Source organism: Jejuia spongiicola (genome assembly GCF_023502325.1).
GTDB classification, from domain to species: domain Bacteria; phylum Bacteroidota; class Bacteroidia; order Flavobacteriales; family Flavobacteriaceae; genus Wocania_A; species Wocania_A spongiicola.
Genome location: NZ_JAMFLZ010000002.1, coordinates 288,357 through 346,027, shown reverse-complemented (window position 1 = coordinate 346,027; position 57,671 = coordinate 288,357). Strand labels below are relative to the sequence as shown.

Annotated in this window: 62 protein-coding genes (2 of these 62 cut by a window edge); 35 read left to right on the top strand and 27 right to left on the bottom strand. The window is 30.7% G+C overall.

What is annotated here, in order from left to right; translation table 11 throughout:
* Together M3P09_RS05550 and cobC are read left to right on the top strand one after the other, a co-directional pair.
* Positions 1 to 553 carry the 3' portion of an adenosylcobinamide-GDP ribazoletransferase gene (locus tag M3P09_RS05550; RefSeq protein ID WP_249972341.1) on the top strand. Its footprint begins 209 nt before the window's first position, so only the last 553 of its 762 coding nucleotides appear in the window; its start codon lies beyond the left edge, outside the window; it ends in the stop codon at positions 551 to 553.
* Positions 538 to 1,104 (top strand): alpha-ribazole phosphatase, encoded by a 567-nt coding sequence (cobC, locus tag M3P09_RS05545; protein ID WP_249972340.1) that lies wholly within the window; start codon positions 538 to 540, stop codon positions 1,102 to 1,104. The genes M3P09_RS05550 and cobC overlap by 16 nt, the downstream gene beginning before the upstream one ends.
* Here the strand turns inward: cobC and M3P09_RS05540 are convergent.
* Positions 1,094 to 1,744: a Dph6-related ATP pyrophosphatase gene (locus tag M3P09_RS05540; protein ID WP_249972339.1), complete on the bottom strand. Its 651-nt coding sequence runs from the start codon at positions 1,742 to 1,744 to the stop codon at positions 1,094 to 1,096. The two genes, cobC and M3P09_RS05540, sit on opposite strands and share 11 nt — an antisense overlap.
* A gap of 85 nt (positions 1,745 to 1,829) precedes the next feature.
* Between M3P09_RS05540 and M3P09_RS05535 the strand changes: the two genes are divergently transcribed.
* The 3 genes from M3P09_RS05535 to M3P09_RS05525 are packed head-to-tail and all read left to right on the top strand — an operon-like array spanning position 1,830 to position 4,792.
* Positions 1,830 to 2,969: an ABC transporter substrate-binding protein gene (locus tag M3P09_RS05535; protein ID WP_249972338.1), complete on the top strand. Its 1,140-nt coding sequence runs from the start codon at positions 1,830 to 1,832 to the stop codon at positions 2,967 to 2,969.
* On the top strand, positions 2,970 to 3,998 hold the full coding sequence (locus M3P09_RS05530; RefSeq protein ID WP_249972337.1) for a FecCD family ABC transporter permease: 1,029 nt from the start codon (positions 2,970 to 2,972) through the stop codon (positions 3,996 to 3,998).
* Positions 3,998 to 4,792 carry an ABC transporter ATP-binding protein gene (locus M3P09_RS05525; RefSeq protein WP_249972336.1) on the top strand — a complete coding sequence of 265 codons (795 nt, stop codon included), beginning with the start codon at positions 3,998 to 4,000 and terminating at the stop codon, positions 4,790 to 4,792. The genes M3P09_RS05530 and M3P09_RS05525 overlap by 1 nt, the downstream gene beginning before the upstream one ends.
* Before the next feature lie 3 nt (positions 4,793 to 4,795).
* Here the strand turns inward: M3P09_RS05525 and M3P09_RS05520 are convergent, their stop codons facing one another.
* From M3P09_RS05520 to M3P09_RS05510, 3 genes are read right to left on the bottom strand one after another with little or no spacing between them, the layout of a single operon-like run.
* A complete protein-coding gene (locus M3P09_RS05520; RefSeq protein ID WP_249972335.1) occupies positions 4,796 to 7,147 on the bottom strand; it encodes a TonB-dependent receptor in 2,352 nt (783 codons plus the stop codon).
* Positions 7,148 to 7,150: 3 nt separating this feature from the next.
* Complete coding sequence (locus M3P09_RS05515) at positions 7,151 to 8,062, bottom strand: FecR family protein (protein WP_249972334.1); 912 nt, start codon at positions 8,060 to 8,062, stop codon at positions 7,151 to 7,153.
* 47 nt (positions 8,063 to 8,109) lie between these two features.
* The gene (locus tag M3P09_RS05510) at positions 8,110 to 8,631 is read right to left on the bottom strand and encodes an RNA polymerase sigma factor (protein ID WP_249972333.1); all 522 of its coding nucleotides are present in this window, start codon (positions 8,629 to 8,631) and stop codon (positions 8,110 to 8,112) included.
* Between the two features lie 112 nt (positions 8,632 to 8,743).
* Here M3P09_RS05510 and M3P09_RS05505 point away from each other — a divergent pair, with 112 nt between their 5' ends.
* From M3P09_RS05505 to M3P09_RS05480, 6 genes are all read left to right on the top strand, one after another.
* Positions 8,744 to 9,166 (top strand): thioredoxin family protein, encoded by a 423-nt coding sequence (locus M3P09_RS05505; RefSeq protein WP_249972332.1) that lies wholly within the window; start codon positions 8,744 to 8,746, stop codon positions 9,164 to 9,166.
* A gap of 9 nt (positions 9,167 to 9,175) precedes the next feature.
* On the top strand, positions 9,176 to 10,165 hold the full coding sequence (locus M3P09_RS05500; protein WP_430886762.1) for an FAD:protein FMN transferase: 990 nt from the start codon (positions 9,176 to 9,178) through the stop codon (positions 10,163 to 10,165).
* Between the two features lie 3 nt (positions 10,166 to 10,168).
* Positions 10,169 to 10,378, top strand: coding sequence for a DUF4266 domain-containing protein (locus tag M3P09_RS05495; protein ID WP_249972330.1), 210 nt, complete (start codon positions 10,169 to 10,171; stop codon positions 10,376 to 10,378).
* A 192-nt stretch (positions 10,379 to 10,570) separates the two neighbouring features.
* Positions 10,571 to 12,043: a DUF3570 domain-containing protein gene (locus M3P09_RS05490; protein ID WP_249972329.1), complete on the top strand. Its 1,473-nt coding sequence runs from the start codon at positions 10,571 to 10,573 to the stop codon at positions 12,041 to 12,043.
* A 260-nt stretch (positions 12,044 to 12,303) separates the two neighbouring features.
* Positions 12,304 to 13,620, top strand: coding sequence for a DNA recombination protein RmuC (locus M3P09_RS05485; RefSeq protein WP_249972328.1), 1,317 nt, complete (start codon positions 12,304 to 12,306; stop codon positions 13,618 to 13,620).
* 1 nt (position 13,621) lies between these two features.
* Entirely contained in the window at positions 13,622 to 14,170 is a 549-nt protein-coding gene (locus M3P09_RS05480; protein ID WP_249972327.1) for an acyl-CoA thioesterase, read from the top strand.
* 8 nt (positions 14,171 to 14,178) lie between these two features.
* On the opposite strand, the gene M3P09_RS05475 is transcribed toward M3P09_RS05480, so the two are convergent.
* The gene (locus M3P09_RS05475; protein WP_249972326.1) at positions 14,179 to 14,523 is read right to left on the bottom strand and encodes a hypothetical protein; all 345 of its coding nucleotides are present in this window, start codon (positions 14,521 to 14,523) and stop codon (positions 14,179 to 14,181) included.
* A 107-nt stretch (positions 14,524 to 14,630) separates the two neighbouring features.
* Between M3P09_RS05475 and M3P09_RS05470 the strand changes: the two genes are divergently transcribed.
* The 12 genes from M3P09_RS05470 to M3P09_RS05415 are packed head-to-tail and all read left to right on the top strand — an operon-like array spanning position 14,631 to position 25,652.
* Positions 14,631 to 15,290, top strand: coding sequence for a sigma-70 family RNA polymerase sigma factor (locus M3P09_RS05470; protein ID WP_249972325.1), 660 nt, complete (start codon positions 14,631 to 14,633; stop codon positions 15,288 to 15,290).
* A 34-nt stretch (positions 15,291 to 15,324) separates the two neighbouring features.
* Positions 15,325 to 15,723, top strand: a complete 399-nt coding sequence (locus M3P09_RS05465; protein WP_099564225.1) for an OB-fold protein — start codon at positions 15,325 to 15,327, stop codon at positions 15,721 to 15,723.
* Between the two features lie 19 nt (positions 15,724 to 15,742).
* Positions 15,743 to 16,618 carry a DUF5777 family beta-barrel protein gene (locus M3P09_RS05460; protein ID WP_099564226.1) on the top strand — a complete coding sequence of 292 codons (876 nt, stop codon included), beginning with the start codon at positions 15,743 to 15,745 and terminating at the stop codon, positions 16,616 to 16,618.
* A 10-nt stretch (positions 16,619 to 16,628) separates the two neighbouring features.
* Positions 16,629 to 16,991 carry a c-type cytochrome gene (locus M3P09_RS05455; protein ID WP_099564227.1) on the top strand — a complete coding sequence of 121 codons (363 nt, stop codon included), beginning with the start codon at positions 16,629 to 16,631 and terminating at the stop codon, positions 16,989 to 16,991.
* Positions 16,992 to 17,049: 58 nt separating this feature from the next.
* Positions 17,050 to 17,595, top strand: a complete 546-nt coding sequence (locus M3P09_RS05450; protein ID WP_099564228.1) for a YceI family protein — start codon at positions 17,050 to 17,052, stop codon at positions 17,593 to 17,595.
* A gap of 25 nt (positions 17,596 to 17,620) precedes the next feature.
* Positions 17,621 to 18,520, top strand: coding sequence for a hypothetical protein (locus M3P09_RS05445; RefSeq protein WP_249972324.1), 900 nt, complete (start codon positions 17,621 to 17,623; stop codon positions 18,518 to 18,520).
* The gene (locus tag M3P09_RS05440) at positions 18,513 to 19,976 is read left to right on the top strand and encodes a B12-binding domain-containing radical SAM protein (protein WP_099564230.1); all 1,464 of its coding nucleotides are present in this window, start codon (positions 18,513 to 18,515) and stop codon (positions 19,974 to 19,976) included. The genes M3P09_RS05445 and M3P09_RS05440 overlap by 8 nt, the downstream gene beginning before the upstream one ends.
* Positions 19,969 to 20,751 (top strand): class I SAM-dependent methyltransferase, encoded by a 783-nt coding sequence (locus M3P09_RS05435; protein WP_249972323.1) that lies wholly within the window; start codon positions 19,969 to 19,971, stop codon positions 20,749 to 20,751. The genes M3P09_RS05440 and M3P09_RS05435 overlap by 8 nt, the downstream gene beginning before the upstream one ends.
* Positions 20,748 to 22,136, top strand: coding sequence for a B12-binding domain-containing radical SAM protein (locus M3P09_RS05430; protein WP_249972322.1), 1,389 nt, complete (start codon positions 20,748 to 20,750; stop codon positions 22,134 to 22,136). The genes M3P09_RS05435 and M3P09_RS05430 overlap by 4 nt, the downstream gene beginning before the upstream one ends.
* Positions 22,137 to 22,139: 3 nt before the next feature.
* Positions 22,140 to 22,898 carry a class I SAM-dependent methyltransferase gene (locus M3P09_RS05425; RefSeq protein WP_249972321.1) on the top strand — a complete coding sequence of 253 codons (759 nt, stop codon included), beginning with the start codon at positions 22,140 to 22,142 and terminating at the stop codon, positions 22,896 to 22,898.
* 14 nt (positions 22,899 to 22,912) lie between these two features.
* Positions 22,913 to 24,601, top strand: a complete 1,689-nt coding sequence (locus M3P09_RS05420) for an ATP-binding cassette domain-containing protein (protein ID WP_249972320.1) — start codon at positions 22,913 to 22,915, stop codon at positions 24,599 to 24,601.
* Positions 24,594 to 25,652, top strand: coding sequence for a glycosyltransferase (locus tag M3P09_RS05415; protein WP_249972319.1), 1,059 nt, complete (start codon positions 24,594 to 24,596; stop codon positions 25,650 to 25,652). Before M3P09_RS05420 ends, M3P09_RS05415 begins: the two co-directional genes overlap by 8 nt.
* On the opposite strand, the gene M3P09_RS17420 is transcribed toward M3P09_RS05415, so the two are convergent.
* Genes M3P09_RS17420 through M3P09_RS05400 form a run of 3 tightly spaced genes read right to left on the bottom strand, consistent with a single transcriptional unit; the run spans position 25,622 to position 28,543 of the window.
* Entirely contained in the window at positions 25,622 to 26,746 is a 1,125-nt protein-coding gene (locus tag M3P09_RS17420) for a glycosyltransferase family 4 protein (protein ID WP_249972318.1), read from the bottom strand. The two genes, M3P09_RS05415 and M3P09_RS17420, sit on opposite strands and share 31 nt — an antisense overlap.
* A gap of 7 nt (positions 26,747 to 26,753) precedes the next feature.
* On the bottom strand, positions 26,754 to 27,797 hold the full coding sequence (locus tag M3P09_RS05405; protein ID WP_249972317.1) for a glycosyltransferase family 2 protein: 1,044 nt from the start codon (positions 27,795 to 27,797) through the stop codon (positions 26,754 to 26,756).
* A 5-nt stretch (positions 27,798 to 27,802) separates the two neighbouring features.
* Entirely contained in the window at positions 27,803 to 28,543 is a 741-nt protein-coding gene (locus M3P09_RS05400; RefSeq protein ID WP_249972316.1) for a phosphorylase family protein, read from the bottom strand.
* Between the two features lie 163 nt (positions 28,544 to 28,706).
* Between M3P09_RS05400 and M3P09_RS05395 the strand changes: the two genes are divergently transcribed.
* Entirely contained in the window at positions 28,707 to 29,924 is a 1,218-nt protein-coding gene (locus tag M3P09_RS05395) for an SGNH/GDSL hydrolase family protein (protein WP_249972315.1), read from the top strand.
* Positions 29,921 to 30,988, top strand: coding sequence for an SGNH/GDSL hydrolase family protein (locus M3P09_RS05390; RefSeq protein ID WP_249972314.1), 1,068 nt, complete (start codon positions 29,921 to 29,923; stop codon positions 30,986 to 30,988). The genes M3P09_RS05395 and M3P09_RS05390 overlap by 4 nt, the downstream gene beginning before the upstream one ends.
* A gap of 1 nt (position 30,989) precedes the next feature.
* On the opposite strand, the gene M3P09_RS05385 is transcribed toward M3P09_RS05390, so the two are convergent.
* The 6 genes from M3P09_RS05385 to rpmH form a co-directional block, all read right to left on the bottom strand.
* Positions 30,990 to 31,127 (bottom strand): DUF5989 family protein, encoded by a 138-nt coding sequence (locus M3P09_RS05385; protein WP_249972593.1) that lies wholly within the window; start codon positions 31,125 to 31,127, stop codon positions 30,990 to 30,992.
* A gap of 34 nt (positions 31,128 to 31,161) precedes the next feature.
* Complete coding sequence (locus tag M3P09_RS05380; protein WP_249972313.1) at positions 31,162 to 31,575, bottom strand: SxtJ family membrane protein; 414 nt, start codon at positions 31,573 to 31,575, stop codon at positions 31,162 to 31,164.
* Positions 31,562 to 33,316 carry a carbamoyltransferase family protein gene (locus tag M3P09_RS17415; protein WP_249972312.1) on the bottom strand — a complete coding sequence of 585 codons (1,755 nt, stop codon included), beginning with the start codon at positions 33,314 to 33,316 and terminating at the stop codon, positions 31,562 to 31,564. The genes M3P09_RS05380 and M3P09_RS17415 overlap by 14 nt, the downstream gene beginning before the upstream one ends.
* Before the next feature lie 113 nt (positions 33,317 to 33,429).
* On the bottom strand, positions 33,430 to 34,158 hold the full coding sequence (locus M3P09_RS05370; RefSeq protein ID WP_249972311.1) for a hypothetical protein: 729 nt from the start codon (positions 34,156 to 34,158) through the stop codon (positions 33,430 to 33,432).
* Positions 34,159 to 34,415: 257 nt separating this feature from the next.
* Positions 34,416 to 37,268 carry a carbamoyl-phosphate synthase large subunit gene (gene carB, locus M3P09_RS05365; protein ID WP_099564239.1) on the bottom strand — a complete coding sequence of 951 codons (2,853 nt, stop codon included), beginning with the start codon at positions 37,266 to 37,268 and terminating at the stop codon, positions 34,416 to 34,418.
* Between the two features lie 114 nt (positions 37,269 to 37,382).
* The gene (gene rpmH / locus M3P09_RS05360; protein ID WP_027878648.1) at positions 37,383 to 37,544 is read right to left on the bottom strand and encodes a 50S ribosomal protein L34; all 162 of its coding nucleotides are present in this window, start codon (positions 37,542 to 37,544) and stop codon (positions 37,383 to 37,385) included.
* Positions 37,545 to 37,843: 299 nt separating this feature from the next.
* Between rpmH and M3P09_RS05355 the strand changes: the two genes are divergently transcribed.
* Positions 37,844 to 38,422, top strand: a complete 579-nt coding sequence (locus tag M3P09_RS05355) for a DUF2892 domain-containing protein (RefSeq protein ID WP_249972310.1) — start codon at positions 37,844 to 37,846, stop codon at positions 38,420 to 38,422.
* A 16-nt stretch (positions 38,423 to 38,438) separates the two neighbouring features.
* Here M3P09_RS05355 and M3P09_RS05350 read toward each other — a convergent pair whose 3' ends face one another.
* Together M3P09_RS05350 and M3P09_RS05345 are read right to left on the bottom strand one after the other, a co-directional pair.
* The gene (locus M3P09_RS05350) at positions 38,439 to 39,368 is read right to left on the bottom strand and encodes a lytic transglycosylase domain-containing protein (protein ID WP_249972309.1); all 930 of its coding nucleotides are present in this window, start codon (positions 39,366 to 39,368) and stop codon (positions 38,439 to 38,441) included.
* Positions 39,369 to 39,402: 34 nt separating this feature from the next.
* On the bottom strand, positions 39,403 to 40,068 hold the full coding sequence (locus M3P09_RS05345; protein ID WP_249972308.1) for an alpha/beta hydrolase: 666 nt from the start codon (positions 40,066 to 40,068) through the stop codon (positions 39,403 to 39,405).
* A 116-nt stretch (positions 40,069 to 40,184) separates the two neighbouring features.
* On the opposite strand from M3P09_RS05345, the gene M3P09_RS05340 reads away from it, so the two are divergent.
* Positions 40,185 to 40,481: an N-acetyltransferase gene (locus M3P09_RS05340; protein ID WP_099564243.1), complete on the top strand. Its 297-nt coding sequence runs from the start codon at positions 40,185 to 40,187 to the stop codon at positions 40,479 to 40,481.
* 87 nt (positions 40,482 to 40,568) lie between these two features.
* Here M3P09_RS05340 and M3P09_RS05335 read toward each other — a convergent pair whose 3' ends face one another.
* Positions 40,569 to 40,949, bottom strand: a complete 381-nt coding sequence (locus M3P09_RS05335; RefSeq protein ID WP_249972307.1) for a hypothetical protein — start codon at positions 40,947 to 40,949, stop codon at positions 40,569 to 40,571.
* A 104-nt stretch (positions 40,950 to 41,053) separates the two neighbouring features.
* A complete protein-coding gene (mtaB, locus tag M3P09_RS05330; RefSeq protein ID WP_249972306.1) occupies positions 41,054 to 42,382 on the bottom strand; it encodes a tRNA (N(6)-L-threonylcarbamoyladenosine(37)-C(2))-methylthiotransferase MtaB in 1,329 nt (442 codons plus the stop codon).
* 103 nt (positions 42,383 to 42,485) lie between these two features.
* Between mtaB and M3P09_RS05325 the strand changes: the two genes are divergently transcribed.
* Positions 42,486 to 44,105 carry an ABC transporter substrate-binding protein gene (locus M3P09_RS05325; RefSeq protein WP_249972305.1) on the top strand — a complete coding sequence of 540 codons (1,620 nt, stop codon included), beginning with the start codon at positions 42,486 to 42,488 and terminating at the stop codon, positions 44,103 to 44,105.
* Here M3P09_RS05325 and M3P09_RS05320 read toward each other — a convergent pair.
* The 4 genes from M3P09_RS05320 to M3P09_RS05305 form a co-directional block, all read right to left on the bottom strand.
* Positions 44,102 to 44,431 (bottom strand): hypothetical protein, encoded by a 330-nt coding sequence (locus M3P09_RS05320; protein ID WP_249972304.1) that lies wholly within the window; start codon positions 44,429 to 44,431, stop codon positions 44,102 to 44,104. The genes M3P09_RS05325 and M3P09_RS05320 overlap by 4 nt on opposite strands.
* A gap of 9 nt (positions 44,432 to 44,440) precedes the next feature.
* A complete protein-coding gene (locus M3P09_RS05315; protein WP_249972303.1) occupies positions 44,441 to 45,352 on the bottom strand; it encodes a TolB family protein in 912 nt (303 codons plus the stop codon).
* Between the two features lie 87 nt (positions 45,353 to 45,439).
* The gene (locus M3P09_RS05310) at positions 45,440 to 46,618 is read right to left on the bottom strand and encodes a GlmU family protein (protein WP_249972302.1); all 1,179 of its coding nucleotides are present in this window, start codon (positions 46,616 to 46,618) and stop codon (positions 45,440 to 45,442) included.
* 169 nt (positions 46,619 to 46,787) lie between these two features.
* The gene (locus M3P09_RS05305; protein ID WP_099564250.1) at positions 46,788 to 47,039 is read right to left on the bottom strand and encodes a type B 50S ribosomal protein L31; all 252 of its coding nucleotides are present in this window, start codon (positions 47,037 to 47,039) and stop codon (positions 46,788 to 46,790) included.
* 157 nt (positions 47,040 to 47,196) lie between these two features.
* On the opposite strand from M3P09_RS05305, the gene M3P09_RS05300 reads away from it, so the two are divergent.
* The 7 genes from M3P09_RS05300 (at position 47,197) to M3P09_RS05270 (ending at position 54,341) form a co-directional block, all read left to right on the top strand.
* Positions 47,197 to 47,712: a DUF4199 domain-containing protein gene (locus tag M3P09_RS05300; protein WP_249972301.1), complete on the top strand. Its 516-nt coding sequence runs from the start codon at positions 47,197 to 47,199 to the stop codon at positions 47,710 to 47,712.
* Between the two features lie 54 nt (positions 47,713 to 47,766).
* On the top strand, positions 47,767 to 48,717 hold the full coding sequence (locus tag M3P09_RS05295; protein ID WP_249972300.1) for a glycosyltransferase family 2 protein: 951 nt from the start codon (positions 47,767 to 47,769) through the stop codon (positions 48,715 to 48,717).
* A gap of 111 nt (positions 48,718 to 48,828) precedes the next feature.
* The gene (locus M3P09_RS05290; RefSeq protein ID WP_249972299.1) at positions 48,829 to 50,559 is read left to right on the top strand and encodes a phospho-sugar mutase; all 1,731 of its coding nucleotides are present in this window, start codon (positions 48,829 to 48,831) and stop codon (positions 50,557 to 50,559) included.
* The gene (locus M3P09_RS05285) at positions 50,559 to 52,424 is read left to right on the top strand and encodes an ABC transporter ATP-binding protein (protein WP_249972298.1); all 1,866 of its coding nucleotides are present in this window, start codon (positions 50,559 to 50,561) and stop codon (positions 52,422 to 52,424) included. Before M3P09_RS05290 ends, M3P09_RS05285 begins: the two co-directional genes overlap by 1 nt.
* A 296-nt stretch (positions 52,425 to 52,720) precedes the next feature.
* Entirely contained in the window at positions 52,721 to 53,263 is a 543-nt protein-coding gene (locus tag M3P09_RS05280; protein WP_099564254.1) for an RNA polymerase sigma factor, read from the top strand.
* 32 nt (positions 53,264 to 53,295) lie between these two features.
* On the top strand, positions 53,296 to 53,805 hold the full coding sequence (locus M3P09_RS05275; RefSeq protein WP_249972297.1) for a hypothetical protein: 510 nt from the start codon (positions 53,296 to 53,298) through the stop codon (positions 53,803 to 53,805).
* A gap of 80 nt (positions 53,806 to 53,885) precedes the next feature.
* Complete coding sequence (locus M3P09_RS05270) at positions 53,886 to 54,341, top strand: Spy/CpxP family protein refolding chaperone (protein ID WP_099564256.1); 456 nt, start codon at positions 53,886 to 53,888, stop codon at positions 54,339 to 54,341.
* A gap of 40 nt (positions 54,342 to 54,381) precedes the next feature.
* Here M3P09_RS05270 and M3P09_RS05265 read toward each other — a convergent pair whose 3' ends face one another.
* The 5 genes from M3P09_RS05265 to M3P09_RS05245 form a co-directional block, all read right to left on the bottom strand.
* Positions 54,382 to 55,434: a WD40/YVTN/BNR-like repeat-containing protein gene (locus M3P09_RS05265; RefSeq protein ID WP_249972296.1), complete on the bottom strand. Its 1,053-nt coding sequence runs from the start codon at positions 55,432 to 55,434 to the stop codon at positions 54,382 to 54,384.
* Between the two features lie 110 nt (positions 55,435 to 55,544).
* Entirely contained in the window at positions 55,545 to 56,174 is a 630-nt protein-coding gene (locus tag M3P09_RS05260; RefSeq protein ID WP_249972295.1) for an SCO family protein, read from the bottom strand.
* A gap of 22 nt (positions 56,175 to 56,196) precedes the next feature.
* A complete protein-coding gene (locus M3P09_RS05255) occupies positions 56,197 to 56,766 on the bottom strand; it encodes a toxin-antitoxin system YwqK family antitoxin (RefSeq protein WP_249972294.1) in 570 nt (189 codons plus the stop codon).
* On the bottom strand, positions 56,767 to 57,528 hold the full coding sequence (locus M3P09_RS05250; RefSeq protein ID WP_249972293.1) for a YHYH protein: 762 nt from the start codon (positions 57,526 to 57,528) through the stop codon (positions 56,767 to 56,769).
* A gap of 13 nt (positions 57,529 to 57,541) precedes the next feature.
* Positions 57,542 to 57,671, bottom strand: partial view of a sulfatase-like hydrolase/transferase gene (locus tag M3P09_RS05245; protein WP_249972292.1) — the 3' end only. The gene runs 1,187 nt beyond the window's last position; the window shows 130 of its 1,317 coding nt (coding positions 1,188-1,317); its start codon lies off the right edge, out of view; the stop codon is at positions 57,542 to 57,544.

The following is a 57,671-nucleotide window of genomic DNA, read 5'->3' as shown; positions in this document are numbered from 1 at the left end:
GGTATCCACTATATATGTTACAGGAGCGTTCCATGAAGATGGATTTGCAGATGTTTGTGATGCCTTTGGAGGTGGGTGGACAAAAGAGAAAATCTTATTAATCATGAAAGATTCTCGCTTAGGTACTTATGGGGTTTCAGGATTAATTTTAATTCTTGCTATTAAATTTTCAACTTTAAGAGAAACACCAATTCACCTTATTCCTTTAACTATTATTGCAGGACATAGTTTAAGTCGTTTTTTAGCAACTACTTTAATATATACACATCCTTATGTAAGAGAAACAGATGACAGCAAAGCAAAACCTGCAGCTAAAAGCATTACGCTAAGTATGGTTATTGTTAGTGCTATTTTTGGATTAGTACCCCTACTCTTTTTCAAAACACCTTTAATATTTTTAACCTTAATTCCGTGTTACATAGCTAAAGTCTATTTAGGCGCTAAGTTTAAAAAATGGATTGGCGGACAAACTGGGGATTGTGCTGGTGCCGTTCAACAATTATGTGAGGTTGTTTTTTATTTAAGTGCAATTGCTCTATGGAAATTTATTTAATAAGACATACCGCTCCTGATATTGAAAAAGGGGTTTGCTACGGACAAAGTGATTTAAATTTAAAGAGTAATTATACTGAAGAATTTGAAGCTGTTTTGAATCAAATTCAATTAAAAAAAGACTTTAAAGTTATATCTAGCCCTTTAAAACGATGTGTTTTATTAGCAAAACGTTTCAGTAACCACATTACTTTAGATGATCGTTTAAAGGAATTAAATTTTGGAGACTGGGAGCTTAATCCTTGGAATGATATTCCAGAAAAAGATATCAATCCTTGGATGGCAGATTTTGTAAATATTGCTGTCCCGAATGGAGAATCTTATGTTGAATTAGCATCAAGAGTTGATGATTTTTTTGAGAGTATTACACATTCAAAAAATAATCAAAATCTAATAGTTATATCTCATGCTGGACCAATAAGAGTGGTGCTTTCTAAACTTTTAAAGCTTCCTCTGAAAGATTCATTCAGTATTAAAATTAATTACGGCGATGTATTTCATCTTAAGAAAGAAAACGAATCCTTAAAACTCATCACAGAAATCAACCTTTAAGAACCAAGTTCGCGAAGTTATAGTTGCTCGATGTTGCTTTTCCTTCTATTTCAACCTCGATTCTATTTTTAAAAAAGGGAGCATTTACAACCAACGTATGAAACTCACCGTTTTCACCACAGGCATCAATTTCCATATTTTCAAGAGTTTTTACAAGTTCGGCATCAATAATTCTACCTAAAAAATCGGCACCTAGCTCTTGATTACATGACACTATAATAGCTTCAATTCCCGCATCAATCATATCTAAAACCAATTGTTTTCTATCTCCTTGCCAAAGCGGTAAAACAGCTTCTAAATCAGCAGCTTTAGACACTTTTTCTTCCCAGGCACGGTGCGATTCTATATCAATATCTCCAAAAACTGAATGAGTAATAGGGTAATTTTTAGTGATCGTTTTTAAATTTTCAATGTACTTTTTTTCATAATCCCCCCAAGTGCTACTAAAAAAGTGGATAGGAAGTTCTAATGCATTGGCCTGTGCCTGTAATACTGCTTTTGGAATACCATGCGAACGCGACCTATCTCCAAATTCATTCATCACATTTAAAAGAACCGTTGGTTTAAAACCTTGCAAAGTGGCCTTATAAAAAGCAAAACAGCTGTCTTTTCCACCACTCCAAGAACATAAAAAATTCATCTTTTGTATTTTAATCGCTCAAAAGTAACCTTAAGTCTACGGTATTACAAAAAAAATAATGACCTTTGAGTTTCAATTTAAGACTATGCGTTTTATACTTTTTCTATGCCTTTGTGTTTTGTCTTTTACATCATGTAAAAACGACAAGGGGATTACTGGAACGTTACCTTCTGTAGAGTTTCAAAAGCAAACTATAACCTATGCTAAAGGGTTTACAATTTCTAATTATCCTACTTACAAAGAAATTATAGTGACATCGCCTTGGCCTAAAAGTCAAGATACATATCGCTATATTTTAGTTGAAAAAGGACAATCCGCTCCAAAAATTAGTGATAAAGACATTCTTGTTTCATTACCTATTGAAAAAGTTGTGGTGATGTCTACCACGAATATTCCGTCACTTGAATATTTGAATGTGGATGACAAATTGGTTGGTTTTCCGAGTACTAAATATATTTCTTCAGAAAAAACCAGAGCTCGCATTGAAAAGGGTGAAGTGAAAGATTTAAACAGCGATTTAGATCTTAACATGGAATTACTGCTGGATTTACAACCTGAATTGGTTATTGGGTTTTCGGTAAATGGGAATAACAAAACACTAGATCAGATTGAAAAATTTGGAATTCCCGTTGTTTTAGATGGTGCATGGACCGAACAACATCCTTTAGGGCGAGCTGAATGGATAAAATTTATTGCAGCGTTTTTTGATAAGCAAAAGGAAGCAGATAGTATTTTTAATGCTATTGAAAACAATTACATAGAAGCTAAAAAGAATGCTTCTAAATCAAATGATAAGCCTGTGGTATTTTCGGGATCGATGTTTAAAGATGTCTGGAATATTCCTGGAGGTAAAAGTTTTGTAGCAAAATATCTGGAAGATGCCAATACAGATTACCTTTGGAAAGATAGCGATGCCAATGGTAGCCTTCAACTTAACTTTGAAAATGTGTTAGAGAAAGCTATTAATGCAGAATTGTGGATTGGCGCAGGCTCATTTCAAACCAGAGCGCAAATGGAAGAGCAGCATAAGGGGTATGGCTATTTTGATGCTTTTAAAACGAATAATATTTACACCTATACTAATAAAATTGGACCAATGGGTGGCTTGTTATATTATGAATTAGGACCTTTGCGTCCTGACATCATTTTAAAAGATATTATTAATATTGCTCATCCCGAAGTATTTTCTAATTACGAAAATTTCTTTTTTAAACGTTTAGAATAATTGGCAGAAACAAAAACTTATAGCATCGCATTTTTAGTACTTATTGTACTACTAATTCTCTGCTTTTTTATTAACATAAGTTTAGGTTCAATTTCTATTCCTAATACTGCCATTTTTAACAGTCTATTTGGAAGCATTGATAATACCTCTTGGCAACATATTATTATGGATTATAGACTACCAAAGGCACTAACAGCCATTGTTGTGGGTTCTGGATTAGGCATTTCAGGATTAATGATGCAAACACTTTTCCGGAATCCTTTAGCTGGTCCTTTTGTTTTGGGTATCACTTCTGGAGCCAGTTTAGGTGTCGCTGTCGTAACCATGGGCGCTTCTTTATTTGGTGGTGTTATGCTAGGTGTTTTGGCATCTAAATGGAGTATCGTTATTGCTGCAACTTTAGGTAGTTTTCTTGTGTTATTAACCGTTTTGGTGGTCTCTACAAAAGTGAGAGACACTATGGCTATTTTGATTATAGGTTTAATGTTTGGTAGTATTTCTACTGCTGTGGTTAATGTACTCTCTTATTTTAGCTCTGCGGAAGAATTACAACAATACTACTTCTGGGGCTTTGGTAGTTTAGGAAGTTTATCATGGCATGAACTTCTTATTTTGTTTGTTATTTACACCCTTGGTTTATTGCTTAGTTTAACGTCTATAAAAACTTTAAACACACTATTACTTGGTGAAAATTACGCTAAAAGTTTAGGACTTAACATAAAACAAAGCCGATTATTAATTATTATCGCTACCAGTTTACTTGCTGGGACAATTACGGCATTTACTGGTCCTATTGCTTTTATAGGCTTGGCTATTCCGCATATGACCAGACAAATTTTTAACACCTCAAATCATAAGATTTTATTACCTGCCGTTTTTCTATTTGGAGCTATTGTTATGCTTGTTTGCGATAGCATCTCACAATTACCAAATAGCGATTATACACTCCCAATTAATGCCATAACATCTTTGGTTGGTGCGCCGGTGGTAATTTGGTTATTAGTTAGAAAACGTAAAATGATGTTTTAATGGAGCAAAATAAAAAGCATATCATTTTAAAAACCGATAATTTATCTATTGGATACACATCTAAGGCATCAAAATCTGTTATAGCTTCGAATATTAATATTGCATTAAAGAAAGGAGAGCTTGTTGGTGTTATTGGTGCAAATGGCATTGGAAAATCTACACTTTTACGAACACTCACCAAAGTTCAAAACCCACTGAGTGGTCGTATTTTAATTAATGACAAAGCATTATCAAAATATGCCCCAATAGAGTTGGCAAAAGTGATGAGTTTGGTGTTGACCGAACCTATTGTATCAAAAAATTTATCAGTTTTTGAATTGGTGGCTCTTGGCAGGCAGCCCTATACAAACTGGGTTGGTAATTTATCTAAAACCGATATAGAAATTGTTAATCAGGCTTTAAATCAAACAAACATCACTACACTAAAAGATAAAAAATGCTTTGAACTGAGTGATGGTCAATTACAAAAGGTAATGATTTCCAGAGCCTTGGCTCAAGATACAGATTTAATCATTCTAGATGAACCTACAACTCACCTAGATATGTACCACAAAGCTTATATTTTAAAACTGCTCCAGAAATTGGCTAATGATACAGGAAAAACTATTTTATTCTCGTCGCATGAAATAGATTTAGCCATCCAACTTTGTGATACTTTAATTGTAATGACAGAAACTCATGTGGTTTCAGACCAACCATGTAATCTTATTGAAAAAGGTACTTTCGATACGTTATTCCCAGATGATTTAATTGCTTTTGATTCGATAACAGGGAGTTTTAGGGTGAAGAAGTAACTTTTAAAAAAACAATCTGAAAGAAATATTTGGTGTAAAACCTAAGGAAAAACGTTGAATAACTTGTTTTAATTCTAAGCCGCTGCCCTCATCTTCTGACCTGTAAGTTACAGAAGTTGGAGTTTTTCTGTTATAAATATTCAACATTGAAAACCCTAATTGTCCTTTCCAATCTTTATCTTCTCTTGGAGTGAAATTATAAATGGCTGAAGCATCTAAACGATGAAAAGCTTTAAGTCTTTGGCTATTTACACTTCCAAAAACGACTATATTTCCGACGGAGTTAAACGAATTTATTGGCGTTACTGGTTTACCTGTACGATACTGCCATCCTAAAGATAATTGCCAACTATCTACTTTTAAAGTATTGGATATCCTAAAGGCATGTGTGATATCATTGTTGCCAGAAAATTGACCGTCTTGGATACTTGGAAACTCAAACTTAATATCATTATAAGTATAACCAGCCCAAACTCTATAGGTATTAATCTTCTTTTTCAATAAAACATCAATACCTTTTATGAAACTGTTCCCTTGCGAAAGTTCTAATTGTGGCGTGCTAAACCCTGCTGTAAAAGAAGTGAGCCCTTCTAATTCTTTATAATAAGCATCAATATCTAACGTCCAGCCTCGTTTTTTAAACAATAAACCCCCGGAAACTTGATCGCTTTTTAACAAAGGAAAACGTTCATCAGAAAGTCGCCATATATTATTTTCTAATCGCAATTCTGTTTGACTAAATTCGACCAATTGAGAAATGGGTTGATGACGACGCTCCAAAGCTGTTTTAACTCTAAAACCTTTACTTATTGGATATTCGATAGTAATTCTAGGTTCTAAAAAAGCGCGCTTAACGCTTCCATAATGAACACCTCTCACCCCTGTACTTAAAAAACCAGCATTTCTAAAACGGTATTGATATTCAGTAAAGAAAGCATTCTTAAAATTATGCTGATCCAGTTCTTCAAATTCATTGCTTTCAGGTTCAAATACTTCTTGTTTGTCTAATAAAAAATAGACCTGCGTATTAGATAGCTGATAGCCATATTGTAATGTATGTTTCTTATCAAATGTATGTTTTGACTGCACTTCAAAACCAAAATCTGTAATTTTATTTTTTCTACTATTGGTTTCTTCAGTAACATTACCATTGATAATTTCTAAATTGGTGTAATCAGATTTATAGTGAGACAGATAGGTTTTTGCGATTAATTTATGTTGATTCGATGTATCAAAATCCCAACGCAAACTAGTACCAAAATTTTGAACTTTCTGATCATCAATACGAAGTTCTCCAGCTTTATCAAATGAAAAATCTAAAGTGTTTTGGGTTATTAAATTGCTAAAAATAATTTTATGCTGTTCAGAAGGCTGATAAATCAATTTAGCATTAACATCATAAAAGGAAAATTTGTTGGTACTTGTATCTTCTGTATAATCGTCATCGGTTTCTAAATTAATAGAACTTCCATCAGCTGTAAAAACGGGTGCTCCTGTGTTTCTAAAAATCGTTTCTGCATAGGTATTATACGTTGGACTTTTAGCGACATCGGCATAAGAACGACGAGCAAAAAGAAACAATGCTGTTTTATCATTCAATTTATTCTTAAAAAATCCATCAATACTTAAACCATCAATGCCAAGACTAGATTCGTTTTTCTCAGGAACGGTTTCACCTGTAGAAATGTCTATAATTCCAGAAATACGATCGCCGTAAGCAGCACTTGTCCCAGATTTGAATATTCTTGCTTTTTCAGTGGCATATGGATTAAAAGCCGAAAACATACCAAATAAATACCCTGTACTATATAGCTTTATATCGTCAAAAAGAATTAAATTTTGATCTGGTGTTCCTCCACGAATTTGAATATGACTTGCCGACTCATCAAGTGTACTAATGCCAGGAATAAGTTGCATACTTTGTGAAATATCTGGAGTTACCAAGCCTGGTAGTATGCCTAAATTTTTACTGGTTACATCAATTGAACCATCTTTATTTCTATCAATACCAGAAGTAACGTATCCAGAAATAACAACTTCATCTAAAACTTGATTGTATGGCGTTTTCGCTTTTGGAGTAATGATAATTTGAGATTCTGATACCTTTTTAAACTTTAATCCTGTTTGATCTTCTAGTATTACTAAAAGTTCATCCAACGTAATGTCTTTTTCTGATAATGTGATTTGTTTACCTTCAATAATAGCATTTGCAAATGAAAATATAACACCGCTTTCATTTTGAATGTCCGCAATAACAGAAGCCAAAGGTTTTTCTACATAATTGTAATTAAGTTTTTGTTGTGTATTTCCAATAGTGAACGCAAATAACGCTAAATAGAAAAGGATGTATTTCATTGTTTATTCAGATAAAATAATAACATTTCCATTTGATGCTTTTTGATATGTAACTCCCATAGGAGTTAACGTGGTTTGCAAAGCATCATTTAAATTGTTATGCTTAAAACTACCTGTAAAGATACTATTAGCATCTATAGTATTCATCTGAAATGTAATAGGATATATATGTGTTAGCTCTTCTAAAACTTTTGATAAAGGTTGTTCTACAAATTTGGATACACCCGTTTTCCAATCAGGATGTTGCTCAACAAAAGTGTCTTCTTTTATTTCTTTATCCTCAATCTTAATTTGCATACCCTTTGTTAGAATATAAGAATCTGGACTAGTTTTATTACTAACAAAGTTTATTTTGCCTTCATAACATTTTAACTCAAAATGAGTTCTATCTTTTATATTAAACACTGTCCCCAATACTTCTACTTTTCCTTTTGAAGTATTCACACTAAACCCTTTACTTTTGGTAATCGTAAAATACCCCTCTCCAGTAAAGTTTACTTCCTTATTTGCTGTCCAAAAGAATCGTTTATGAGATAAACTAGAATTCGCATTTAAGTCAATTACTGAACCATCTTCTAAGGTTACACTCATTTTTTCACCTATGCCAGTTGTGTATGTTTTTGAAGCGTTTAAAAACATGCTCAGGCTAACTATAATTACAGCAGCTGCAGTAACAGCATACCATAAGCGTATAACTTTTGGTTTCTGCTTCTTAGTGTTAATTTTTTGTTTTACAATTTTTAAAGCTGCATCTACGTCAATTATTGGTCCTTCTAATAATTGAGACTCCCTATTTATAATGCGTAGTTGTTTATAAACATCGGTTTTTTCAAAAGCCAAACGTTCCTCTTCAGAAAGTGTTCCTGCTAACCATCTTGCTAAAAAAGTATCATCTGTATCGTAGTTTTCAACCATATGCGTTCTGTCTTACTAACAAGACAATTAAAAATGTAAACACCCTATTATATTCTAATTTCGCCTCCTAAAGCATCTCGTAACTCTCGTAAAGCTTTACTCATTCTACGTTCTATAGCCTTAACTGTTAGCCCTGTTATTTCTGCAATTTCTTTGTATGTTTTTTGCTCAACTCTACTTAATAAAAATACTTCTCGTTCTTTTACTGATAATTGATTGATAGCGTTTTTAAGTTTACTTCTAAACTCATCAACTTCTATTAAAAATTCGGGGCTTTCATTATTTGTTTTTTTAACAACTGTTTGTTGATGTTTTAAAACTACTTTTTGATGCTTAACCTCATTTAAAAACAGATTATTACAAGCTTTGTAGATATAGGATTTTGCTTTAGAAAATGAAATAGTAGCACAAAGTTGCCAGAGTTTTACAAATGCATTCTGAACAATATCTTCAGCTTGTTCTAAACTTCCGCATTTATAATAAATATACTTAGTCACTGATTCATAATGCTTACGAAACAGTTGGTTATAATTTTCCTCCTCACAAATAGATGGTTCTTTTTCTATCATTATCAAAACTAAGTAATGAGCCCAAAAGTAGTTAAAGTCTAAAAAAAAATCTAAAAAAATAGGGTGTATTGTTTTTTAGGTGTCTTAGGTGTAAATAAAAAGCATACCTCAAATGAAAAACATGTTTTATTTACTGTTACTTATTAGCTGCACAAGTCTTGCTCAAGAGTGGAAAACAGATTTTGATGAAGCTATATCTATAGCTCAAAGTAAAAACCAAAATATCATTTTAGTCTTTTCGGGGTCAGATTGGTGTGCTCCGTGTATAAAATTAGATCACGACATATTTAGCACTAAAGCTTTTCAAGATTATTCAAAGGAACATTTTGTGATGCTTAAAGTAGATTTTCCAAGACGAAAAAAAAATATCTTATCGAAAGCGCAAACTGCTCACAATAATTTATTAGCTGAAACATATAATAAGAAAGGGTATTTCCCTTTGGTTGTTGTTCTAGATGAAAATGGCAAAGTATTAAAAGAATTAGGATATAAAAAAACGACTCCTCAAGGCTTTATTGATTTATTAAATAACTAATCATTTATGATGTTAAAAAAAATCACATTCTATATGTTTTTCCTGAGTGTTCTAGGGATTCACTCACAGGAAGCATATAAGCGTACCATAAAGCTGATGGGGAGTCGGTTTGACATTACAGTAGTATCGTCCACCAAGGATGAGGCCAACAAGTATATAGATTTGGCAATAACCGAAATTACCAGAATTGAAAACCTTATATCATCCTGGGGTGCTAATTCCCAAACCTCACTTATTAATAAAAATGCTGGAGTACAACCTGTAAAAGTAGATTTAGAATTATTTAACCTTATTGAAAGGGCTATTCATATTTCAAAACTTACAGATGGTGCTTTTGATATTAGTTATGCTTCTATGGATCGTATTTGGAAGTTTGATGGTAGCATGACCAAAATGCCTTCAGAAGAAGAGATTAAAAACTCAGTATCAAAAGTAGGTTACACCAATATCGTTTTAAACAAAGAAACACAAACTGTTTTCTTAAAACTGAAAGGCATGAAGATAGGCTTTGGAGCTATCGGGAAAGGCTATGCTGCGGATAAAGCAAAAGTGCTTCTAAAGGACAAAGGCGTTGTTTCAGGTATTATAAACGCTTCAGGCGATTTGAATTCTTGGGGTAAACAACCGAATGGTGAGGATTGGAATGTTGCCATAAAAAACCCATTAAATAAAAATAAAGTTTTTGCACTGCTACCTATTTATAATAAAGCTATTGTAACCTCTGGTAATTATGAAAAACGTGTCACTTTTAACGGAAAAACCTATTCTCATATTATAGATCCTAGAAGCGGCTACCCTAGTAGTGGTTTAGTAAGTGTGAGTGTTTTTGCCTCTAGTGCAGAATTAGCTGATGCGCTTGCCACCTCCATTTTTGTAATGGGTAAAGATGTTGGTTTAGACTTTATAAATCAGTTAAAATCTATTGACTGCATAATAGTTGACGAACATGGAGAAATACATTATTCGGAAGGTGTGCAATCTAAAAACAATAAAATATAGTAAATGAAGAAAATTGTAATAGTACTAATAATATTAGCAAGTTTAAGCTCTTGTGTCGCTGTAAAAGAATACGAAAAGGTAAATATAAACGATCCAGACATGAAGCTTTCCTCTATGTCTATAGAACGTTTTGAAACTAATTTTCAAGTGTATCGCGAAGCAGCATCGGGTGCCAATGGAGGAAAAACTGGTGGTGGTTGTGGTTGTAATTAAGTGATGTCCATTTTTTGCAAGCTTAGCGAAGCAAAAAATGTTGGCAGAACTTACCCTGAGCGAAGTCGAAGGGTCTCATACAAATAGGTTTAAGTAATAACGGACTTATCCAGATTGTATTAGAAACTTTTAAAACAATACCCTAAATCTAGCTCACTATTTATGATGAGTTTTTAAATAATAAACATTTACATGAAATATAGCATTCTAACAATAATCTTTTTTTGTACGTTTTTTGGGTTTTCTCAAACTAAACAAAGAGATACTTTAAACGCATACAAAAAAAGAGTTTTAGAAACCACTGAAATTGATTTTTTAATGAGTTATTACAAACAAGAAGGTAATCATGCCTCTGTAACTGGAGGTGTTGGTAATGAAGAATTAACAGATGTTACGCCCACTTTTGTAGTTGCTATCCCTTTGAATGCAGATGATATATTAACTATTGATGCAGGTATCTCTACATATACATCGGCATCATCGAGTAATTTAGACCCTTTTGATTCCAGTGGTGCTTCAAATGGTAATTATGATGACGATGATGACAATAGCAATAGCGGAAATAATAACCAAACCTCTAATGTTACAGGTAGTCCTTGGGTGGCTTCTTCAGGCGCATCAGCTCAGGATACTTGGAGCAGTATTAATGTAGGCTATAGCCATAGTTCTGACGATAGAAATACCATTTGGACTACCAATGCAGGTTTTGCTACAGAATACGATTATACATCTGTTGGTTTTGGAAGTGGTTTAACCAAGCTTTTCAATGAGAAAAATACAGAAATAGGCATAAAAGCTCAAGTGTATTTAGATACATGGAGTCCAAAATACCCAACAGAGTTAGATTCTTACATAGAAGCTGGTGAAAATTTAAATAACGGATTTTTTAATGGGATAGACATTTTAAATCAAGATGGTAATATTATTGATAAAAATTCTGTTACAGTTTGGTCTCCTTTCAATACGACGCTTATACAAAATAAATCTAGAAACTCTTATTCGCTTTCGTTTAGTTTTTCTCAAATATTAAGTAAAAATGCACAGTTCTCTGTATTCTTTGATGTAGTGCAACAAAAAGGGTGGTTGGCAAACCCAATGCAACGTGTATATTTTGGAGATCGTGCCAATTATTACATTGGTAACGCAGCAAGCATACCAAACTATACTTCTCCAACTAATAGAGACGTATTTCATTTAGCAGATGATATTGAACGCTTACCAAATTCCAGATTTAAAATTCCAATAGGCGCTCGTTTTAATTACTACATTAATGAAACAGTATCCTTACGTACCTACTATCGTTATTATTTTGATGATTGGGGCGTTAATTCTCATACGTTTAGTTTAGAATTACCTATAAAATTAAGCACAGGTAAATTCACACTATACCCAACATATCGCTTTTATAATCAAACAGCTGCTGATTATTTTGCGCCTTATGAAGCACATGTTGCAACATCAGAGTTTTATACATCAGATTACGATTTATCCAAGTTTAATAGCAGTCAATATGGCTTAGGATTGAGATATACCGACATATTCACAAAGTTTAAAATTTTCAATTTCGGTCTTAAGTCATTTGATGTAAAATATAGTATGTATGATAGAAGTGATGGATTAAAAGCTGGTATTATATCTACAGGCTTTAAGTTTGTGTTAGACTAGAATAACAAACTCAAATCAAATAGTTATGAAACTTATTTATAAGAAAAAAGCAAAACAACCCAATAAACGTTATAGAAGATTAGTCCCTTTTATTTTGCTTTTAGCAATAGCACAATTGATCTGGATTTTACTTCATACTTCCCAATAAATGTATCTAATATATAGTCTTTTTATCATAGTGCTAGTTATCTCCTTTATTTTATGAAGGAGTTTTTTTTACTTCGGTCTAAAAAATTATCTTTGGCTATATTTCTTTCTAAATGAACGATAGTCTTATTCTTACCATATCCATTTTAATTTCGTTAGCTATTGGAGGCTATTTAGGCATTCTTTTTACTAAACTAAAAAATAAAAGCGAACAAAGCACATTTAAAGAACGTCAAAACCAAATGGGTTTAACTATTGAAGCTTTAAAGCAAAATTTAACTAAAATAGAAACTGAACGAGAAGAGATTCGCAGAGAAAAAGAGTTTTTAAGTACTGAATTAGCAAGAAGAAATACAGAATACGAAAACTTACAACAATTAAGTGCAAAACGTGATGCAGAAATTGAAGAACGTCAAGAACAACTACGCAAGGATTTTGAGTTGTTAGCCACTAAAATTCTTGATGAAAAGTCTGAGAAATTCACGCTTCAGAATAAAGAAAACATCAAAAATATTTTAAATCCACTTCAAGAAAAAATTAAAGTTTTTGAAGAAAAAGTAGATTTAACTCAGAAAGAAAGCATCAGTATGCATTCAGCTTTAAAAGAGCAATTATTGGGTTTGAAAGACCTTAACCAACAAATGACTAAAGAAGCTACCAATTTAACCAGAGCTTTAAAAGGAGATAGTAAAATGCAAGGTAATTGGGGCGAATTGGTTTTAGAACGTGTTTTAGAAAAATCTGGTTTAGAGAAAGATAGAGAATATTTTGTTCAGCAAAATTTTACTAGAAAAGACGGTTCTCGTGTTTTACCCGATGTAGTTTTAAACCTTCCAGATGGTAAAAAAATGATTATTGACAGTAAAGTATCATTAACAGATTATGAGCGTTTAGTTAATGCAGATGATGATGACAAGTTACCATTTTTAAAAGCCCATGTTAATTCTATTAGGAAGCATGTGGACCAGCTTTCAGATAAAAATTATCAAGATTTATATGATATTGAATCTCCAGATTTTGTACTCATGTTTATCCCTATAGAACCAGCATTTGCAGTTGTTGTAAATGAAGATAATAGTATTTACAACAAAGCTTTTGAAAAAAATATTGTTATAGTAACTCCTTCTACTCTTTTAGCTACTCTTCGTACTATAGATAGCATGTGGAATAATGAAAAGCAACAACGTAATGCCATTGAAATAGCAAGGCAAGCTGGTGCTTTGTATGATAAATTTGAAGGTTTGGTAACCGACTTGACAGGAGTAGGAAAAAAAATAGATGCCGCTAAAAGTGATTATTCGTCTGCCATGAATAAATTAGTTGAAGGCAGAGGAAATTTAATAACAAGCGTTGAAAAACTTAAAAAAATGGGAGCTAAAGCAAAAAAATCACTCCCAGAAGCCATTATTAAACGTGCAGAAGAAGATTAAAATGTTTAAAAATATAAAAGATTCTCAAATTACAATTTCTGAGCTTATGCTTCCATCCCACTCTAATTTTAGTGGTAAAATTCATGGAGGTTATATTTTAAATTTAATGGATCAAATTGCTTTTGCTTGCGCATCAAAGCACTCTAGACATTATTGTGTAACTGCATCTGTTAATAAGGTAGACTTTTTAAATCCTATAGATGTAGGCGAATTAGTTACGCTTAAGGCCTCAGTTAATTATACTGGAAGAACATCTATGGTTATTGGTGTTAGAGTAGAATCTGAAAACATACAAACAGGAGAAAAAAAGCATTGTAATTCCTCATACTTTACTATGGTAGCTAAAGATGAAAATGGAAATAATGTTCCTGTACCTGGAATTATTTTAAACTCAAAAGAATCTATCCGAAGATTTTCAAGAAGCATAACAAGACAGGAACATGCAAAAAATAGGTCTAATGATTTTAATTCTTCAGAATTTCAAATTAAAGATTATTTACATCTTATAGAAAATAAAAATGCTAAAATTGAATTTGATGAAAATCATTAATTGAAACGTTAACTGGATAGTTTAGCCAAAACATAAGCTGCAATTGCCATAACTAAATCTCTTACCGCTACATCTAAATAATTCCCACTTAAAATAAGTGTTAAAGCTATTAACGTTAGCCACCCAGATACAATAAAAGCCCCAATCTTGGTTTTAAAAAAAACAAGCACCCCTGCTACTATTTCGATAATTCCAACAATAATCATAAAAGTTGGCGCATCAAAGGGTAATAACTCTTGAAATCCAGACCCTAGATATTGACTCCAATCTACCAAAATATTTGTAAATTTATCTAATCCTGCCACTATAGGCACTAAACCAAAGGTGTACTTTAGTAATGTTATTTCATTCATAATTTCGTTATTTAAGTTAATATGTGCCTTTGATACTTAAATCTTAAAATAGTTACAAAATTTTGTAACTATTTATTCATTTTCACATCAAAAGGGAAATAACAGACATGAAAGCCATAAAAATAAGCGACTATAAAGACAAAAAGATTCATGATTTTGATGTTATTAAAAAAGTCTTAGTTGGAGAAAAAGGACTTTATGAAATTTTAATGCGGAGGAATAATCAAAAACTTTACAGAGTAATTCGGTCCTATATAAAGGATGAAGATCTCATTAAAGATATTATGCAGAACACCTATATAAAGGCCTATGAGAAGCTTTATCAATTTAATAAGAAATCGGAATTCTCAACCTGGCTGATTAGAATAGGAATAAACGAAGCAATACATGTACTAAGGTCTAAACAAAATAAACTTTTTATTCACCCAAACACGAGTAGTAATAAATTATTTATAGAAGAGTCAAAAAATATGAATCCAGAGCACAATATTATTCAAAGAGAAGCTAAATGGGTTTTAGAAAAAGTTATTGATCAACTTCCTGAAAAATATAAAGTTGTTTATATATTAAGCGAGGTTGAAAACATGAAAATTAAAGATATCAGTGATTGTGTTGGTATTTCAATAAACAATGTAAAAGTTAGAACGCATCGCGCTAAGCAAATGCTAAAAGAAAACCTTTATAAATTATCGCAAAAACCAAATGTATTTGAGTTTGGATTTGAAAAATGTGATCGTCTAGTAAATAATGTAATTAAAAATATATAACTTCGACTATAATTAACATTAACCTCAACTTAAAATGGCAAGTAAAAAAAGTAAGCGCAACTGGTTAATTTTATTGATATTTTTGGCTTTGTCTGCCATTATTGGGTATCAATATATATATCAAGATCATAGAAATATTGAAACAGAAAAAGCTGAATTTGCTTTAACATCGCAAACTATTAGTGATGAATTTAAGCTTGATGTCCTTAAATCTGAAAAAAAATATCTTAATCAAACAATTGAAATTTCGGGCACTATAACTGAAGTTAATAAAAATGATTTAACTTTAAACGATATAGTTTTTTGCCAATTTAACACCTCTGTAAATCAGTCTATAAAAGTAAATTCGGCAGTTAAAATAAAAGGCCGTTGCATTGGATATGACGATTTGTTAGAGCAAGTTAAACTAGATCAGTGCACTTTTATAAAATAATTTAAAAAAATTTTTATTAATGAAAAACCTAATATTATTTTTTATTTGTATCCCTACTCTAATCTTTTCTCAAAATGATTTATTAGACGAAATAGATTCTGAACCTACAGGCCCACAATATGCAACTGCAGCATTTAAAGGTTTAAAAATTGTAAATTTCGAATCAACAAAACTTGTAGCAAAAAAAGAATTAACCTTTATAGTTGCTCATAGATTTGGTAGCATAGAAAATGGTTTTGACAGTTTCTTTGGTTTAGATGATGCTGTAACACGATTAAACTTTGTATATGGAGTTTCAGACGGTTTTAATATTGGTGTATCTAGAAGTTCTTTCCAGAAAATTTATGAATTTTCAGCAAAATATAGACTATTAAGGCAAGTTGAAAATGGTTTCCCTTTTACCGTCGTCGGGCATAATTCATTTTTAATAAACACTGCTTTAGAAAAAGACAACTTACCATTATTAGAGTTTAAGCATCGTTTAGGATATACAGCTCAATTACTAATATCAAGAAAAATAAGTACTGACTTTTCAGTAGAATTAGCTCCAACTTTTTTTCATGACAACCTAACGTCATCATTTTACGATCAAAACCAAGTAAAAATTAGCGAACAAGATAATTCTCAATTTGCTTTAGGTTTTGGTGGTCGTTATAAGTTAGGTAAGCGATGGTCTCTAAACATGGATTATGGTTGGCATTTAAATAGAGATGATAATTCTCCATTTAAAAACCCTTTATCTATAGGCTTAGATTTAGAAACTGGTGGACATGTATTTCAAATGCATTTCACCAATGCCCAGGGCATGAACACCAATACGTTTTTAGGTCAAGGCACAGGAGATTGGAGCGATGGTGATATATATTTTGGATTTAACTTAAGTAGAGTTTTTTAACCCAACAACTATGAAAAAAATATTAACAATATCTGTCTTTTTATCATTTGTTCTTTTAGCATGTACAAGCACTAGCACTGATGATTTAATTGATGCTCAGCCTTTACCAACATTGGTTACTTATAATGATGTAAAATCAATAATGGATAACAATTGCATATCTTGCCATAGTAACCCTCCTACAAATGGAGCTCCTATTTCGTTAACAACATACAATGAAGTAAAAAATGCAGTTCAAATTAATGGGTTAATTGGTCGAATTTCAAAACAAGCGGGTGAGTCTGGCGCTATGCCTGCTGGTGGTCCAAGATTGCCTCAAAACCTTATTGATCAAGTTATTAAATGGCAAACTGATGGCTTATTGGAACAATGATTGCTAATACAACTATAAGTTAGCTTCAATTGATCTTATCATAAAAAAATCATTACTTATGAAAAATATAATATACTTATTGTTTTTAATTAGTTTTAGCATTACCGCTCAAACTAAATATTTTACTAAAACAGGAACTGTAAATTTTGAAGCTTCTGTACCATCTTTTGAAGAAGTTAGAGCTTCACATAATGTTGTTACTGCTATAATAAATACTGATAATGGAGAGCTTGCGGCATTAGCTTTGGTAAAAGGGTTTCGTTTTAAAAATGCTCTTATGGAAGAGCACTTCAATGAAAATTATGCTGAATCTGACACCTATCCTAAAGCAACTTTTAGAGGGAAAATATCGAATTTTTCATTAGATAAATTAAATAAGGAAAAGCAAAAATTTATAATTAATGGACAATTAACTTTTCATGGAAAAACAAAACAGCTTGACAATACAACTGTTGAAATAGCTATAAATGATGATATCATAATAATATCTGGAAGTTTTACTGCTAGTGCTTCAGAGTTTGATATAGATATTCCTAAAGTAGTGCGAAGTAAAATAGCAAGTAATATTGATGTATCTTTTAGTTTTAACCTTAAAAAGAAATAATTTTTTCACAAAAAAAAAATAGTCTTTGAACGCCCTAAAAACCATATTATATTTTTCTATTTTTAAATATCCAATTACTAAAGAAGAGGTTTTTAAATTCTCAAAAATCAAATCTAAAAGTCAATTAGATGATGAGCTTGAACAGCTTCTAGATAATGGCATTATTTATAAATTCGATGAAATTTATAACATCAAAAACAATTATGCTTGGGTAGAAAGAAGACTTAAAGGGAATATTGAAGCCAAAAAAAAGATGAAAAAGGCTAGGAAAATGGCAAATATTATGAAATATTTTCCTTTTGTTCAATCAATTATGATTTCTGGAACTTTATCTAAAAATTATATGGATGAAACTACAGATATTGACTTTTTCGTAATTACCAAACCTGGAAACATTGTTATTTCAAAGTTTTTAATGGGAACATTTAGACGGCTGTTTGCCCGCAATAGTTTTTGTGTCAATTTTCTTTTAGACTGGGATAACCTCTACATAAAAAAACAAAACATATATACTGCGATTGAAATTGCTACATTAATTCCAGTAGTAAATTATGACTTATATGAAAAATTTATAAATACTAACAACGATTGGGTATTACAATATTTGCCTAATATACATTTCCCTGAACAAAAAACAGATGTAATCAAAAAATCCATTTTAAAGAAAAGTGCAGAAAGCCTTTTACAAACTAAGCCTTTTTTAAAGCTTGGTGATTGGATGCGCACTAAATACCTAAAAAAATTAGGTTCAGGTAGAGCCGAACAAATTCAATCATTACATTCTAATGAATTAGAGATAAACAAGGGCATTTTTAAAGGGCATCGCTTTTCTTACGAGAGCAGAATATTAGCTTTATTTGAGCTTTACCAAAAAGATATTAAAGCCAACGGTAATTTAGAAATAAATACATTTTTTTATGATTGACATTGTATTTTCTCATTCATATTATTACAAATTTGACGCTAAGCAGTGGAAGAATCAAACACCTTATCCACCATTAGGAACAATGTATGCTGCTTCTTTTTTGAGAGAAAGTGGATATTCTGTTAGTATTTTCGATACAAATCTACTAGATGATCCAAAAACCATAAAACCTTATTTAAAAAAGCAACAACCCAAAACCTTTGTTCTTTATGACGATGGCTTTAATTATTTAACAAAAATGTGTTTAACCACTATGCGTGAAGCTGCATTTGAAGTGATTAAAATAGCTAAAAATCAAAATTGTAATATTATAGTTTGTAGCTCGGACTCTACGGACCATTATGAAAAATACTTGGCAGCTGGTGCAGATTATGTAATTCAAGGGGAAGGAGAAATTACATTAAAAGAACTTGTTGATGCGTTGGAAAACAATGAAGACACATCACAAATAAAAGGGCTTATTTTTAAAAAAGATAGTGAAATATTAAAAAACCCTAAGCGCAATGTCTTGAGAGATTTAGATGAACTCCCATTACCTGCTTGGGATTTAATTGACATAAATCTATATAAAGAAGTTTGGTCCAGAAGCGGAAAAAAATTCACTTTAAACATTGCAACCACTCGTGGTTGTCCATTTAAATGTAATTGGTGCGCCAAACCAATTTATGGCAATAGGTACAACTCACATTCTCCAGAATATATTACAAAACACATCAAACACCTGACTGAAACATATGGAGTGCATCGTTTTTGGATGTGTGACGACATTTTTGGATTAAAACCAAATTGGGTTCAAAATTTTAATAAAGAACTAAAAAAAGAAAAAATCTCTATTTCATATTACATGCAAAGTCGTGTAGATTTATTACTCAAAGAAGACACTATTGATGCATTAACAGAAAGTGGATTAGAAGAAGTTTGGGTTGGTGCAGAAAGTGGTTCTCAAGCTATTTTAGATGCTATGGATAAAGAAACTAAAGTGGAACAAATCTATAAGGCTACACAATTACTTAAAGAGAAAAATGTTCGTGTAGCATTTTTTATTCAGTTTGGTTATTTAAAAGAAACAAAAAAGGATATTTTTAAAACCATCAAAATGATAAAAGAACTAGTTCCAGATGATATTGGAATCTCCATTTCTTATCCTTTACCCGGTACTAAGTTTTACGAGAAAGTAAAGGACGATTTAAAACTTAAAGCAAATTGGACAGATTCTGATGATTTATCCATGCTATTTAAAGGTACGTTCAACTCCAAATATTATAAAAAACTACACCGATACACCCATAAAGAGTATAGGAAAAGTCAGGCTTGGCAATTTTTTAAAGCATTTATCAAAAACCCTTTTAAGGTTTCAAGAAAGGGTTTAAGAACTATATTATTATCTGGATATTATATTGTTTTTGCTATTATTTATAAAACCCAACTTAAATACATGCAGTCCACAAATGCCTAGTAATTTTGATTCTGCGTCAAAGCAATATGATGAAGTATTTACTTTTTCCAATATAGGAAAAGCACAGCGTCAACGCGTTTATAACTACATAAACCCTATTATAGGGTCTAGCAAAAAACTAAATATTTTAGAAGTAAACTGCGGCACAGGAGAAGATGCTATATTATTTGGAGGTTTGGGTCATGATGTAATCGCTACAGATATCTCTGAAGAAATGATAGCCGTTGCTAATGCCAAAGAACATCCAAAGAATGTCATATTTAAGATTCAAGATATAAATACCCTTTCTTTGGGTTTGTTTGACATAAATTTTGATTTAGTTTTTTCAAATTTTGGTGGCTTAAACTGCTTATCAAAGGAACAGTTAAGCATTTTTATAAAAGAATCCTCCAAAATATTAAACCCAAAAGGAAAGCTTGTTCTTGTAATAATGCCAAAAAAATGCCTTTGGGAACGTTTTTATTTTTCTTTAAAAGGAAATTATAAAAAAGCCAAAAGAAGAAATACGTCAGAAAATATAATAGTTAATGTGGATGGCGCCAATGTAAAAACTTGGTATTACAATCCTAAAGATATTGTATCTTTATCTGAGGCATTATATAAAACAAAAAAAATAAAACCTATTGGTTTAGCTATACCACCTTCATATCTTGAAAATTCTTTTTTAGCAAAAAGCCCCTTATTATATATTTTAAAGGGTATTGACAGGATTGTAAATGGTTCTTTTTGGGCTAAATACGCGGATCATTTTTTAATTGAATTAGAAAAAAAATGAGTATAGTTTTAACTCATGCATATTATCTTTATGAAGATTCGAAGGAGCAATTAATTATGAAACCCTATGCTCCTCTCGGGTTATTATATATTTCTTCATATTTAAATGAAAATGCTGTGGAAAATCATGTGTATGATTCTACATTTTATTCCAGAGAAAAACAACTTGCTTTTATTGCTAAAAAACAACCTAAAATAATTGCCATATATACCAATTTGATGACTAAAATTAATGTAATTACATTAATTAAAATATTGAGTAGTGATAAAAAATATGGTTTCCCAAAAATTATTTTAGGCGGACCTGATGTTACTTATAATTGTGAAAATTATTTAAATACTGGAGTTAATTTTTTAATCATTGGCGAAGGCGAGCAAACAACTTTAGAGTTGTATAACGCCATTGTAAAAAATGAAGACTACAGTAAGGTAGCAGGTATTGCTTATTTAGAAAATAGTATACTAAAAAAGACACCTCCAAGAATAAAAATGAAGGACCTCTCGGAGCTCCCTCTACCAAATAGGGCAGCAATTCCAGTAGAGAAGTATTTAGATACTTGGAAAACATATCATGGAAAAAGCTCCATGACTATTAGTACGCAACGTGGCTGCCCGTATACATGTAAATGGTGCAGTACTGCCGTTTATGGTCAAAGTTACAGAAGGCGCCCTGCCAACAAAGTAGCACAGGAACTAAAAATGCTGAAAGACACCTATAAGCCTGATTCTGTTTGGTTTGTAGATGATGTGTTTTCTGTAAGTCATAATTGGATAAAAAGCTTTCATGAGGAAGTAATAAAACAAGATGCAGTCATTCCTTTTGAGTGTATAACAAGGGCTGAACGATTAAATGATGAAATATTGCAACTTTTAAAAGAAGCTGGCTGTTTTAGAATTTGGATAGGTGCAGAAAGTGGGTCTCAAAAAATTATTGATGCTATGGATCGGCGTGTAGATGTGAATGTAGTAAAAGAAGTTATTCAAAAAACCAATACAATTGGTATAGAAACTGGTACTTTTATAATGGTAGGTTATCCTGGTGAAGATGAAACAGATATTAATCAAACTATCAGTTATTTAAAAGCTGCAAATCCAACACATTTCACAATTACGGTAGCATATCCTATAAAAGGGACTTCTCTATACAACGAAATTGAAGATAAAATAACAGTGCAACCCCACTGGGAGACATCTACAGATAGAGATATTGATTTTTCAAGAACCTATTCTAGAAAATATTATGATTATGCTGTAAAACGTATTGTAAATGAAGTAAATTACTTTAAAAAGAGAACTTCAACTAATAGATATAATATCGACTCTTTAAAACTAAAAATAAAATCATCATTAGCATCCTTTGCTATGAAATTTTATAAACTTCAGTAATATATGTTATCCAATATCAAAAAAAACAAAGGAGTTTACTATATTACTAAAAAGCAAAATGTGTTTTCTACAACTTACATAGATGTCCGAAAAAAAGAAGAGCGAGTGTATACAGATGAAGTGGTAAAACTACTTCCTAAAATCACAAAAACAAATCGTTATTTTCTAGAATGGAAACTACGCCAAAAATCCACAAAAAGAATTATTGATTATCTTATTTCTAAAAACAAACCTCTAAAAATATTAGATATAGGATGTGGTAACGGTTGGTTTAGTAATCAATTATCATTAATTAAAAATACTACAATATATGCTTTAGACATTAACGATATAGAACTAGAACAAGCAGCAAGGGTTTTTCAGAAATCAAACTTAAAATTTATTTATGCCGATATTTTTGCTTCTGAGACTGATATTTTACAGGATTTTGATATTATTACTGTAAATAGTTGTATTCAATATTTTGAAAATTCAGAAAAAACTTTAAACCTCTTAAAAAGAAAACTAAAATTAAATGGAGAACTTCATATTTTAGACAGCCCATTTTATAAATCTTCAGAAGTACAGAAAGCAAAAGAAAGAACTGAAGTATATTATAAAAACTTAGGAGTTCCAAAAATGATTAATAATTATTTTCATCATAGAGTTGAAAGCTTAATCGGTTTTGAAGTTTTATACAGCCCAAAAAAAATAATTACTAATAAGCTTTTAAGAAAAAAGGATTCCCCTTTTATGTGGTTAGTTTTTGCTAAAAAAAATTAAAAAACCATCAATCAATGCTAAAGCAAATATTAAATATAGTACCAAAAAAAAAGCAAAAAGCATTGACCTTTTTTTTCATAAAATCTTTGTTACTAAATATCCTTGATCTTGTATCAATTGCTTATCTAATCCCTATTATTACACTTCTCCTAGACAAAGAAAAGTTCTATTTAATTTTGAGTAAAATAGGGATTACTTCTCTTTCTATTTCTGATAATAGTATTCGAATAGTAATACTATTTTTAATCATTTTTTACATAATTAAAAATATTATTTATATAAGATTCAATAAAAAGTTTTTTAATTTTCTGTATAATCTATCAAATACCCTTTCTGTAAGGGCAATAAAAAAATTTATTAATAAAGATTTTTTATTCTATCAAAAACAAAATAAAGGCAATATTATTAATATTGTTATGAAGGTAACAGGAGATTTTTGTTGTAAATTACTCCACTCAATTATTCTTTTATTTTGTGAGATTATCGTATTATTTATTGTTGTTGGTTTTCTCCTCTATTTTTATCCTAAATTCACTTTAATTGCATTATTAGTCCTTGGATTATTCAGTTTAATCATTTATTACAAAAAAAAATCAGATTTTAATATTATAAATACAACATATAATGAATCACAAACTAAGGCTAATTCACAATTGATTAATATTTTGGATGGTTTTTTAGAGATTAAAAGTTCAAACAATGAAGAATATTTCGTTAATAGCTTTGACAAAAACAATATCAAATTAAATAAAGTTACTGCTTTATTAGTTAGTTCTAGTTTCAATTATTCTAAATATCTAGAAATAACCTTAATAATATGCTTAGGAATATTAACTTATTTTAGTTTTATTTCGTCCTCTAATGCAAATATTATATTGATATCTACATTAGCTGCCCTAGGATTTAAATTAGTTCCTTCTCTTAGTAAAATCTTAAATGCAATTACTCATATAAAGTCGCATTCTTATACTATAAAAATGCTCAATGACATTCATAATGTCGAGGTTCAAAAAACAGCAATGCCAATTTCTGAATTTTCCTCAGAAGTTAGCTTAAAAAATATTTCATTTGACTATTCTGTTGATACGCAAATTCTTGACACAATAAACTTTAAAATTAAACCCGGGGATTTTTTAGGCATAACTGGGGTTTCAGGTATCGGAAAGACAACCTTTTTGTACGTAATGATGGGATTAGTGAAACCAACAAAAGGAAAAATAACAGTTGACGGTAATTTATTAAATAACATGAGTTTTCTACAATTTATTAGTTATGTTCCTCAACAACCCTTTCTACTTAGCGGTACGTTGTTAGAAAACATAACTATGGGACAAACGGAAGATGAAATTGATTATGAATATATAAATTTCCTATTCGAAAAATTAGAGTTAACTGAAATTGTTAATGAATTACCTGAGAAATATCTAGCACACATTCAACATGATAGTTTGCGTTTCTCGGGAGGTCAAAAACAAAGAATTTCAATAGTTCGAGCTTTATATAGCAAACCAAAGCTTTTAATTTTAGATGAAGCTACAAATCAACAAAACTCGCCTCTAGAATTACGAATTTTTGAGTTTCTAAAGGAAATTTCTGAAGAAAATAATATGGCCATATTATCGGTATCACATAATGACAATCTCTCTCATTTTTATAGTGAAACATTTATTTTGGAAAACAAAAAATTGATTCTACTTGAATAAAAAAAGCCTAATCATACTTGTTCCTGCTTTCCCTGGTAAAGAATCCGGGAGTTTTATGGTTCCTTTTATACAGCAATTCCTTGAAGCATTTTCAAACAACCATAAAAATGTTGAGCTAATTATTTATTCTTTATTTATTCCAAATGGAGTTCCATACGTTTGGAAAAACATTAAAGTTATTCCTTTAAATGGGAGGCAAAGTAATTTTTTTTCAAAACTCTTTTTGGTCATTAAATCTACTCTAATTATTGGTCGTGAAATCAGAAAGGCGAAAGTAGGTGGAATATTGAGTTTTTGGTATAATGAAACGGCTTTACTGGGTAATATTTTATCTTTTATATACTCAAAAAAACACTTTACTTGGTTGTTAGGGCAGGATGTAAAAAGAACAAACCCTTACATGAAATACTTACGTCCTAATCCAAATAAATTGATAGCTATTTCTGATTTTCAAAATGACTATTTTTTTAAAGAGTTTGGTATTTCAGCAAAAACTGTGAACCCTATTGCAGTAAATCCAATTTTTTTTCCTGACCTTAACACTTCTCTTCGGAAAATTGATATTCTTGGTACAGGATCTTTGATACCACTCAAAAATTATCAACTCTTTCTGGATGCGGTCTTAGAGCTTAGAAAAACTGCTGCTAACGTTAAAGTTGTTTTAATAGGAAATGGCCCCATGGAATCCCAATTTAAAGCCTTTATTAATCAAAATAATCTTGAAAATAACGTTAGTTTCACTGGTTTACTTTCTCACAAACAAACTTTAAATTATATGAATAATGCAAAAGTTTTTTTACACACTTCCAATTTTGAAGGAGGTGGAACTGTACTTCACGAGGCATTATATTCGGGCTGTCTGGTTATATCTACAATTCCTATTATAAAAGACATAAACGCTCCTTTTTTTCATTGTGAAACTCAAGAAGAAATTGTATTTCAATTAAAATTAGCATTGAAAAATAATGAAAAATTTAGTAGGTTTTCTAGTGTTGATATAAAGCAAACAAATCGCGTTGTTTATAATTTGTTTTTTGACAACACGTTTTGAATAATTGAGTAGATTCCATCCGCAATAGCCTCAAAAGACAACCTATTCTTAAAAACATTGGTCACTCTATTTCTAAGTTCTTCTTTATTTAAATTAATAGTTTCTTGAAGCTTATCGCATAAGTCATTAATATTTCCCTTTTCAAAAAGCAGTCCTGCATACCCCTCATTCGTCATATAGTAAAAGGATGGTATATTACTAACTATTGGCACACAACCACAAGCCATTGCTTCACACAGCGCATAACCACTACCTTCTTTATGAGATGCTGAAATATAATAATCGGCGGCATTATACCATTGTTCTAATGCTTCATGTTTAATGTTTCCTTTTAAAAAAACATTCTCTTGTAAATCATTAGTTACTATAAACGCTTTTACCATATCCAAAAGTTCCGTAGTATGATAAAACATATAAAACTCAAAGTTATTCTCAAAACTTTTAAATTGTTTTAAAGCCTCTAAAACACACATTGGGTCTTTATTCGCATTTAATCTACCTACCCAAATAAAAACAGGTTGAGTTAAGGATACTCCTAATTCTTCTTTACAAATAGTTCTATTTTTTTGAAGAAAGCTAGTAGACCCTTCCATAACTTCATATACTTTATTAGAAGCTGTAATCAAATTATCATTTATCCAAGGCAATCCCATTCTTTTAGATGTAAATAGGTAGCCATCTATATATTTATCACAGTAACGTATCAATTTTTTCTTTACTAAGGAAACTGGAGGCAATTCTCCATGATTTTGAATTAATATTACCGTTTTCTTAGGCATAAAAAACCTTAAAAGTGCTGCAAAGTGTATGTATAATATAGAATGTACTAATATAACATCAGGGCTATGTTTTTTAATGATCAAGGATAATTTTAGTGGCAATAAAACCTTAGAATTGATCTTTTTTTTTCTAAAATCATAGGTGATTCCTTTTTCTTCGATTTTTTTGTTAGAATTGGAATGGAAAATAAATATTATTGAGTATTTATCTTTTAAATAGGATGCATATTTAACGTTAGATTCTGCTTTCTTTAAATATTCTTCACAAGACAAATTATAATAACTTCCATGATATGATAAATCTATAAATTTCACTGTCTTTTCAGCTTTTTTTTAAAAGTTTCACTCCATTATATTTTTTTTTGAGTAATATGCAACCAAAAAAGACTACCCAACTCCAAGGGAAGACTCGAAGTCCATTAAGAATTAGTAAAATGATCTTTCTTTTAATACTTATTTGATATGGATATTTTGGATAATGATCCATAAATTTTTTAATATAATCTACATATAACTTTTTTTGATCTTCAGGATGTTTCATTCGTTTTTCATCAATAATTATAAGAAAAAAAGTGTCTAATAAAACATCTATATGATGATTAATTATATATGCAGAAAGTTCATGTACATTATTATATTTTCCTAACATCTCCATTTCTATCACATAAATAAGATGCAAATCTTCTATTCTCTTTTTGGTGACTACCCTTCTTGTTATTGAATCTTCCTGAGAATAAATCTTTAATAAACTATCGTTAACTAAACTTATTTTATCTGTATTTAGAAAACATTCCATAAGATATGGTCGATCTTCAAACCATAAACCAACTGGAAATAAAATTTTATTTATTATTTCTGTTCTATATATTTTTGCCCATACTACAGAAGCTATACGTCCACTATACATTGCCTTAACAGCTTCTTTTCCTGTAGTTTTATACGAATCTAATTTCCATCCAGCGTCTTTAAACCCAATTTGTTGTTTATCATATAATGTGAACTTACAAACAACTATATCTGATTCATTTTCACAAATAGCATCTGCTAATATTTTAACCGATTCAGAACCTAATGCATCATCACTATCCAAGAAAATAATAAACTCACCTAACGAATTCTCTATTCCGATGTTACGAGCATTACCAGGTCCAAGGTTTTGTGTAGTAAACAATCTAATATTGTGATGTTGATCACTATATTTTTTAGCTATTATTTCTGACCCATCATTAGATCCATCATTTATTAGAATAACTTCAATACTTGTATAAGATTGATTAATAGCAGAAATTATAGCTCTTTCTAAAAAGTTTTCTGCATTATAAAAAGGAATGATGATACTTACCAATATTTTGATTGATCTTTTCAAATTAATTACAATAAATTCACAATTCGTGCTATTGTATCCCTTCCTTTTGTTACTAAACTATTATAGTCTTTAGGAGGATACCATTCATCTGTTAATTGATCTGAGATTATAGTAAAACAAGATGCGTTAAGACGATAATAATTAGCAAATGCATATATAGCAGCACATTCCATCTCTACAATTTCAGCTCCTTTTTCCACATAATAATTTTTTAAAGATAGTGTTTCTCGAAAGGGGGCATCTGTACTCCAGCAAGTAACTGACTTGGCACCAACTTCTTTCTTAACTCCTTTACTCCAATTTGATTGGTTTGGCATGATTTCTTCTTTTTTGTCATAATAATATGATGCTCCAACACCAGAAAAAGTTTTTTCTACATATAATAATTCTCCCTCTTGATGTGAGCGAGTAATCGTTCCCGCCAACCCAATAAAAATGAAATTAGACACTCCTAAAGTTTTTAATTCTTCACACAAATTGATAATATAAGGAGCTCCATAACCACATTCAGTACATAAAACAATTTTATTGTTGATTAAAAAATTTTTACCTTTTATACCTCTAATTTTTTTTTTGGAGAAAAAAGGAAAAAATTTCTTTTTTGCAGGAAACATTGTAAGTATAGCTGTTTCAGGAAGTTTTGTGAAATTATAGAGTTTTTTAGATTTTTTCCACTTAACGAGTTTATCAATATTCACAATTGATTTTTCGTCGTTACCTATTAAATTTTCAATAGTATTAAACATTTAAGTAATATTCTGAATCAATAAATATAAAGTAATAATAGTAATTTAGTCACTTATGACCCTTAGTTTTTAATTTTTAAAAAATTCCCAATAATTAATTCGATATGTCATTCTTAAAAAACCTATATTTAGTTTTAAGATAGTACTACACGATTCCTTTCTAATGAAAAAAATAAAAACAATCATTATTATTATCCTTAATACGCTTATTCTATTAATTTTGATTGAAGTAGCATTAAGAGTCTTTTTTCCTAGAAAAAAAACTCTAGAAGAATCTTCTTTAGCATATCAATATAACTCCGATTACTTAGTTTCCCTAAAGCCAAATATCGAAAAGGAATTCACCCGTACTGCAAAAAACGGAGGAAATATAATTACCTGGAAAACAAATAAATACGGTTTTAGAGGAGATAACATAATCAAAAAAGATTTGACCATTGCTGTGTATGGAGATTCCAACATTCAGGCAAGATTTTCCTCTTTAGAAAACACCTATGTAAAAAAATTAGAACAGTATTTACCAAACTCTGTTTCTGTTATAAACGCAGGGGTTGTTGGGTATGGTCCAGATCAAAGTTTTTTAAAATTCAAAAAAGAAAAAAACATAATTCAACCCGATATTGTAATACTCAATGTTTTTGCTGATAATGATTATGGCGACCTTCTTCGAAATAGATTGATTAAGTTAAATGATAATCAAAAATTAGAGTTCCTATCTTCACAAAAGTCAATAGACCCAGTATTCGATACTTCTAAAAATAGCACTCATAAATGGTATCATTTAAGAATGAAGGATGCTGTCAGAAAATTTAGGGACAATTATATAGGTAATCCAAGTTTACTTCCTGAAAATATAATAAAAACATACAGTCGTGTTTGTCAAGAAGAATTTGAAAATTATCAAAATAATAGTGATAAAATATATTCTAATTTTGCAGATCATTATGATATGGATATTGCGGTTGATCCTGAATCTAAAAATTCCAAGATAAAGATTGAACTTATGGAAGCAATAGTTAAGGAATTTAATAATTTCACTATGGATAATAGCATTGAATTTATAGTTCTTATTCAACCTTCTTCTATAGATATTAGCAAAAACTTCCTAATAAATTATGATGATATTTCAAAAAGATTTCCAAAATATAAAAATGATAATTTGACTTCAATAATGTATCAGATTTGCAAAAAAAATAAGATTAAAGCGATTAACTTATATGATACTTTTATTAAAAATAATCCTAGCAAATACTATTTCATCGATGGAGATAGTCATTGGAATGATGTAGGACAGGATAGCGCTGCAAAAGTTACGGCGACATATCTTCAAAAACAGGTTATTCAAGATTCATATTTATCTAAAAAGAATAAAGGTTTATGAAAAAAATACGCTTCTTTCTTATAAATTATGCTGTGCTGGTCACCATATTGGTTACAATTGAAATTATTGGCCACTTAAGTTATAGAATAATTAAGGGTAAATATTTATTTCAGAATAACACAAATGAGAATACTTTTTTTAAAGAACATCCATATTTAGTAGGAACACCTAAGGAAAATTTCCGATTTCCAAATTTACCTAAAGGATTTAATATCACTACAGATGGAAATGGGCATCGAGTTACCAAAAATTATGTCCCATCAAAAGACGCTATAAATATTGTTTGTATTGGAGGCTCTACAACATTTGCCACTGGAGTACCAGATAAGATTAGTTGGCCATACATTTTACAACAAAAACTTGGTGAAAATTATAATGTAATAAATTTAGGTGTACCAGGGTATTCTACCCTAGAAGGGATCATACAATTGGTTACAACTGTCCCAGAATTAAAACCGGATATTTTAATAATATATCAAGGGTGGAATGATATTAGAAGTTATCATGCTCCAAATAAATCTCCCGACTATTTATGGCACGGAAAAACTCAAAAAAGCAACTTAAGTGTTAACAAGAAAACAAGTATTACGGAATATTCCTTTATAAATTTCATAGCTGGGAAAATTGGCAATAAAATATCAAAAAGTAAAGAACTGGAAAATAACATCTCAAGCCATAGAGATTCATATATTGATGAAATATATGTTCGTAACTTAAAGACCATTCAAGTACTATGTAATCAACTTCAAGTTAAACAAATCTATATCCCTCAAGTCTTAAATCTAGAAGAATATACCAAAAGCGTAGATGTTAGCGATTCATGGACTCCATACATAAGTAATAAAAGTATGCCTGAGCTCATAAAAAAAATCAATTCTTTAATGTCTCAAACTATAAAAAAAGGTGCCAATACTACGGTAGTGGATAGTATTTTAAGCAAATACAAATGGAATAGTAACCATTTTGTTGATGTTGGTCATTTTTCTGAAGACGGAGGAAAACAATTTTCTGATATTATCATTTCACATTTAAATCATCTTGAAAATTTTAAAATTGATAATTGATTTAAAACAATGAATAAATGAAGGGTGCTAATGCCGAATTCTCTCCAAGTAATATTAATGCCGCAAAAAAAACAATAACTAAAATAATAGGAATCAACCAGTATTTTTTTCGCTGCTTTAAAAAACTTAATAATTCCATGAAAATGGAAAACTTTGAACTCATACCTTTTTATTTAATACAATTTATGATAATCTATATTATCATTTTCTCTAGAGAACCATTGCGGTTTAGAAATACGTTTTTTAGAATTCGCTTTCCTTAGTATAAAGGTAATAGGAAAGAATAATAAATAAAAGATAAATGCTAATATTATTGATGAAGTGATTTCTCCTAAAAGTAACCCAAACAATAACCATATCCATAAAAATGGTTTTAAAAGAATTGTTTTTTTATATAGTATTCCTACAATTAATAATAAGATTGCTATACTTATAAATGTAATATTTAAAGTCCATTCTTTTATATAAAATTTATATCCAATTATACTTATGGCTATAATACACAAAATAGCTAAAAACTGTAGTTGTATCTTACGCTGTCCACTATTTATAGCTGCCTTGTCTAACATGTGTTTAATCCAGTTCATAAGTAGCTTTCTTTAAAATATTCTTGTTAAAATTAATATTTTCCTTTTTAGATAATATACAATTGCCAATTACCAAAATATCCATATCAGTATTAAAAAAGCATCTTACTGCATCTTCTACTGTGGCAACAATAGGTTCTCCTCTTACATTAAAAGAAGTATTGATTAGCACTGGTAGTCCTGAGAGTTCTTCAAATCGAAGTAATAATTGATGCACTTTTTTATTATCCCTCTCGTTTACCGTTTGTACTCTCGCTGTATTATCCATATGTGTGCAAGATGGGATTTCTTTAGGTTTCTTTACATTAAACGTGAATAACATATATTTGGAAGGATTTTTAATCTCGAACCAGTCTGCTGCCTTTTCTTCCATTACTATGGGTGCAAATGGTCTAAAACCTTCTCTTTTTTTTATTTTTAAATTCAAATGAAATTGCATATCCTCATATTTAGGGCTCGCTAGTATAGATCTGGAACCTAATGCACGTGGACCAAATTCCATTTTACCCTGAAACCACCCTACAATACTTTTCTCATTGAGATAATTAGCTGTTTTTTCAATTACCTCTTGAAATGGTAAACGAGAATATTGAACATCTAACCTTTTTAATTGATCTTCAACTTCATCATCCGTAAAAGAATTACCTAAATACGCATTATATACTGGGGAATCTTCCACAATTAGGCGTTTATTGTTTTGATAATGATAATACCCTATTAAAGCTGACCCCAAAGCCCCACCGCAATCTCCAGACGCTGGTTGCACCCATATATTTTCAAAAACTTGTCGTTCCAATAGTTCTTGATTGGCTTTACAATTTAGTGCTACTCCTCCTGCCAGACACAAATTATCCATTCCAATCATTTTTTTAGCCTTTTCTGCAAGTTTAATTACAATTTCTTCCAAAACCACCTGTGCTGAACGAGCTACGTCCTTATAAAATTGCGACATTTCACTTTCTGGCTTTCTTGCGGATTGTCCCAATACTTTCTCAAAAGCCTTATTGGTCATTTTAAGGCCGATGTCAAAATCAAAATATTTCATATTAAGAGTGAGAATACCTTCACCATCAGTAGCTATAAAATGTTTATAAATAGTGTTCTTATATATAGGTTTTCCATAAGGAGCTAATCCCATTAATTTATATTCTCCTGAATTCACTTTAAAACCACAGTAATAAGTAAAAGCCGAATAAAACAATCCTAACGAATGCGGAAATTGTTGTTCTGTAATAATACTAACCTTGTTATCAATGCCTTTAGCAATTGTTATTGTAGCCCGTTCTCCTACTCCATCTATTGTTAATATAGCGGACTTCTGAAATGGTGATGCAAAAAAAGCTGAAGCTGAGTGAGCTTCATGATGCTCTGTGTAGATAATCTCTCCTTTATAATTGAGTTTCTTCTGAATAATATTGGGAATCCATAGCTTCTCTGAAGTCCAACTTTTAATTGCTTTTTTAAAAGACCGAAAACCAAAGGGTGTTTTACCAGAATAAGTATCTATAATCCGGTCAAATTTCAGGAATGGTTTTTCATAAAATGTAATAAGACTAATATCGTCAATGGTAACATCTTGCGATGTTAAGCAATAATCAATCGCTAATTCAGGAAAGCTAGCATCATGTTTTTTTCTACTTAATCGTTCTTCCTGTACAGCTGCAACTACTAGTCCATTTTTTAATAAGCAAGCTGCTGAATCATGATAAAAAGCAGAAATTCCTAAGATATATGTATTCACTAATTTGATTTTAGTTAAAAATACAAAACCGCAATATGATATCTGTTTTTTAAGGAATGATTTTTTTTTCTGATGCTAAATATTATCATTTTAATGATGAATACTCTCTACCCTTATTCAATTAAAACTTTCACCATAGCTTTTAATTCTTCAATTTCTTTTGATTGCTTTTTCAATTCTAAACTTTGCTCAATATTAATTTTATTTTGTTCAATAACATAAAGAGTTAATTCTTCAATTTTTTCTTGTTGGATTTTTGATATTTCTCCAAGTTCTAAGCCATTTTCGACTACTTCCTTAGCAGAAGGGACGTTAGGCAAATGACCATTTTTATTAATATAAGCCTCTAATTCTTGTAACGATTGTAATTTATAATCTTTAAAAAAGACATAATCTGGCCAACTAGTTTGCAATTGCACCTTTACTTCCTCTGCTATTACTTTCCCTCCAACAGCAAGCTTATAACCAGGTGGGATTAATGTTGTTCCTATTGAAATGCTACCATTCGGGTTACCAGCAGTAATTGGATTAATCTTCATTACTTGTGTTGCTCCGTAGGCAAAACTAAACGCCTCATTATTAGGCAAATAAAGACTATTACCATAAGGGCCGCAACCTATATGCAAAGCTTTACTTCCTGATTTAAAGGTCAAATAAGAAGAATTACTTGATGGAGAAACTATTTCTAATACTCTATCATTTGTTCCATAATTTCCTTGTACTGTAGTGGCTCCAACAACTACTTTATTCGTGTTAGTATAGATCAAACTGGCGTTTTCCGTCCATTGAGCAGACAAAGCGTTTGTTATTAATAGCATAAATAGAATGACTACATTTTTCATGATTTTTTTTTAAAGTTAATAAAAAGACCTCCTTAAAGTTACTACTTAAAAACGATACCTAGATAAGCTAAAACCTTACTTTTAGTAAGGTTTTCTGTTAATTTCATAAAAATTTGTATGATATAAGTAATAAACCTATAAAATTGATAATCAAATAAAGGTATTGGGTATTAAAAGAAAGGTATTCTATTATTATTTGCCAATAAAAAAAGCCACTTAAAAGCGGCTTTTAATTTAAAACTTTAAAATGAATATTTTTATTTACTCAAATACATTTTTCGTCTAGAGTATAAATCGTAAAATTGATCGTCTTTCAAACTATCAATAAATAATATACTTTCACCAGTACTTTTCATTTCTGGTCCAAGTTTCTTATTCACATTAGGGAATTTATTAAACGAAAATACAGGCTGCTTAATGGCGTAACCATCTAATTTTGGTTTAAAATCAAAATCTTTAATCTTCTTTTCACCTAACATAACTTTAGTAGCATAGTTAACATAAGGCTCGCCATAAGCTTTTGCAATAAATGGTACCGTACGAGAAGCTCTTGGGTTTGCTTCAATAATGTAAACTGTATCATCTTTAATAGCGAATTGAATATTTATTAATCCCACGGTATTTAAAGCTAAGGCAATTTTTTTAGTGTGATCTTTAATTTGCTGCATTACAAACTCACCTAAATTAAATGGAGGCAAGGTTGAATTACTATCTCCCGAATGAATACCACAAGGTTCAATATGTTCCATGATTCCGATGATGTAAACATTTTCGCCATCGCAAATAGCATCAGCTTCAGCTTCAATAGCTCCATCTAAATAATGATCTAATAATAACTGATTCCCAGGCATACGTCTTAATAAATCAACAACATGCTTTTCTAGTTCTTCTTTATTAATAACAATTTTCATGCCTTGCCCTCCTAAAACATAAGATGGCCTTACAAGAATTGGGAAGTCTAAAACATCTGCAATAGCTGCCGCTTCGTCAGCTGTAGTTGCAATATCAAATTCTGGATATGGGATATTATTTTCTTTTAATAATTTAGAAAAATGTCCTCTGTCTTCAGCTAAATCTAAAGATTCAAAACTTGTTCCTATTATTTTAATACCGTATTTCGTTAATTTTTCAGCAAGTTTTAAGGCGGTTTGCCCACCTAACTGTACAATGACGCCTTCTGGTTTTTCATGCTTAATAATATCATATATATGCTCCCAAAAAACAGGCTCGAAATATAATTTATCAGCAGTATCAAAATCAGTTGAAACTGTTTCAGGGTTACAGTTAATCATAATAGTTTCGTACCCACATTCAGCTGCTGCTAAAACGCCATGTACACAACAATAATCAAACTCAATTCCTTGCCCTATTCTATTAGGTCCAGATCCTAAAACGATAATTTTTTTCTTATCTGTAACTACACTTTCATTATCAGCATATCGGTTTCCATCAGCAGTTTCCATATCACTTTCAAAAGTAGAATAGTAATATGGTGTTTTAGCCTTAAATTCTGCGGCGCAAGTATCAACTAGTTTATAAACTCGATTTACACCAAGCACTTCACGTTTGTTATAAACTTGACTTTCTAAACAACCCAACATATGTGCTATTTGCCTATCTCCATAACCTTTTTGTTTGGCTTCAAGAAGTAAATCCTTCTCTATAGTATCAATTGTAAATGTTGAAATTTCATTGTTAAGAAAATGTAGCTCTTCATATTGCTTTAAAAACCACATATTTATTTTTGTGATTTCATGAATTCTGCTTAATGGAATTCCCATTCTGATAGCATCATAAATTATGAAGACTCTATCCCAAGAAGCATGAGTTAGTTTTTCAATAATCTGATCATAATTCTTATTCTCTTTTCCGTCTGCTCCTAAACCGTTTCGCTTAATTTCAAGGGACTGTGTCGCTTTGTGTAATGCTTCTTGAAACGATCTTCCAATACCCATAACCTCACCTACAGCTTTCATTTGCAGGCCTAAAGTTCTGTCTGAACCTTCAAATTTATCAAAATTCCAACGAGGAATCTTTACAATTACATAATCTAATGTAGGTTCAAATAAAGCTGATGTAGACTTTGTAATTTGATTTTCTAACTCATCTAAAGAATAACCAATGGCTAACTTTGTTGCTACTTTTGCAATTGGGTACCCTGTTGCTTTACTTGCTAATGCTGAGGAACGAGAAACACGTGGGTTAATTTCAATAGCTATAATGTCTTCTTTTTCATCAGGAGAAACAGCAAATTGCACGTTACAACCTCCTTCAAAATCTCCAATAGAACGCATCATATGTATTGACATATCACGCATTTTTTGATAGGTTTTATCAGATAATGTCATAGCTGGAGCTACAGTAATAGAATCTCCCGTATGGATGCCCATTGGGTCCATGTTTTCTATAGAACAAATAATTACAACATTATCGTTTTTATCTCTAAGTAACTCAAGCTCATATTCCTTCCATCCCATCATTGCTTTATCTATCATCACTTCATGGATTGGAGATGCTTCTAAACCTCTACTCAATAACTCATCAAAATCTTCTGGTTTGTAAACTATTGATGCTCCTGCCCCTCCTAATGTGTAAGAAGAACGAATTACTAATGGAAAACCAAACTCTTGTGCAATTTCCTTTCCTTTTAAAAAAGATGTTGCCGTAGCTTGAGGTGCCATTGGCACACCAATTTTGCCCATCAATTCTCTAAATTGCTCTCTATCTTCGGTAACATTAATTGCATTAATATCAACACCAATCATTTTTACATCAAAATCTTTCCAAATCCCCTTGTCATCAGCTTCAATACATAAGTTCAAAGCTGTTTGACCTCCCATTGTTGGTAAAACCGCATCAATTTGTGGGTGTTCTTTTAAAATTTGAATAATAGATTTTGTTGTTAACGGCAACAAGTAGACATGATCTGCCATAGAAGGATCTGTCATAATTGTTGCTGGATTTGAGTTGATTAAGACTGTTTCAATTCCATCTTCTTTTAAAGAACGCAAAGACTGTGATCCAGAATAGTCAAATTCACAAGCTTGACCAATAACAATTGGTCCTGACCCTATAATTAAAATAGATTTTAGTTTTTCGTTTTTCGGCATTTTTATTTTAGTTATATGTTGGATTTTAATTCGTTACAAAAATAGTAATCAACAGATATAAAAAAAGGCATTACCGTTAAGTAACACCTTTTTATTATCAACAATTGTTAATCATTATTTCTTATGTCTAGTTTCAGATGACACAGATAATTTTTTTCTTCCTTTAGCTCTTCTACGCGCTAATACTTTTCTACCGTTAGCAGAAGCCATTCTTTCTCTGAAACCATGTTTGTTTCTTCTCTTTCTTTTAGAAGGCTGAAATGTTCTTTTACTCATTATCTTGAATCTTTAAATCTGAATTGTAATTTTTATAAACTCTAGGCTTTCTTCAAAACCGAGGGCAAATATACAAAGCCTTTATTACTTTGACAAACCTTATTTTAAAAAAAATTTTTATTTGTTTTTTAAAATACAGAAAACGTTCTATGCCTTTATTTATTTAGGGTAATCGTCATTTTTTGTTAAAAAAGTATACTCAATTTTTAATAAAAATTTAGTTTCTTTGCACTCACAAAACAATAGAAAAAGATTGTTTTCAATAAAAAAGCATCTAACTTTATTATAAATTAAGCATTATGTATAACAAAATTATAAAATTAATAATTGCTGCTAGCATTATAGCCTATGCCGTTTACCAATTTACTGAAGGTTATATTGGTAATGGTATTATGTTTATTCTATTGTCATTAATTTTTGTTTTTTTATATTTTAAAAACGAATTTATTTTATTGGCTTTTTTAAGATTGCGTAAACAAGATTTTGATGGTGCTAAAAAATGGTTGAATAAAATTAAAAATCCAGAATCTGCTTTAGTAAAAAAGCAACAAGGTTATTATAATTACTTGCATGGCATTATGGTATCGCAAAGTAATATGAATGATGCCGAAAAATATTTCAAAAAGGCTATTTCATTGGGTTTATCTATGGACCATGATTTAGCAATGGCTAAATTAAATTTAGCTGGAATTGCGTTTTCTAAACGTAGAAAACAAGAAGCTCAGAAGTTACTAACAGAAGCTACAAAGTTAGATAAGCAGGGCATGCTGACTGATCAAATAAAAATGATGAAGCAGAATATGAAACGTGCCGCTGGACCAAACCAACACTTCGGAGCTGGTGGATCTTTAAGAGCTCAAAAAAGAAGAGGTAAATAAAAATAACACCTAGCTTTTAAGGATTGCTGTTATAATAACCTTCTTTAGGAATATCAATAGTATATAGTTTTCGCGATTTATTATTAAGGTGTGGTTCACGCAACCATGGATTGTGCAGCTTTAATATTTTGTAATTAATTCCAAAATTCTGCGCAAACTTAGCAAAACTAGTAACAGCAGTATCAACCTCAACTTTATAAGTTGGTATATTTTTATATAAATCTTTTTCTCTAAAATTAAACCCATATTTATTTGGGTTCGATAAAATTTCTTTTAAAGCAACAATTCTAAACAAATATCTCCCAGTTTCTTCGCCTAATAACAAGTCATAATAATTACTTACTTTTTGTGCTTTTAGTCGTCTAGAAATTCCTGCATTTCCTCCATTATAAGCTGCTGCAGCTAGTGTCCATGAACCCAGTTTCTCTTTAGATTTTTTCAAATACTTACATGCTACTTCAGTTGCTTTTTCTAGATTATAACGTTCATCTACATTGGCATTAACTTCTAAGCCGTTTTCTCTACCTGTAGATTTCATTATTTGCCAAACACCTCTAGCGCCAGCTGGAGATACTGCATTTGTTAAGCCACTTTCAATTACAGCTAAATATTTAAAATCGTCTGGAATATTGTGCTTTGCCAAAATAGGTTCAATAACTGGAAAATACTTTTTAGCACGCTTAAACATTAATAATCCGTTTGACTGCCAATAAGTATTAACCAACAATTCTCTATCCATACGCTCTAAAATATCTGGATTTTTAAGAGGCATCAATTCTCCTGCAAAGTTTAAATCATTAGGTACTTGGAGTGCATAAACATTGTAATCGTTTATCAATTTTGTTTCAAAATTTTCATCGGTAGGAGCATCTTGTAGGGCATAAATAAATAATCCGCATAAACTTAATAATCCCACAAACGCTAATGCTTTTTGTATAATCTTCATTTTTAATAAGTTTTTTTAAAGGTAAAAAAAATGATTAGTTTTCTAAAATAATACGTGGCAAATTTTCATTAAACCACTTGTATTTGTTAATAATCATAATATGTGTTCCATTTTCTATTGTAATACAGTTCACAATGTTTTTAATAGGGAATACGGCATCGTTACCTCCATGAATATGTATTATTTCTGGGTTATAATCTGTTTGATTCCAACATACCATATTCTCAATAGCCCAGCTTAAATATTTACTATCATTTACCGATAAATATTTTCTGTATAACTCTAATCGTTTATTTACATTACTACCAAAGGCATATTTGGCAAAAATATCAATATTACTAGCAAGCTGTGTTGGAACTAACTTATAAGCCTTGGTAACCTTAGTAATTAGCATCCGCTTTGGTAATTCGTGCATCGACTTTACACTCGACACAATAATGAGTTTTCTAGCCTTAACATGCTTATTAATTTCTTGAACCAGCACACCCCCAAATGACACTCCTAGTAACACAATGTTGTCATGTTTAATATCCTTAGATAGTCGCAAAGCATATTCGCTTATAGTTTCTTTATCAATAGGTATAATCCACTCTAAATAATGAATTTCAAACTGGTTTTCTGATAGCTTAATATGTTCGAAAATTTTAGGGCTTGCTGCCATTCCTGGCATTAAATACACATGTATTATCTCTTGACACATAAGCTTTTAACCTTTAATTTTATTGACGGTTATATTTTTTTTCGTACTTTTGCACAAAGTTATACAAATAGCGCTCGCTATTTTAGAGATTCCTAAGAAATTAAATAAAATTCATTATGGTTGAAAGTGCAGAATTAATTGACAATGATTTTTTACGTCAGTTTGAAATTAAAATAGATAACCATTTAGCAAAAATTGAATATTCCTTACAAGAACGAAAGATTTTTTTAACAAAACTTATTATTCCTGAAGGGATAAAAGATGAAAACTTTAAAAAAGAATTTTTAGCTATTGTTTTTGAACAAATAGAAGGTAGAAATTTAAGTGTGGTTCCAACAAGTCCAGAAATTGCTAAGTTTGTTAGAGGCAATCGAAAGTATAAACGTATGCTTCCTGTTGGTGTAAGAATATAAAAAAGAACATAATACGTTAGAAAAATAAAAATCCGAAGTTAATAACTTCGGATTTTTTTATTTTCAAAAGATAGCTTTTATCTTTTATTAATAGTATTGAGAATAATCATCTGATACTTTGTTAAAGGACGAATTTTCTGCTGTACTTAAAACAAGCTGTCCTTCAGGGTTTATTCTATAAGTTTCTTGAGAAATATCGTTTGTCACAATTGTCACTACATTATCAGCTAGCTCCCATTTAAAAGGAGAAGCACTTGAAGCTATTTCTCCAGTTGAAGACTCTATTACATGAATTTTCAAACCTGTATTATCAGAACCAAAAACTAATTTATATCCAGTATTGTCAATAAAATCATTTCTTTCCCAAACACCAACTAAATTGTTGTTTTGGTCAATATCATCTTTGGAACAAGATGTTGTTGCAGAAATTATTATCAGAATTGTAAAAAAATTGAATAAGCTTTTCATGTTTGGGGCACATTTATACTCAAATATATTGCAGTATGCCAGACCGTTAATAAAAAACCGTCTTAAACCTAAAAAAAACGTCAAACAACAAAGTATAATATTATTTAGTTAGTAGTTAAAGTATTAGCAAACTCTAATCGTACTAAACCATCGTCATCAATTTTAGTTAATTCAACATCATGCAATGTGTTAACTAATTCTGGATTCCAAGGTGTTTTTACTTTTACATAATTTTCAGTAAACCCATTAATATAACCACCTCTATTTTCGCTTTCAAATAGCACTTTTCTACTACTTCCTATCTGGCTTTCGTAAAAAGCACGGCGCTTTTTAACCGATAAACCTCTTAACATTTTACTACGCTTACTTCTTACATTAGTTGGCACTACCCCATCCATATCTACTGCCTCAGTATTATCACGTTCAGAGTAAGTAAATACGTGTAAATAAGAAACATCTAACTCTGCTATAAAATTATATGTTTCTAAAAAATGTTCTTCAGTTTCTCCTGGAAAACCAACGATTACATCAACACCTATACAAGCATGAGGCATAACTTCTTTTATTTTAGAAACCCTATCAACATACAACTCACGCATATATCGTCGTTTCATTTTTTTTAGAATATTATTGCTTCCTGACTGCAATGGAATATGAAAATGTGGTACAAAAGCTCTAGATTTTGAAACCAAATCAATGGTTTCATTTTTTAATAAATTAGGTTCAATTGAAGATATTCTTAAACGCTCAATTCCTTCAACTTTATCTAATTCGGTAACTAAATCTAAAAAGGTGTGCTCGTGTTTTTTATTGCCAAATTCCCCTTTTCCGTAATCGCCAATATTAACTCCTGTTAAAACAATTTCCTTTATATTTTGCTTCGATATTTCCTTAGCATTTTTAAGCACATTGTCCATGGTATCACTACGCGAAATACCTCGCGCTAAAGGAATAGTACAATAAGTGCATTTATAATCGCATCCATCTTGCACTTTTAAAAAAGCTCGAGTTCTATCTCCTATTGAATAACTTCCAACATAAAAATCGGCATCTTCAATTTCGCAAGAATGTACTTCACCGAAATCGTTTTTAGAAAGATCATTAATATAATCTGTAATTTTAAATTTTTCTGTAGCACCAAGCACCAAATCGACACCATTAACATCAGCCAACTCTTGTGGTTTAAGCTGTGCATAGCAACCAACTGCAGCAACAAAAGCATTAGGGTTTGCCTTTTGTGCTTGTTTTACAATAGTTTTAAACCGTTTGTCTGCATTTTCGGTAACCGAACAGGTATTAATAACATATATATCTGCTTTTTCAGAAAAGTCTACACGATCAAAACCTTCTTCATTAAAGTCTCTTGCTATAGTTGACGTTTCAGAAAAATTAAGTTTGCAACCTAAAGTATAAAATGCTACTTTTTTTTTCATTTAGTTTTGTATTCCTGGGCTTGTTTCAGAATTTTTTAAAATTTATCTTTACATTTTGTCATTATAGTGACAAAAGCGTGCAAATTTACAACTAATAAGTTATATGATAAAACCTATTTTAAAACAAATAATTATCTATCTATCAATTAGTTGTATTCTTATTTCATTTTTTTCCTGCGGGAACAATTCAAACATCAACAAAGACCATCTTGTATTTCGTTATAACGAATATGCTAGTATCAATACTTTAGACCCTGCATTCTCAAGAACTTTACAAGATAATTCAGTTTGTAATCAATTGTTTAATGGTTTAGTACAATTGGATAAGGATTTAAATATTTTACCATCAATAGCTAAAAACTGGACTATTTCAGAGGATGGTTTAAAATATTCGTTTTCATTACGCGAAGATGTCTATTTTCACAAGCATAAATTATTTGGAAAAGACTCGACACGAACCGTAATTGCTAAAGATTTTGAATATAGCCTTAACCGTTTAAGAGACAAAAAAATTGCAGCTCCCGGAAGTTGGGTTTTAAATAAAGTTGATGACTTTGAAGCCATCAACGATACACTCTTTGAAATTACATTAAAGCAACCATTTCCTGCTTTTATTGGTTTATTAACCATGAAATACTGCTCGGTTGTTCCCAAAGAAATAGTTAACCATTATGGTGCTGAATTCCGGTCACATCCTATAGGCACAGGTCCTTTTAAATTTAAGCGTTGGGAAGAAAACATTAAACTTGTTTTTAGAAAAAATAGACGCTATTTCGAAAAAGATGAAACTGGTAAATCACTACCTTATTTAGAAGCCGTAACAGTTACTTTTTTACCCGACAAACAAAGTGAATTTTTGCAATTTGCACAAGGCAACATAGATTATGTATCTGGTTTAGATGCGTCATATAAAGATGAATTATTAACGGCTGACGGAAGGTTACGCGATAAATATTCTGAGACTGTTAATATGATTAGAGGCCCTTTTTTAAACACAGAATATTTAGGGTTCTATTTAGATTCAGAAACCCCAGAAATACAATCAGAATTAATAAGAAAAGCGGTAAACTATGGCTTTGATAGAAAAAAAATGATGATTTATTTACGAAACGGTATTGGAAACCCTGCTAATGGCGGATTCATTCCTATTGGTCTTCCTGGTTATAATAAATCTATTGGTTTTTCATATCAACCAGAAAAGGCGAAGCAATTAGTTAAGCAATTTAAAAAAGAAAGTGGTATAACGAATCCTGAGATTAACTTAGTAACAACTAGTAATTATCTGAGCTTTTGTGAATTTATACAACGTGAGCTAGAAAAAACAGGGTTGAAAATTAATGTAGATGTGATGCCCGAAGCTACTTTAAGATCAGCAAGATCAAACGGCAAAGTAGATATGTTTAGAAGCTCTTGGATTGCTGACTATTTGGATGCTGAAAACTATTTATCCATTTTTTATAGTAAAAATTTCGCGCCAAATGGCTCTAACTATTTTCATTATAAAAGTACCGTATTTGATAGTTTATATAATAAAGCTTTTACCGTTACAAATATTGAAGAACGAAAACTTTTATATACAACTATGGATTCTTTAGCTATGGAAAAAGCACTTATGGTTCCTTTATTTTATGATGAAGTAGTGCGCTTTACAAGAAAAAACGTAAAAGGCTTAGGTATTAATCCTATTAATTTATTAGACTTGAGAAGTGTTAAGAAAGATTAATTCGATTCATTTTTGCCAATATCGCTAATTTCATTTTTCGCAACGACTTCTGCTTTTTTCCATTTTCTGTATAAAACCCCATAAACCAATACCTTAAATAGTAGTCCAAAAAGTAATGATATTATTATCAAATTAGAAGTACTATTCCAATTAAAACCTATATCAAACAAATTATCAGTAATACCAATTACAATACCTCCTGAGAAAGCTCCAATGTAATAGACAACAATTCCTAAAATACCATAAATCCATCTATTCTTATAATAGTCTTGAGTTAATTCATAATAATATTTACCTATAAAACAGATGATTATAATGTTTAACATGAATTGGTATTAATTCTTTACAAAACAATAGACGTCATCATCACCTTTTCCTTTTATTCTTTTAGATGAAAAATAGCCTCTTTTGTTTCCCTCATCAATAATAAAAGAAAAATCATCCTTATTACTATTAATAGGTTTTGGCATTTTTTGGGCTTTTAAAAAACCTCCTTCTCCATTAATCTCGCTTTTATAAATGTCAAATCCGCCATAACCGTTTGGTCGATTTGAAGCAAAATACAAAGTGTTATCAGCAGCTATAAATGGAAACATTTCTCTACTATATGAGTTTACTTTGTTACCCAAATTTTTGGGCTCACTATAATTATCATTTTCTAAAATTTCAACTTTAAAAATATCCGACCCGCCTTTAGTCGTCTCTTTTCCTCCACGAATATTAGCAATAAAATAGAGTGTCTTGCCATCATTACTTAAACATGGATGAGCGTATGAGAATTTTGGTTTGCAAAATGGTAATACCTTAAAATTTGTCCACCCTAAGCCAGCTTTATATTCACCAACTTTAATATGGAAATTAGTTGCCTTAAAATTGCCATTGGGCTTATCTTTATTATTATAGTTTGTGGTTAAATAAAGTTGCTTTCCATTTGGAGATATGCTGGCACTTGTAATATGAGAAATTCCATATTTAGGGTCGATCGAAATAGGTTTGACATTAATTATTTCTCCATTATTTGACAATTCTCCTTTAAAAATAGTCAACACTGGGCTTCCAGCACTCTTTTTCACTTTACCCTTTTTAGTTAGAAGATATGATGTAAAAATAATTTTGTTATTATCAGTGTACATTAAACCAAAATGTGGATACTCAGTATTTATATTCAAATTGGTTATGTGGTAATCTTCATTTTGAGGAAAACCAACAATTCCAAAAAGAAACAATATGCCACAGAGAAACTTCAATAGAAAAAAGAAAAGGTTTAAAAACAAATATAATACTTTGAATTTAAACCTATTGAGAGTTAGTCACTACTTCAATTTAATCCTAAATTAATATCTTCTATATTTTTTTGTTTCTTCAAACACATGCTCAAATATCGCTTTATCTTGTTCTGTAAACTCTAAGCCTCTTCTGTCCATAACCATTTTTGCAACTTCAAATGCCTTCTTAGTTAAATAGGTAGTAAACCCTGCATTTCCGCCCCAACTAAAGCTTGGTATAAAGTTTCTAGGAAAACCACTGCCAAAAATATTAGCACTTACACCTACAACAGTTCCTGTATTAAACATGGTATTTATACCACATTTACTATGATCTCCCATCATTAGACCGCAAAATTGCAATCCGGTTTTAGCAAAACCTTCGGTTTGATAATCCCACATACGCACTTCTGCATAATTGTTTTTTAGGTTAGAATTATTAGTATCTGCTCCTAAATTACACCACTCGCCTATGACAGCATTTCCTAAATAGCCTTCGTGCCCTTTATTAGAGTTTTTAAAAATTACTGAGTTTTTAACTTCTCCACCAACTTTACTATGAGGTCCAATTGTTGTAGGTCCATATATCTTGGCTCCCAGTTTTATACCAGCATTATCGCAAAGTGCTAGTGGCCCACGAATAAGCGCGCCTTCCATAATTTCAGCATTTTTACCAATATAAATTGGTCCGTTGCTTGCGTTAAGTGTTGCATACTCTAAAGAAGCACCTTCTTCAATAAAAATATTTTCAGCAGCAATTATATTATTACTTGGTGGAATGGGTTGAGACTCTCTATCCTTTGTTATTAAATTAAAATCTTCTTGAATAGCTTCTCCATTTTTAGAAAATATATCCCATGTATGCTCTATCTTTATAACATCACCATTAAACTCTACTGCTTCATATGTATCGAGATCTACTTCATCTTGCGAAGCTTTAGTGTAAAAAGCAATAACATCTTCTCCTTTAAAAACAGCTTGATTTTCTTTTAGAGCTTTGACAGCATTAACTAAAGTTTCATTTGGTAAATATGATGCATTAATCATTATATTTAAATCCATTTCTACCATAGGATATTTATCTGATAAGTAATCCTCTGTAACAGTAGTTATGGTTGAACCTAAATACGTTTGCCATTTTTCTCGAATAGTTAAAATCCCTACTCTTATATCGGCAACAGGTCTTGTATACGTAAACGGTAATAAATTATTACGTGACGGACCATCAAAAAGAATGTAGTTATTCATCTTCATTTAAATTATAAACGCCAAATATAAACATTAGCACATGTACTTTTAGTACGTTTTACCTAGTAAAATAGTAGGTTGTCGTTGTGTTCGAGAACACCAAAAAATAGATCACAAAAAAAGCCTTTCAGTAATTCTGAAAGGCTTTACAATATTTAGTATGCTAAACTTATTTTTTAAACTTAGCGTATTTAGTTTTAAACTTATCAATACGACCAGCTGTATCTACTAACTTAGATTTACCTGTGTAATATGGATGAGATGTTCTTGAAATCTCCATTTTTACAAGCGGATATTCAACACCATCAACTTCTAAAGTCTCATTAGTAACTGCAGTAGATTTTGTTAAAAACACATCATCGTTAGACATATCTTTAAATGCTACTAATCTATAATTTTCTGGATGTATACCTTTTCTCATCGCTAAACGCTTTTATTCTTTTTTATTTTCGAGCTGCAAATTTACGTATTTTTTATAAATGTACAATACTTTTTAATATTTTTTATTTCAACTAAAAATGTAACGTTTTATTATCTTTGAATACTAACCAATCAACTAACAAATTAAACAATATATTATGGAAACCAATAAACTATCTCCTGGTAAATTTGCGACTAATTACGGTTTAGTATTAGGTGTAATCTTAATAATTATAAGTGCTATTTTATACTTTACTGGAATGCAGCTTAAAGGCGTGCAATGGCCAATGTATATATATTATATTCTTTTTCCATTGATTGTAATATATGCTATTAGCCAATTTAAAAAAAATAATGGTAATCTATTAAGTCTTAGCGAAGCAATAAAAGTTGGGTTAATGACTGCTATAATTAGTGCTTTAATATTTGCTGTTTACAATATTATTTTTAACTATTTTATAGATCCTGAGTTTATTGATAAAATGATGGATGTTTCAAGAGAGAAATTATTAGAAAACCCTAACATGACTGAAGAAATGGTAGATAAGAGTCTTGAAATAGGTAAAAAGTTTGCTAACCCAATATTAGGAAGCACCATATGGATAGCTTTAAGTGCTATTTTTGGATTAATTTATTCTTTAATCGGTGGATTAGTAATGAAAAAAGAAGCATAGTATTCACTTAAATAATTTCAGTATTTTTGATGTATTAAATTTTGAAACATATAAATGAATATATCTGTAGTCATACCACTACTTAACGAACAAGAGTCTTTAACAGAATTAAATGATTGGATTGCAAAAGTTATGCAATCCAATCATTTTTCTTATGAAGTTATTTTTATTGACGATGGTAGTACTGATAAATCTTGGAAAATTATTAGTAGCTTGTCTGACCTCAACAAACAAGTAAAAGGAATCCGTTTCTTAAAAAACTTTGGCAAATCGCAAGCATTACATACTGGTTTTGAAAAAGCACAAGGCGATGTTGTAATTACTATGGATGCCGATTTACAAGACAACCCAGACGAAATCCCAGAGTTATACAGCATGATTATAAACGATGGATATGATTTAGTTTCTGGTTGGAAAAAGAAACGCTACGACTCTGTTTTAGCCAAAAATTTACCATCAAAATTATTTAATTGGGCTGCACGAAAAACATCAGGAGTAAAGCTTCATGATTTTAACTGCGGACTTAAAGCTTATAAATTAGATGTTGTAAAAAACATTGATGTTAATGGTGAAATGCATCGTTATATTCCTGTACTTTCTAAAAATGCAGGGTTTACAAAAATTGGAGAAAAAGTAGTGCAACACCAAGCTAGAAAATATGGCGAAACTAAGTTTGGTATGAATCGTTTTGTGCATGGGTTTTTAGATTTAATCACCATTTGGTTTTTATCTCGTTTTGGTAAACGCCCTATGCATTTATTTGGTGCATTAGGGTTTATTATGTTTGCTATTGGATTTAGTTTTGCTATATATTTAGGAATCGATAAATTATTTTTAAACCCAACTGGTAGGCTTATTACGCAACGTCCTCAGTTTTATATTGCTTTGTCAACAATGATAATAGGTACTCAATTTTTTGTTGCTGGCTTTTTAGGCGAAATTATTCTTCGTACTAAACAAAACAAAAAGCGTTATTTAGTTAAAGACGAATTAAATTTTCAATAACCTTCTAATCCCTAAAACGTTTTAGTTATAAAAATGTATTTCTAATTATAAAAACAACAAACAAACTACTGAAATGTTTATTTTTGTACCATGTAACTAATTAACACTCGCATGATTTATATTAAACCTGAAATTTTAGATAGAATTAATACATGGTTAACTCCTGCTTTTGATGCAGAAACTCAGCAAATCATAAAAGATAGCATTGCTAACAACCCAGAAGACATTCAAGAAAGTTTTTATAAAGACTTGGAATTTGGAACAGGTGGAATGCGAGGCATAATGGGAGTTGGGACCAACAGAATCAACAAATACACTTTAGGAAAAAACACTCAGGGGTTAAGCGATTATTTACACAAATCTTTTCCTAATGAAACACCAAAAACAGTAATTGCTTACGATTGCAGACATAATAGTAAATCACTAGCAAAAGTAGTTGCCGATGTATTTTCTGCAAACGGAATAGAAGTCTATTTATTTGAAGATTTAAGAGCAACACCAGAATTATCATTTGCACTAAAACATTTAAACTGTCACTGTGGTATTGTTTTAACTGCATCGCACAATCCACCAGAATACAATGGTTACAAAGTGTATTGGCAAGATGGTGGGCAGTTAGTGCCTCCACATGATAATGCAATTATTAATGTGATAGATAATTTAGATTATGCCGATATAAAATTTGAAGCCAATGATGATTTAATTCATTATATAGGAAAAGATGTTGATGATGTTTTCATTAATGCCTCTGTAAACAACGGGAGTTTTAATACTTCTGAAGTAGCAAAAGACGATTTGACTATTGTTTTCACATCACTTCATGGAACATCAATTACTGCAGTTCCAGAAACCTTAAAACGCGCTGGGTACAAAAATGTACATATTGTAAAAGAGCAAGAAATACCAGATGGTGATTTTCCAACAGTAGTTTCTCCAAACCCTGAAGAACCTGCTGCTTTAAAAATGGCTTTAGAGTTAGCAAATAAAGTAAATGCAGATATAGTTATTGGTACCGACCCTGATTGTGATAGATTAGGTATTGCTGTTCGTAATTCAGAAAACGAACTACAACTACTTAACGGTAATCAAACCATGTTAATGATGACAGAATTCCTTCTTAAACAATGGAAAAAAGAAGGTAAAATTACTGGTAAAGAATTTATAGCGTCTACAATAGTTTCAACACCAATGTTAAATAATCTTGCTAATTCTTATAATGTTGAAAGTAAAATTGTTCTTACAGGCTTTAAATGGATTGCGAAATTAATTCATGATTATAAAGACCTTAATTTTATTGGAGGTGGTGAAGAAAGTTTCGGGTATATGGTTGGTGATTTTGTACGCGATAAAGATGCTGTAACCTCTACCCTTTTAGCTTGCGAAATCGCAGCTCAAGCAAAAGCAAATGGCGGTTCGCTTTATAAAGAATTAATTGACTTATATGTTGAACATGGTTTTTATAAAGAACACTTAATTTCACTAACCAAAAAAGGTATAGAAGGTGCTCAAGAAATAAAACAAATGATGATTGATGCTCGTAAAAACCCATTAACTTTAGTAAATGGTTCTAAAGTGGTTAAAATTGAAGACTATCAATTATCAGTTTCAAAAAATATGTTAACTGGCGAAGAATCTGTAATAGATATTCCAAAATCAAATGTATTAATTTATTATACTGAAGACGGTAGTAAAGTTGCTTTGAGACCAAGTGGAACAGAGCCAAAAATAAAATTCTATATAAGCGTGAACACAACTTTAAATTCGGCATCAGAATTTAAAACCGTTGAAAATCAACTTGATGCAAAAATAGCAGCAATTGTTAAAGATATGCAACTTAGCTAATGAATCATTTTATTAATATTTTAAAATACGCTAAACCTTATAAAAGTTATGCAATAGGACACATTATTTCTAATGTGTTTTTTGCTTTATTTGGCACGCTATCATTCGTGGCGCTAAAACCAATGCTAGATGTTATTTTTAAGAAAGATAGTGTCGATCCATGCAGTGGAGAAGCAATTGCTCAGGTTGTTCCTGTTGAACCTGTTTATACAGGTCTTATGGAAATTGACAACTATACCAAAGACTTGCTAGCATATAATATGCACCAATTTACTGGCGGAGATGACTCAAAAGCACTAATTTTTGTTGTTGGATTAATTGTGGTAATGTTTTTATTAAAAAATATTTTCGGATACTTAGCCAATTATTTTTTGGTTTTTCTTAGAAACGGAGTTATTAGAGATATTAGAAATAAGGTTTATAAAAAGACTATAGAATTACCATTATCATATCTTTCAGAGCAACGAAAAGGTGATATTTTATCAAGAGTAACCAGTGATGTTTTAGATTTACAGTACTCATTCTTATCTGTTTTAGAGCTTATAGTTAGAGAACCTTTAACTATTATTTTTACTATTACAATAATGCTCTACATAAGCCCTCAGTTAACCTTGTTTATTTTCGTTTTTATTCCAATAATGGGTTTTATTATATCAAAAATTGGAAAAAGCTTAAAACGAAAATCAGATCGTGTACAAAAAGAACAAGGCGTGTTTTTATCAACATTAGAAGAAACACTTACAGGATTGCGTATCATTAAAGGTTTTAATGCTGAAGATAAGTTTAATGAAAGGTTTCAAGAATCAACAACTCGCTTTTATCATTTTTCAAATAAATTACTTAACCGTCAAAATTTAGCATCACCAAGTAGTGAATTTTTAGGTATTTGTATGATTGCTGTTATTCTATGGTATGGAGGAAACCTGGTCCTTGGAGGCGATACAACTTTAGAAGGTAGTACGTTTTTAGTATACATGGGTTTATCATATAATATACTAACACCTGCAAAAGCCATTTCAAGAGCGCTTTACAATATTAAAAGAGGTGGTGCTGCTGCAGAAAGAATTCAAGAAATCATTGATACTCCTAATCCTTTAAAGGATAAAGCAGATGCTATTGAAAAAACATCTTTTGATTCTGAAATAGAATTCAAAAACGTTTCATTCAAATATAAAGATGAATATGTACTAAAAGATTTTTCTTTAACCATTCCTAAAGGAAAGATGATAGCGTTTGTTGGTCAATCTGGTAGCGGAAAATCTACTATTGCTAATTTGATTACACGTTTTTATGATGTAAACAAAGGAGAAATCTTAATTGATGGCATAGATATACGAGAATTAACCACTTCGTCACTAAGGAATAAATTAGGTATAGTTACCCAAGATGCCATTCTATTTAACGATAGCATAAAAAATAATCTAAAACTTGGGAACGACAATATTAATGCAACTGAAGATGATGTTATTGAAGCCTTAAAAGTGGCAAATGCTTGGGAATTTGTTAAAGATTTAAAAGGAGGTATAGATTTTAATATTGGTGACTCTGGTGTCAATCTATCTGGTGGTCAAAAACAACGCTTAAGCATTGCCCGTGCTGTTCTTAAAAATCCGCCAATAATGATTTTAGATGAAGCAACTTCTGCATTGGATACCGAAAGTGAGAGAGTCGTACAAGCTGCTTTAGAAAATATGATGAAAAACAGAACATCAATTGCTATTGCACATAGGCTTTCTACCATTCAAAATGCTGATGAAATTGTGGTTTTAAAGAAAGGTGAAATCGTTGAGCAAGGACAGCACAAAGATCTTATTGCTAAAAATGGCACCTATAAAAAGTTAGTAGAAATGCAAAGTTTAGAATAGAAAACTATACATATAAACACAAAAAAAGGATAGAGATTTGGGCTTCTATCCTTTTTTTTATTCATTGCTAGACTTGGGGACGACTAACAACATAAGTAGGTTTCTGATACAAACATAAAGCAAAAAAACTGACTACACAAGAAAAATATGCATTTAATCGTTGTTAACATACACTTTATCGATAAAAAATAATTCAATCAATTGATTATCAGGTAATTGATTTTTTATAAAAATTTAAAAAAATTCGCATTAAACTTTTAGTATATTTAGTAGTCTAACAACCAAACTATTTTTCTTTGATTGACGAAGTGTTGCTTTTAGAACAATTAAAATCTGAAGCCCATAAAGAACAGGCATTTAAAACTTTGCTTACGCTTTATAGGGAACGCTTGTATTGGCACATTCGAAACATAGTAAAATCTCATGACGATACTGACGATGTACTGCAAAATACTTTTATAAAAATTTATAAAAATATTAATACCTTTAAAGGAGATAGTAAACTGTTTTCCTGGATGTATAGAATAGCAACAAACGAATCTATTACTTTCATCAATAAAAACGCAAAGCGATTACAGGTAACTAATGAAGAGGTGCAACAAATTGCAATAAATAATTTAACTACTGATGTTTATTTTGAGGGTGATGCTATTCAGTTAAAACTACAACAAGCTATAGCAACTTTACCACAAAAGCAACAATTGGTTTTTAATATGAAGTATTTTGAAAATATAAAGTATAAAGACATGTCAGATATTTTAGAAACCAGTGAAGGGGCTTTAAAGGCATCCTATCATATTGCAGTAAAAAAAATAGAAGACTATTTAACTAAAGATTAAACCTTTAAGTAATCATTTAGTCAAACAAACAGATGAAAAAAATTAATTTACATAACATAAAAACTTCAGGTCATAAAACCCCTGAGAAATACTTTGAATCTTTTGATGATAGGCTTTTTAGTAAATTAAGAGATGGTAACGAATTAGATACTATTAAATCTGCAGGTTTTAAAGTTCCAAACGATTATTTTGAAACTGTTAATGATAAAATTTTAAGTAAACTCGAAAATAAAAATGAAGCTAAAGTTATCCCTTTATTTTCTTTGAAAAAAGTTGCTTATGTATCAGCAATAGCTGCAAGTTTAGTACTAATGTTTAACGTTGTTTTTAACACTCCAGAGAAAGTCACATATGAATCGTTAGAAATAGCATCTATCGAGAATTATTTAGTAGAAGAAGACTTTACAAGTTACGAGTTTGCATCATTATTAACCGAAGATGAATTAAATTCGGAAGTATTTACAAATACAGATATCTCTGAAGAATCGTTAGAAGATTATTTGTTAGACAATGCAAACATTGAAGACTTACTAATAGAATAAAGTATGAAAACCCCAATATATATTCGGTTAACAAAAATCATTGTCTTCTGAGAAGTTATAAGACAAAAAAAATAGAATAGATGAAAAAAATTATAATAACATTCCTTTTCGCAAGTTTAACCTTAACTGCTTTCTCGCAAGGAAAAGAGAGAAAAGAACGCATTAAAGCACTTAAAGTAGCTCACATAACAGAAAAATTGGATTTAACTGAAAAAGAAGCACAACAGTTTTGGCCTATATACAATGCTTATGATGAAAAAATGGGAACTTTAAAGCATGAAAAGATTAGAAAAATTCGACAAGAAATTAAGAGAGGTTACGACACACTAACTGATGAAAAAGCACAAGAATTATTGAATAGATTAACAGAAGCTGAAAACAGTATCCATAATGAACGTGCTACATTAGCAAGTAAATTAAAAGCAATAATTTCTCCTAAAAAAATATTATTACTAAAAATTGCTGAGGAAGAGTTTAACAGGAAATTATTTGAACAAATTAGAAGAAGGCACCAAGGAGGCAAAAAAAGAGATTAGTTCTGAACTTGTTTCAGTTTGACTAAATACTTTAATATTTTTATTCTCTAAACGTTAGCTTAGAAATTCTTCCAGCTCCTGCAGCATAAGCAACACTATCATTTAAAAAGCGAATAGTATAAAAGCCTTCATCGCTTAAATGCTTCCAAGTAGTTCCTGAATCATTGCTATAATCAATACCCTTAAAACCAATTGCGATTAGCTCCTTTCCTTTTCTGTTTGGAATATATTGAACACAACTTCTGTAATTAGGGTTTTTGTTTTGAGCCACCAACTCCCAAGTTTTCCCGCCATCACTTGTTCTTATTTTATTCGCTGCATTATCATCTGGCTTAGTATAATCACCACCAATAGCAAACCCATTAAGCTCATCATAAAAATCAATTGAATAAATACCTTCAGTTTCTTTTTCTTTAACTATTGGAGTCTCAAATACATCCCAAGTTTTACCTTTATCTGGAGAATAATATACTCTTCCTGCTGTAGTAGCTACCCATGTTTTATCACCTACAATAGCTATATTAGTGTCACTTGCAGCAAAGGCTCCTTCGTTCTCTGTTCCTTTTGGCAAATCTTCACATAGTAATTTGTTCCATGTATTTCCTCCATCTCGAGTAATTATAACACTTAAACAACCATCGGTTGAATCTCCAATAGCAATACCTTCCTCATCGTTCCAAAAATCCATGGAATCGTAGAATGCTTTTGGGTGGTTTTCTTGGTAGACTAGTTTTATTGATTCAATATCAATCTTAAATAATTGAGCAGGAGAACCAATTCCCAAAGCGAAGCCTATTTGATTGTTTGGAATAGCTAAAGAACGAAAATTAGGTATTAAAGAGTCATTTTTGACTTTACTTCTTACCTCAATTTGTTCTCCAGAACTATAAAACGAGTTACCTCCAATATCTCCATTAGATGCTGTAAAACTTAATACTCCCTTTTCATCTATTTCAACAGCCCTCACATTCAACAAAGAATCTTCTAAAAGATGATTAAATTCAATTGAAGATATATCCCTTGACACAAACTTATCCTCCTGCTTGCAAGAAAAAAACACTATAACTAATAATACAAAAGCAATTTGTTTCATAAAATTCAAATTTCTATAAAAATAGAAAAGCTTCGCAAACAAATGCAAAGCTTTTTAATAAACTTATTATTATTTTTTTCTAAAAAACCTAAAAGGAATTATTAATAGTATTATACTTCCTCCTTTAGTATTTCAATATGTCTTCTTAGACGTTTTACATCTAAAGCAATTGTACCATTATAAACACCGCGGATATATCCTTGCTTATCAACCAAAATAAAATTTTCGGTGTGTATAAACTCATCTTCATCTTTAGTTTTAGCAAAATCTTCATCAGCAAAATAGCCATAACGCGCTATATTATAAAGAGCATCTTTATCACCTGTAACTAAATTCCATTTTTCAGGATTAACACTATTCTCTAAGCTATATGCTTTTAGTTTTTCAACATTATCTACCCAAGGCATTACCGAGTGTGATAATAACATAATATCATCATCATTCTTATAAGCTTCTTGAAGGCTTCCCATATTTTTTGTGAGTTTTGGGCAAATCCCTGGACAGGTAGTAAAAAAGAAATCTGCTACATATATTTTATCTTTATAAGTATTATTTGTAATGTTTTCTCCGTTTTGATTTGTAAAAGAAAACTGAGGGATTTTATGTGATCCTTTTTTCCATTCTGGAGTAAAATCGGCACTATTAAAGTATGGTAAAACTTCAGCTTTAAAAGTTTCCTCTTTACTCTCTTTACAACCAAAAAAAGCAATCGCTAATACAATTAAAATATAATGTTTCATACGTTTATATTTAAAATAAAGATCATTTAATTTCATCACTACCTACGGTTACTTGATAACATTTTTTTAGCCCTATTAAACCAAAACGTTCGCTATTAACCACTTCATAGTTTGCTTTTATTTTTCCATCCTCGTACCACAATTTCTGGCTACCTTTTTCTTTACCATTTTCATAATTAAACGCTTTAAAAAGTTGCCCGGTTTCATACCATTCTTTCACACTTCCATTATACTCACCTTTTTCATTAAAGTGATATTCAAATTTTAAATTTCCATTATTCCACCAAGCCCTGTGAATTCCTGTCTTTTTACCTTTTAAATAATTACGTTCAATAACTAAATCAGAATCAATATTCCAATGTTTTTCAAAACCATGCTTTTTTCCGCTTATATATTCTATATCAGATTTCAATAGCTTATTTTGATAATGTGTTATTAAATCTCCAGAAAAAGGAATATTATTATAGTAAACTACTCCGTTATTGAGTTTGATATTTGGGTTTGATGCATCGATAATGACATTGTCATGTACAGAATTACACGAAATACAAATGCAAACTAAAAAGGCGATATGTTTTAAACTATTTTTCAACTAGTTTGATATATTTCCTGGAGTTCCAAAATATCCATTTCCGTTTATATATGGATCATCTGCTGTGACATGGTAATGGTAAATACCTTCGGGAAAGTCGGCAGTAGCTGTTGTATGTCCATGATAATCATCTAAATCTGAAGAGGTAAGCGTAACACCATTCTCAACAGGTCCGTAAACGGGGAATCCGTCTGACAATAACCCCATAAAAGCATCTTCTCCAAATTCTTGAGTTAAATATGTAGGTTCTACATGATAATGATACTGTGTCATAGCTGGATGGCCTAACCATTGATCAAAAGAATTAATTTCTCCTGCTAAAGGCGAATTTCCTGCTGCATATTGGTTAAAAAAAACAACGCCATTTCTAGCTATCCCAATGGGTCCTAAACTAGTGGCTTGCTTGTTTGTAGCCTCTGCTGGATGCAATGTAATGGTAAACTCAATATTTTGTGCACCAATTGAACCTGGATTTTGATTCCAATTTGTATTTGTTCCATTGTAAGCTTCATATAAAGGGTTACTTGTTGGCCAATAAGGGCTTGTATGGTTTGGCAAATCTTGTGTATTAAATGTTACAGTGTTTCCGCTTATTGAATATGACAAATTTGTACCTTCAAACTTTGAAAGTATCGATGTTATATCATAATCTGTATTTACCACTTCTTCTTCTACTGTTACAGAATCATCACTGTTTGAACAAGCTACTAGTATCAAAACTAATAACGTAATCAAACTTAAAGGGTGTTTTAATGCTTTCATGTCAAATTAAAATTTATAGGTTTTTTATTCTTGAAACTTCGGTTTCCAAATTTTCTTTGGCCTGAGACTCCTCTGTACTTAAGGGAAGTTGAGAAGCGTTTAATAAGTTAACGTTCTCTAAAGGAGTATTAACTAAATTATAT

Bases quoted from the DNA above. Each gene is read 5' to 3' on its own strand.
- M3P09_RS05290 (WP_249972299.1), top strand. From the start codon at position 48,829: ATGATTTATATTAAACCTGAAATTTTAGATAGAATTAATACATGGTTA.
- M3P09_RS05540 (WP_249972339.1), bottom strand. From the start codon at position 1,744: ATGAATTTTTTATGTTCTTGGAGTGGTGGAAAAGACAGCTGTTTTGCT.
- M3P09_RS05335 (WP_249972307.1), bottom strand. From the start codon at position 40,949: ATGAAAAGCTTATTCAATTTTTTTACAATTCTGATAATAATTTCTGCA.
- M3P09_RS05325 (WP_249972305.1), top strand. From the start codon at position 42,486: ATGATAAAACCTATTTTAAAACAAATAATTATCTATCTATCAATTAGT.
- M3P09_RS05455 (WP_099564227.1), top strand. From the start codon at position 16,629: ATGAAAAAAATATTAACAATATCTGTCTTTTTATCATTTGTTCTTTTA.
- rpmH (WP_027878648.1), bottom strand. From the start codon at position 37,544: ATGAGTAAAAGAACATTTCAGCCTTCTAAAAGAAAGAGAAGAAACAAA.
- M3P09_RS05450 (WP_099564228.1), top strand. From the start codon at position 17,050: ATGAAAAATATAATATACTTATTGTTTTTAATTAGTTTTAGCATTACC.
- M3P09_RS05260 (WP_249972295.1), bottom strand. From the start codon at position 56,174: ATGAAACATTATATTTTAATTGTATTAGCGATTGCTTTTTTTGGTTGT.
- M3P09_RS05385 (WP_249972593.1), bottom strand. From the start codon at position 31,127: ATGGAATTATTAAGTTTTTTAAAGCAGCGAAAAAAATACTGGTTGATT.
- M3P09_RS05495 (WP_249972330.1), top strand. From the start codon at position 10,169: ATGAAGAAAATTGTAATAGTACTAATAATATTAGCAAGTTTAAGCTCT.
- M3P09_RS05420 (WP_249972320.1), top strand. From the start codon at position 22,913: ATGCTAAAGCAAATATTAAATATAGTACCAAAAAAAAAGCAAAAAGCA.
- M3P09_RS05435 (WP_249972323.1), top strand. From the start codon at position 19,969: ATGCCTAGTAATTTTGATTCTGCGTCAAAGCAATATGATGAAGTATTT.
- M3P09_RS05425 (WP_249972321.1), top strand. From the start codon at position 22,140: ATGTTATCCAATATCAAAAAAAACAAAGGAGTTTACTATATTACTAAA.
- M3P09_RS05485 (WP_249972328.1), top strand. From the start codon at position 12,304: ATGAACGATAGTCTTATTCTTACCATATCCATTTTAATTTCGTTAGCT.
- M3P09_RS05400 (WP_249972316.1), bottom strand. From the start codon at position 28,543: ATGTTTAATACTATTGAAAATTTAATAGGTAACGACGAAAAATCAATT.
- cobC (WP_249972340.1), top strand. From the start codon at position 538: ATGGAAATTTATTTAATAAGACATACCGCTCCTGATATTGAAAAAGGG.
- M3P09_RS05350 (WP_249972309.1), bottom strand. From the start codon at position 39,368: ATGAAGATTATACAAAAAGCATTAGCGTTTGTGGGATTATTAAGTTTA.
- M3P09_RS05285 (WP_249972298.1), top strand. From the start codon at position 50,559: ATGAATCATTTTATTAATATTTTAAAATACGCTAAACCTTATAAAAGT.
- M3P09_RS05295 (WP_249972300.1), top strand. From the start codon at position 47,767: ATGAATATATCTGTAGTCATACCACTACTTAACGAACAAGAGTCTTTA.
- M3P09_RS05490 (WP_249972329.1), top strand. From the start codon at position 10,571: ATGAAATATAGCATTCTAACAATAATCTTTTTTTGTACGTTTTTTGGG.
- M3P09_RS05340 (WP_099564243.1), top strand. From the start codon at position 40,185: ATGGTTGAAAGTGCAGAATTAATTGACAATGATTTTTTACGTCAGTTT.
- M3P09_RS05380 (WP_249972313.1), bottom strand. From the start codon at position 31,575: ATGAACTGGATTAAACACATGTTAGACAAGGCAGCTATAAATAGTGGA.
- mtaB (WP_249972306.1), bottom strand. From the start codon at position 42,382: ATGAAAAAAAAAGTAGCATTTTATACTTTAGGTTGCAAACTTAATTTT.
- M3P09_RS05465 (WP_099564225.1), top strand. From the start codon at position 15,325: ATGGCAAGTAAAAAAAGTAAGCGCAACTGGTTAATTTTATTGATATTT.
- M3P09_RS05430 (WP_249972322.1), top strand. From the start codon at position 20,748: ATGAGTATAGTTTTAACTCATGCATATTATCTTTATGAAGATTCGAAG.
- M3P09_RS05265 (WP_249972296.1), bottom strand. From the start codon at position 55,434: ATGAAACAAATTGCTTTTGTATTATTAGTTATAGTGTTTTTTTCTTGC.
- M3P09_RS05320 (WP_249972304.1), bottom strand. From the start codon at position 44,431: ATGTTAAACATTATAATCATCTGTTTTATAGGTAAATATTATTATGAA.
- M3P09_RS05460 (WP_099564226.1), top strand. From the start codon at position 15,743: ATGAAAAACCTAATATTATTTTTTATTTGTATCCCTACTCTAATCTTT.
- M3P09_RS05345 (WP_249972308.1), bottom strand. From the start codon at position 40,068: ATGTGTCAAGAGATAATACATGTGTATTTAATGCCAGGAATGGCAGCA.
- M3P09_RS05500 (WP_430886762.1), top strand. From the start codon at position 9,176: ATGTTAAAAAAAATCACATTCTATATGTTTTTCCTGAGTGTTCTAGGG.
- M3P09_RS05250 (WP_249972293.1), bottom strand. From the start codon at position 57,528: ATGAAAGCATTAAAACACCCTTTAAGTTTGATTACGTTATTAGTTTTG.
- M3P09_RS05535 (WP_249972338.1), top strand. From the start codon at position 1,830: ATGCGTTTTATACTTTTTCTATGCCTTTGTGTTTTGTCTTTTACATCA.
- carB (WP_099564239.1), bottom strand. From the start codon at position 37,268: ATGCCGAAAAACGAAAAACTAAAATCTATTTTAATTATAGGGTCAGGA.
- M3P09_RS05510 (WP_249972333.1), bottom strand. From the start codon at position 8,631: ATGATAGAAAAAGAACCATCTATTTGTGAGGAGGAAAATTATAACCAA.
- M3P09_RS05480 (WP_249972327.1), top strand. From the start codon at position 13,622: ATGTTTAAAAATATAAAAGATTCTCAAATTACAATTTCTGAGCTTATG.
- M3P09_RS05440 (WP_099564230.1), top strand. From the start codon at position 18,513: ATGATTGACATTGTATTTTCTCATTCATATTATTACAAATTTGACGCT.
- M3P09_RS05355 (WP_249972310.1), top strand. From the start codon at position 37,844: ATGTATAACAAAATTATAAAATTAATAATTGCTGCTAGCATTATAGCC.
- M3P09_RS05525 (WP_249972336.1), top strand. From the start codon at position 3,998: ATGGAGCAAAATAAAAAGCATATCATTTTAAAAACCGATAATTTATCT.
- M3P09_RS05395 (WP_249972315.1), top strand. From the start codon at position 28,707: ATGAAAAAAATAAAAACAATCATTATTATTATCCTTAATACGCTTATT.
- M3P09_RS05370 (WP_249972311.1), bottom strand. From the start codon at position 34,158: ATGAAAAATGTAGTCATTCTATTTATGCTATTAATAACAAACGCTTTG.
- M3P09_RS05275 (WP_249972297.1), top strand. From the start codon at position 53,296: ATGAAAAAAATTAATTTACATAACATAAAAACTTCAGGTCATAAAACC.
- M3P09_RS05305 (WP_099564250.1), bottom strand. From the start codon at position 47,039: ATGAGAAAAGGTATACATCCAGAAAATTATAGATTAGTAGCATTTAAA.
- M3P09_RS05515 (WP_249972334.1), bottom strand. From the start codon at position 8,062: ATGGTTGAAAACTACGATACAGATGATACTTTTTTAGCAAGATGGTTA.
- M3P09_RS05270 (WP_099564256.1), top strand. From the start codon at position 53,886: ATGAAAAAAATTATAATAACATTCCTTTTCGCAAGTTTAACCTTAACT.
- M3P09_RS05390 (WP_249972314.1), top strand. From the start codon at position 29,921: ATGAAAAAAATACGCTTCTTTCTTATAAATTATGCTGTGCTGGTCACC.
- M3P09_RS05505 (WP_249972332.1), top strand. From the start codon at position 8,744: ATGAAAAACATGTTTTATTTACTGTTACTTATTAGCTGCACAAGTCTT.
- M3P09_RS05520 (WP_249972335.1), bottom strand. From the start codon at position 7,147: ATGAAATACATCCTTTTCTATTTAGCGTTATTTGCGTTCACTATTGGA.
- M3P09_RS05300 (WP_249972301.1), top strand. From the start codon at position 47,197: ATGGAAACCAATAAACTATCTCCTGGTAAATTTGCGACTAATTACGGT.
- M3P09_RS05475 (WP_249972326.1), bottom strand. From the start codon at position 14,523: ATGAATGAAATAACATTACTAAAGTACACCTTTGGTTTAGTGCCTATA.
- M3P09_RS05310 (WP_249972302.1), bottom strand. From the start codon at position 46,618: ATGAATAACTACATTCTTTTTGATGGTCCGTCACGTAATAATTTATTA.
- M3P09_RS05470 (WP_249972325.1), top strand. From the start codon at position 14,631: ATGAAAGCCATAAAAATAAGCGACTATAAAGACAAAAAGATTCATGAT.